At 57.7% G+C, this 57,671-nt stretch carries 55 protein-coding genes and 1 pseudogene (2 of these 56 only partly in view); 25 read left to right on the forward strand and 31 right to left on the reverse strand.

Going from position 1 to position 57,671, the window contains the following annotated elements; translation table 11 throughout:
* From AC0L39_RS02615 to AC0L39_RS02640, 6 genes are all read left to right on the forward strand, one after another.
* Positions 1–193 carry the end of a VOC family protein gene (locus AC0L39_RS02615; RefSeq protein WP_473260511.1) on the forward strand. Its footprint begins 365 nt before the window's first position, so 193 of the gene's 558 nt are visible here — the last part of the coding sequence; its start codon lies beyond the left edge, outside the window; it ends in the stop codon at positions 191–193.
* Positions 194–306: 113 nt separating this feature from the next.
* A complete protein-coding gene (locus tag AC0L39_RS02620) occupies positions 307–1,206 on the forward strand; it encodes an ABC transporter ATP-binding protein (protein ID WP_473260512.1) in 900 nt (299 codons plus the stop codon).
* Positions 1,207–1,220: 14 nt separating this feature from the next.
* Positions 1,221–3,014 carry an ABC transporter permease gene (locus AC0L39_RS02625; RefSeq protein WP_473260514.1) on the forward strand — a complete coding sequence of 598 codons (1,794 nt, stop codon included), beginning with the start codon at positions 1,221–1,223 and terminating at the stop codon, positions 3,012–3,014.
* Positions 2,986–4,806 (forward strand): M1 family aminopeptidase, encoded by a 1,821-nt coding sequence (locus AC0L39_RS02630; RefSeq protein WP_473260516.1) that lies wholly within the window; start codon positions 2,986–2,988, stop codon positions 4,804–4,806. Before AC0L39_RS02625 ends, AC0L39_RS02630 begins: the two co-directional genes overlap by 29 nt.
* 248 nt (positions 4,807–5,054) lie before the next feature.
* A complete protein-coding gene (locus AC0L39_RS02635; protein ID WP_473260518.1) occupies positions 5,055–5,273 on the forward strand; it encodes a hypothetical protein in 219 nt (72 codons plus the stop codon).
* Between the two features lie 46 nt (positions 5,274–5,319).
* Positions 5,320–6,633 carry a hypothetical protein gene (locus tag AC0L39_RS02640; RefSeq protein WP_473260520.1) on the forward strand — a complete coding sequence of 438 codons (1,314 nt, stop codon included), beginning with the start codon at positions 5,320–5,322 and terminating at the stop codon, positions 6,631–6,633.
* On the opposite strand, the gene pseI is transcribed toward AC0L39_RS02640, so the two are convergent.
* The 9 genes and pseudogenes from pseI to AC0L39_RS02685 form a co-directional block, all read right to left on the reverse strand.
* A complete protein-coding gene (pseI, locus tag AC0L39_RS02645) occupies positions 6,587–7,648 on the reverse strand; it encodes a pseudaminic acid synthase (protein ID WP_473260521.1) in 1,062 nt (353 codons plus the stop codon). The genes AC0L39_RS02640 and pseI overlap by 47 nt on opposite strands.
* Positions 7,649–7,708: 60 nt before the next feature.
* Entirely contained in the window at positions 7,709–7,933 is a 225-nt protein-coding gene (locus AC0L39_RS02650; RefSeq protein ID WP_473262499.1) for a hypothetical protein, read from the reverse strand.
* Positions 7,934–8,113: 180 nt separating this feature from the next.
* Positions 8,114–8,191 (reverse strand): annotated as a pseudogene (locus tag AC0L39_RS02655) (hypothetical protein); the annotation flags it as partial.
* A complete protein-coding gene (locus tag AC0L39_RS02660; protein WP_473262501.1) occupies positions 8,181–8,489 on the reverse strand; it encodes a GNAT family N-acetyltransferase in 309 nt (102 codons plus the stop codon). The pseudogene AC0L39_RS02655 and the gene AC0L39_RS02660, both read right to left, overlap by 11 nt.
* Positions 8,467–9,003 carry a glycosyltransferase family protein gene (locus tag AC0L39_RS02665; protein ID WP_473260522.1) on the reverse strand — a complete coding sequence of 179 codons (537 nt, stop codon included), beginning with the start codon at positions 9,001–9,003 and terminating at the stop codon, positions 8,467–8,469. Before AC0L39_RS02665 ends, AC0L39_RS02660 begins: the two co-directional genes overlap by 23 nt.
* Positions 8,954–9,187: an acylneuraminate cytidylyltransferase family protein gene (locus AC0L39_RS02670; protein WP_473260524.1), complete on the reverse strand. Its 234-nt coding sequence runs from the start codon at positions 9,185–9,187 to the stop codon at positions 8,954–8,956. Before AC0L39_RS02670 ends, AC0L39_RS02665 begins: the two co-directional genes overlap by 50 nt.
* A complete protein-coding gene (gene pseC / locus AC0L39_RS02675) occupies positions 9,184–10,314 on the reverse strand; it encodes a UDP-4-amino-4,6-dideoxy-N-acetyl-beta-L-altrosamine transaminase (protein ID WP_473260526.1) in 1,131 nt (376 codons plus the stop codon). The genes AC0L39_RS02670 and pseC overlap by 4 nt, the downstream gene beginning before the upstream one ends.
* A 39-nt stretch (positions 10,315–10,353) precedes the next feature.
* Positions 10,354–11,361: a UDP-N-acetylglucosamine 4,6-dehydratase (inverting) gene (gene pseB / locus AC0L39_RS02680; RefSeq protein WP_473260527.1), complete on the reverse strand. Its 1,008-nt coding sequence runs from the start codon at positions 11,359–11,361 to the stop codon at positions 10,354–10,356.
* Positions 11,351–12,643, reverse strand: a complete 1,293-nt coding sequence (locus tag AC0L39_RS02685) for a lipopolysaccharide biosynthesis protein (protein WP_473260529.1) — start codon at positions 12,641–12,643, stop codon at positions 11,351–11,353. The genes pseB and AC0L39_RS02685 overlap by 11 nt, the downstream gene beginning before the upstream one ends.
* 158 nt (positions 12,644–12,801) lie before the next feature.
* On the opposite strand from AC0L39_RS02685, the gene AC0L39_RS02690 reads away from it, so the two are divergent.
* The 7 genes from AC0L39_RS02690 (at position 12,802) to AC0L39_RS02720 (ending at position 23,532) form a co-directional block, all read left to right on the forward strand.
* Positions 12,802–13,617: a hypothetical protein gene (locus tag AC0L39_RS02690; protein ID WP_473260530.1), complete on the forward strand. Its 816-nt coding sequence runs from the start codon at positions 12,802–12,804 to the stop codon at positions 13,615–13,617.
* A 144-nt stretch (positions 13,618–13,761) separates the two neighbouring features.
* Positions 13,762–14,229, forward strand: coding sequence for a hypothetical protein (locus AC0L39_RS02695; protein ID WP_473260532.1), 468 nt, complete (start codon positions 13,762–13,764; stop codon positions 14,227–14,229).
* A gap of 116 nt (positions 14,230–14,345) precedes the next feature.
* Positions 14,346–15,431: a TIGR03032 family protein gene (locus AC0L39_RS02700; RefSeq protein ID WP_473260534.1), complete on the forward strand. Its 1,086-nt coding sequence runs from the start codon at positions 14,346–14,348 to the stop codon at positions 15,429–15,431.
* A 244-nt stretch (positions 15,432–15,675) separates the two neighbouring features.
* A complete protein-coding gene (locus AC0L39_RS02705; RefSeq protein ID WP_473260536.1) occupies positions 15,676–19,773 on the forward strand; it encodes a beta strand repeat-containing protein in 4,098 nt (1,365 codons plus the stop codon).
* Positions 19,774–19,801: 28 nt separating this feature from the next.
* Entirely contained in the window at positions 19,802–20,230 is a 429-nt protein-coding gene (locus AC0L39_RS02710; RefSeq protein WP_473260537.1) for a hypothetical protein, read from the forward strand.
* A complete protein-coding gene (locus tag AC0L39_RS02715) occupies positions 20,181–22,712 on the forward strand; it encodes a beta strand repeat-containing protein (protein WP_473260539.1) in 2,532 nt (843 codons plus the stop codon). Before AC0L39_RS02710 ends, AC0L39_RS02715 begins: the two co-directional genes overlap by 50 nt.
* Positions 22,639–23,532 carry an autotransporter outer membrane beta-barrel domain-containing protein gene (locus tag AC0L39_RS02720; RefSeq protein ID WP_473260540.1) on the forward strand — a complete coding sequence of 298 codons (894 nt, stop codon included), beginning with the start codon at positions 22,639–22,641 and terminating at the stop codon, positions 23,530–23,532. The genes AC0L39_RS02715 and AC0L39_RS02720 overlap by 74 nt, the downstream gene beginning before the upstream one ends.
* Before the next feature lie 488 nt (positions 23,533–24,020).
* Here AC0L39_RS02720 and AC0L39_RS02725 read toward each other — a convergent pair whose 3' ends face one another.
* From AC0L39_RS02725 to AC0L39_RS02740, 4 genes are all read right to left on the reverse strand, one after another.
* Positions 24,021–25,442 carry a DUF3526 domain-containing protein gene (locus AC0L39_RS02725; protein ID WP_473260542.1) on the reverse strand — a complete coding sequence of 474 codons (1,422 nt, stop codon included), beginning with the start codon at positions 25,440–25,442 and terminating at the stop codon, positions 24,021–24,023.
* A complete protein-coding gene (locus AC0L39_RS02730; RefSeq protein WP_473260544.1) occupies positions 25,439–26,602 on the reverse strand; it encodes a DUF3526 domain-containing protein in 1,164 nt (387 codons plus the stop codon). Before AC0L39_RS02730 ends, AC0L39_RS02725 begins: the two co-directional genes overlap by 4 nt.
* 249 nt (positions 26,603–26,851) lie before the next feature.
* Entirely contained in the window at positions 26,852–27,568 is a 717-nt protein-coding gene (locus tag AC0L39_RS02735) for an ABC transporter ATP-binding protein (RefSeq protein ID WP_473260546.1), read from the reverse strand.
* Positions 27,569–27,612: 44 nt separating this feature from the next.
* The gene (locus AC0L39_RS02740) at positions 27,613–29,829 is read right to left on the reverse strand and encodes a TonB-dependent receptor (RefSeq protein ID WP_473260548.1); all 2,217 of its coding nucleotides are present in this window, start codon (positions 29,827–29,829) and stop codon (positions 27,613–27,615) included.
* 215 nt (positions 29,830–30,044) lie between these two features.
* Between AC0L39_RS02740 and AC0L39_RS02745 the strand changes: the two genes are divergently transcribed.
* A complete protein-coding gene (locus AC0L39_RS02745; RefSeq protein WP_473260550.1) occupies positions 30,045–31,208 on the forward strand; it encodes a GTP-binding protein in 1,164 nt (387 codons plus the stop codon).
* A 65-nt stretch (positions 31,209–31,273) separates the two neighbouring features.
* Positions 31,274–32,533 (forward strand): aminotransferase class V-fold PLP-dependent enzyme, encoded by a 1,260-nt coding sequence (locus AC0L39_RS02750; protein ID WP_473260552.1) that lies wholly within the window; start codon positions 31,274–31,276, stop codon positions 32,531–32,533.
* Here AC0L39_RS02750 and AC0L39_RS02755 read toward each other — a convergent pair.
* The 6 genes from AC0L39_RS02755 to AC0L39_RS02780 form a co-directional block, all read right to left on the reverse strand.
* Positions 32,530–33,864, reverse strand: a complete 1,335-nt coding sequence (locus tag AC0L39_RS02755) for an alkaline phosphatase PhoX (RefSeq protein ID WP_473260553.1) — start codon at positions 33,862–33,864, stop codon at positions 32,530–32,532. The two genes, AC0L39_RS02750 and AC0L39_RS02755, sit on opposite strands and share 4 nt — an antisense overlap.
* A 73-nt stretch (positions 33,865–33,937) precedes the next feature.
* Entirely contained in the window at positions 33,938–34,519 is a 582-nt protein-coding gene (locus tag AC0L39_RS02760; protein ID WP_473260555.1) for a DUF3299 domain-containing protein, read from the reverse strand.
* 2 nt (positions 34,520–34,521) lie between these two features.
* Positions 34,522–35,817 carry an ABC transporter permease gene (locus tag AC0L39_RS02765; RefSeq protein WP_473260556.1) on the reverse strand — a complete coding sequence of 432 codons (1,296 nt, stop codon included), beginning with the start codon at positions 35,815–35,817 and terminating at the stop codon, positions 34,522–34,524.
* Positions 35,814–36,467: an ATP-binding cassette domain-containing protein gene (locus tag AC0L39_RS02770; protein WP_473260557.1), complete on the reverse strand. Its 654-nt coding sequence runs from the start codon at positions 36,465–36,467 to the stop codon at positions 35,814–35,816. Before AC0L39_RS02770 ends, AC0L39_RS02765 begins: the two co-directional genes overlap by 4 nt.
* A 2-nt stretch (positions 36,468–36,469) precedes the next feature.
* Positions 36,470–36,802: a hypothetical protein gene (locus AC0L39_RS02775; protein WP_473260558.1), complete on the reverse strand. Its 333-nt coding sequence runs from the start codon at positions 36,800–36,802 to the stop codon at positions 36,470–36,472.
* Between the two features lie 28 nt (positions 36,803–36,830).
* A complete protein-coding gene (locus AC0L39_RS02780; protein WP_473260559.1) occupies positions 36,831–37,238 on the reverse strand; it encodes a transcriptional repressor in 408 nt (135 codons plus the stop codon).
* A gap of 63 nt (positions 37,239–37,301) precedes the next feature.
* Between AC0L39_RS02780 and AC0L39_RS02785 the strand changes: the two genes are divergently transcribed.
* The 4 genes from AC0L39_RS02785 to AC0L39_RS02800 are packed head-to-tail and all read left to right on the forward strand — an operon-like array spanning position 37,302 to position 41,454.
* A complete protein-coding gene (locus AC0L39_RS02785; RefSeq protein ID WP_473260561.1) occupies positions 37,302–38,045 on the forward strand; it encodes a DUF1826 domain-containing protein in 744 nt (247 codons plus the stop codon).
* Between the two features lie 4 nt (positions 38,046–38,049).
* The gene (locus tag AC0L39_RS02790) at positions 38,050–40,014 is read left to right on the forward strand and encodes a TonB-dependent receptor domain-containing protein (RefSeq protein WP_473260563.1); all 1,965 of its coding nucleotides are present in this window, start codon (positions 38,050–38,052) and stop codon (positions 40,012–40,014) included.
* A gap of 28 nt (positions 40,015–40,042) precedes the next feature.
* Complete coding sequence (locus tag AC0L39_RS02795) at positions 40,043–41,041, forward strand: Kelch repeat-containing protein (RefSeq protein WP_473260565.1); 999 nt, start codon at positions 40,043–40,045, stop codon at positions 41,039–41,041.
* A gap of 38 nt (positions 41,042–41,079) precedes the next feature.
* The gene (locus AC0L39_RS02800; RefSeq protein WP_473260567.1) at positions 41,080–41,454 is read left to right on the forward strand and encodes a MerC domain-containing protein; all 375 of its coding nucleotides are present in this window, start codon (positions 41,080–41,082) and stop codon (positions 41,452–41,454) included.
* Positions 41,455–41,684: 230 nt separating this feature from the next.
* Here AC0L39_RS02800 and AC0L39_RS02805 read toward each other — a convergent pair whose 3' ends face one another.
* From AC0L39_RS02805 to AC0L39_RS02840, 8 genes are all read right to left on the reverse strand, one after another.
* Complete coding sequence (locus AC0L39_RS02805) at positions 41,685–43,001, reverse strand: sodium-dependent transporter (RefSeq protein WP_473260569.1); 1,317 nt, start codon at positions 42,999–43,001, stop codon at positions 41,685–41,687.
* 61 nt (positions 43,002–43,062) lie between these two features.
* Positions 43,063–43,218: a hypothetical protein gene (locus tag AC0L39_RS02810; protein ID WP_473260571.1), complete on the reverse strand. Its 156-nt coding sequence runs from the start codon at positions 43,216–43,218 to the stop codon at positions 43,063–43,065.
* Positions 43,219–43,234: 16 nt separating this feature from the next.
* Positions 43,235–44,404 carry an MFS transporter gene (locus AC0L39_RS02815; RefSeq protein WP_473260573.1) on the reverse strand — a complete coding sequence of 390 codons (1,170 nt, stop codon included), beginning with the start codon at positions 44,402–44,404 and terminating at the stop codon, positions 43,235–43,237.
* 150 nt (positions 44,405–44,554) lie between these two features.
* Positions 44,555–45,004 (reverse strand): hypothetical protein, encoded by a 450-nt coding sequence (locus AC0L39_RS02820; protein WP_473260575.1) that lies wholly within the window; start codon positions 45,002–45,004, stop codon positions 44,555–44,557.
* Between the two features lie 212 nt (positions 45,005–45,216).
* Positions 45,217–47,295, reverse strand: coding sequence for a hypothetical protein (locus AC0L39_RS02825; RefSeq protein ID WP_473260576.1), 2,079 nt, complete (start codon positions 47,293–47,295; stop codon positions 45,217–45,219).
* Positions 47,296–47,591: 296 nt separating this feature from the next.
* Entirely contained in the window at positions 47,592–48,251 is a 660-nt protein-coding gene (locus tag AC0L39_RS02830) for a DUF2490 domain-containing protein (RefSeq protein ID WP_473260578.1), read from the reverse strand.
* A gap of 77 nt (positions 48,252–48,328) precedes the next feature.
* Positions 48,329–48,598, reverse strand: a complete 270-nt coding sequence (locus AC0L39_RS02835) for a PhoU domain-containing protein (protein ID WP_473260579.1) — start codon at positions 48,596–48,598, stop codon at positions 48,329–48,331.
* Entirely contained in the window at positions 48,552–49,013 is a 462-nt protein-coding gene (locus AC0L39_RS02840) for a phosphate signaling complex PhoU family protein (protein ID WP_473260581.1), read from the reverse strand. Before AC0L39_RS02840 ends, AC0L39_RS02835 begins: the two co-directional genes overlap by 47 nt.
* A 253-nt stretch (positions 49,014–49,266) precedes the next feature.
* Here AC0L39_RS02840 and AC0L39_RS02845 point away from each other — a divergent pair, with 253 nt between their 5' ends.
* The 3 genes from AC0L39_RS02845 to AC0L39_RS02855 all read left to right on the forward strand — a co-directional run bounded on the left by AC0L39_RS02845 (position 49,267) and on the right by AC0L39_RS02855 (position 51,900).
* A complete protein-coding gene (locus AC0L39_RS02845; protein WP_473260583.1) occupies positions 49,267–49,662 on the forward strand; it encodes a response regulator in 396 nt (131 codons plus the stop codon).
* Between the two features lie 280 nt (positions 49,663–49,942).
* On the forward strand, positions 49,943–50,872 hold the full coding sequence (locus AC0L39_RS02850) for a MopE-related protein (RefSeq protein ID WP_473260585.1): 930 nt from the start codon (positions 49,943–49,945) through the stop codon (positions 50,870–50,872).
* 512 nt (positions 50,873–51,384) lie between these two features.
* Complete coding sequence (locus AC0L39_RS02855) at positions 51,385–51,900, forward strand: CBS domain-containing protein (RefSeq protein ID WP_473260587.1); 516 nt, start codon at positions 51,385–51,387, stop codon at positions 51,898–51,900.
* A gap of 546 nt (positions 51,901–52,446) precedes the next feature.
* Here the strand turns inward: AC0L39_RS02855 and AC0L39_RS02860 are convergent.
* Both AC0L39_RS02860 and AC0L39_RS02865 read right to left on the reverse strand, forming a co-directional pair.
* Complete coding sequence (locus AC0L39_RS02860; RefSeq protein WP_473260588.1) at positions 52,447–52,584, reverse strand: hypothetical protein; 138 nt, start codon at positions 52,582–52,584, stop codon at positions 52,447–52,449.
* A 295-nt stretch (positions 52,585–52,879) separates the two neighbouring features.
* Positions 52,880–53,308 (reverse strand): PRC-barrel domain-containing protein, encoded by a 429-nt coding sequence (locus AC0L39_RS02865; protein ID WP_473260590.1) that lies wholly within the window; start codon positions 53,306–53,308, stop codon positions 52,880–52,882.
* Positions 53,309–53,862: 554 nt separating this feature from the next.
* Here AC0L39_RS02865 and AC0L39_RS02870 point away from each other — a divergent pair.
* Both AC0L39_RS02870 and AC0L39_RS02875 read left to right on the forward strand, forming a co-directional pair.
* On the forward strand, positions 53,863–54,552 hold the full coding sequence (locus tag AC0L39_RS02870) for a PAS domain-containing protein (RefSeq protein WP_473260592.1): 690 nt from the start codon (positions 53,863–53,865) through the stop codon (positions 54,550–54,552).
* 19 nt (positions 54,553–54,571) lie between these two features.
* Positions 54,572–54,979 (forward strand): ATP-binding protein, encoded by a 408-nt coding sequence (locus AC0L39_RS02875; RefSeq protein ID WP_473260594.1) that lies wholly within the window; start codon positions 54,572–54,574, stop codon positions 54,977–54,979.
* A 239-nt stretch (positions 54,980–55,218) separates the two neighbouring features.
* On the opposite strand, the gene AC0L39_RS02880 is transcribed toward AC0L39_RS02875, so the two are convergent.
* Both AC0L39_RS02880 and AC0L39_RS02885 read right to left on the reverse strand, forming a co-directional pair.
* Positions 55,219–55,689 carry a DUF6463 family protein gene (locus AC0L39_RS02880; protein ID WP_473260596.1) on the reverse strand — a complete coding sequence of 157 codons (471 nt, stop codon included), beginning with the start codon at positions 55,687–55,689 and terminating at the stop codon, positions 55,219–55,221.
* 199 nt (positions 55,690–55,888) lie between these two features.
* Positions 55,889–56,509 carry a TetR/AcrR family transcriptional regulator gene (locus AC0L39_RS02885; protein WP_473260598.1) on the reverse strand — a complete coding sequence of 207 codons (621 nt, stop codon included), beginning with the start codon at positions 56,507–56,509 and terminating at the stop codon, positions 55,889–55,891.
* A gap of 63 nt (positions 56,510–56,572) precedes the next feature.
* Here AC0L39_RS02885 and AC0L39_RS02890 point away from each other — a divergent pair, with 63 nt between their 5' ends.
* A protein-coding gene (locus AC0L39_RS02890) for an aromatic ring-hydroxylating oxygenase subunit alpha (protein ID WP_473260600.1) crosses the window boundary here: on the forward strand, positions 56,573–57,671 show its 5' portion. 59 nt of this gene lie beyond the right edge of the window; only the first 1,099 of its 1,158 coding nucleotides appear in the window; the start codon lies at positions 56,573–56,575; its stop codon lies off the right edge, out of view.

The raw sequence follows: 57,671 nt of genomic DNA on the forward strand, positions 1-57,671 counted from the left end.
CAAGTCGATCTATTTCTTCGATCCCAACGGCCACCGCGTCGAACTGGCTGCCGATATCGGCACCGATGACCAATATGCCGAGCTGGCCCGCGTGGCCCCGCTGATGCTCGATGAATGGAGCGAAACCAAGAAAGCTCCGCGCCATGCAGACTGGCTGCACGAAATAGCGCGCAAGGAACACGCAGAAAGCTGATCCGCCAATACGTTGGTCGATGCAGTTGCCGCGTTGGTGGATAGCCAACAGGTAGGTGCTTTACAATGTTAACACACCTCCATAGCTTTCAGCGCGCCAGGAGGGATGTTTCAATGCTCGAGTTAAGCGGTGTCAGCCACGTCTATTCCAACGGCGTTCGCGCTCTCGACGACGTGACCCTTTCTGTCCCGAAGGGCATGTTCGGATTGCTCGGACCCAATGGCGCGGGCAAATCGACACTGATGCGCACGGTCGCGACATTGCAGACGCCAACCTCGGGCGCGATCACTTTCGACGGGATCGATATCCTTCAGGAGCCTGAGGCCTTGCGCAAGCGGCTGGGATATCTCCCGCAGGATTTCGGTGTCTATCCGCGAGTATCGGCATATGACATGCTCGACCACATGGCCGTCCTGAAAGGGATCGCGTCAAAGAGCGCGCGCAGGGATACAGTCGAAACCCTGCTTGGCCAGGTGAACCTGTGGGACATGCGCAAGAAAGCGATCGCTGGCTTTTCCGGCGGGATGCGTCAGCGGTTCGGCATTGCGCAGGCCCTGATCGGCAATCCCGACCTCATCATCGTCGATGAGCCAACCGCAGGCCTCGACCCGGAAGAGCGCAACCGTTTCCTCAACCTGCTGGCAGAAATCGGAGAGAACGTCGTCGTCATCCTTTCGACGCACATCGTCGAGGATGTCGCCGACCTGTGCCCGCGTATGGCTGTGATCGTCGAAGGCTCGATCGAGCTGGAGGGCGCTCCGATGGACCTGATCGAGAAATCGCAGGGCACCATCTGGGCCAAGACGATCGATCGCGGGGAAATCGAAACCTATCGCAAGATGTATGAGGTGATTTCCACCCGGTTGTTTGCGGGCAAGACCATCGTCCACATCATGTCGCATACCGATCCCGGAGACGGTTTCCACTCTGTCGATGGCGGGCTCGAGGATGTGTACTTCTCGACTCTCACCGCCAGCCGCCGTGTCGATCCCGCTGTCATCGCAGCCGCCTGAACGGGAGAGCCACGATGTTTGCCAAGATCGCGCTGTTCGAACTGCGTTACCAGATCCGAAACCCGGTCTTTTGGGTCGCGCTCGTCATATTCTTTCTGCTGACCTTCGGCGCCACCGCCAGTGAGAACATCCAGATCGGCAGCGGCGGCAATATCAATGTGAACAGTCCCGTCGCGATCCTGCAAACGCAGATGATCCTGACGCTGTTCTACATGTTCGTAACGACAGCCTTTGTCGCGAACGTGGTGGTGCGCGACGACGAAAGCGGCTTTGGGCCGATGGTCCGCTCTACCCAGGTCTCAAAATTCGCCTATCTGATGGGACGATTTGCGGGCGCGACAATCGCGGCCTTGCTTGCCTTCATGATCATACCGCTGGCGATCTTCGTCGGGTCGCTGATGCCGTGGCTCGATCCCGAAACCGTGGGCGCGAACCGGTTTGCGGATTACGCCTTGAGCTACACCCTGTTTGCTGCGCCGACCGTTATCCTGCTGAGCGCCATGTTCTTCGCGGTCGCCACGATGACCCGGTCGATGATGTATTCCTACGTCGCGGTGGTCGGCTTCCTGGTGATCTATGTCGTGTTCAATGTAGTGGTGGGCAGCGAGCCGGAATACCGCGATACAGCGGCGTTCGTCGATCCGCTTGGCTTCAGCGCGGTCGCCAATGAACTCAGGTACTGGACCGCCGCCGAATCAAACGCGCGGATGCCTGCATTCGCGGGGACGATCCTCGTCAATCGCCTCATGGCGCTGGCCCTCGCAGCACTGGCGCTGGCGCTCGCCTATTGGCGGTTCAGTTTTTCCGACAAGGGTGTGTCGGCGCGCAAGGCCAAGAGGCTAGCAAAGAAAGCCGACAAGCTCGCCAAGGATCAGCCACGCCAGGTTGCGAAGCTGCCGCCAACACAGCCCGAGAAGGCGGGATGGGCCCGGCTTATCAAGACGACACGGTTCGAAATCGGTCAGGTGGTCCGCAGCCCGGCTTTCATCGTGCTCTTGGTCATCGGCCTGTTCAACAGCACAACATCGCTCGTTTTCGGAACCGAACTCTATGGGACGCCCCCTGTCCCGGCGACTTTTGCCCTCATCCCGCTGCTGGAGGGGACCTTCACTCTGATCCCGATCATCATCGCGATCTATTATGGCGGCGAGCTTGTCTGGCGTGACCGTGACCGCAAGTTCCACGAGGTCATCGACAGCACTTCGCTGCCGGGATGGGCTTACATGGTGCCCAAGACCATCGCGGTTACGCTTGTCTTGTTGTCGACCCTGCTCGTTTCCGTGATTGCCGCGCTCGCCGTGCAGGCCGCTCGCGGATACTTCGATTTCGAGCTCGAGAAATATTTCGAGTGGTACGTCCTGCCCTACACGATCGACATGGTGCTGATCGCGGTCCTGGCCGTGTTCGTCCAAGCGCTCAGCCCGAACAAGTTTATCGGCTGGGGCATCATGGTCCTTTACCTCGTGGCCGCGATCACGCTCGACAATCTGGGCTATGATCACCCGCTGCTGCTCTACGGCACAACCGGCTTCAATCCGGTTTCCGACATGAACGGTGATGCCGTTGCAGGAGCGCTTGGCTGGTGGCTGCGGTTGTATTGGGGCGGGTTTGCAATCCTGCTCGCGGTGCTGGCGCACCTGCTGTGGCGGCGCGGTACGGAGACAAAGCTGATGCCGCGCGTCAAGCAATTGCCGCGCAGGTTCGCCTCGACCGCAGGCGGGCTCGCCTTGGCGGGCGTGCTGGTCGCGAGCCGGAACCGGTGCGTTTCTGTTCAACCAGATGAATGTCGAAAACACATACCGGAATGAAGACGCGAACGAGAAGCTGCTGGCCAATTACGAGAAGAAATATCTGAAATATGAGAGCGTGCGGCAGCCTTCGCTCACCGATGTTACGCTCTCAATCGACATCTTCCCTGAAGAACGGCGGATGGAGGCCAGTGGCACTTACCGGATGGTCAACGATACCGGAGCACCGGTCGAGCTGCTGCACGTCCGTCTGAGCGATCCCGATACCGAATTGCTGAGCGTCGATCTTCCCGGCGCCACCCTCGAGGCGAACGACGAAACCTATCAGCACCGGATTTACCGCTTCGACACGCCGCTCGGCGTGGACGAGCAGGCGACGCTCTCATTCACCAGTCGCCGCTGGCACAAGGCGCTGACGACGACTGGCTACGGCACGCGTCTGGTCGAGAACGGGACTTTCCTCAACAATAGCGAATTTGCACCTCAGCTCGGGATGGATCGCAGCGGACTGCTACAAGACCGTGCGACCCGGCGGCGTTACGGGCTTGAGCCTGAGTTGCGCCCTGCCAAGCTCGAGGATGAGAGCGCGCGCGAGCGCAATTATGTTGGCAATGTCGACTGGGTCAATTCGGACATCACGATCTCGACCTCCGCCGATCAGGTTCCCATCGCCCCTGGCTCGAAGGTGTCGGACGAAACGCGCGGCGACCGCCGGATTGCGCGGTTCCGGTCCACCGCTCCGATCCTCGGGTTTTTCTCGGTGCAATCCGCCGATTATGAGATCGCGACCAAGACTGCGGACGGCGTGGAGCTTCAGGTCTATTACGACGAGCAGCACCCCTACAATGTCGAACGAATGCTCGATGCGATGGAGGTATCGCTGGGCTATTACCGCGCAGAATTCGGACCGTATCAATTCGACCATGCGCGGGTGATAGAGTTCCCCGGATATGCCAGCTTCGCGCAGGCCTTTGCCGGGACAATGCCCTATTCGGAGAGTATCGGTTTCCTCGCCAATCTCGCCGACCCCGGAGAGATCGACTACGTCACCTACATCACCGCTCATGAAGTCGGGCATCAATACTGGGCACACCAATTGATCAGCGCTGACATGCAGGGCGGGACCATGCTGGTCGAAACGCTTGCGCAATATTCGGCGCTGATGGTGATGAAGGACCTCTATGGCGAAGACCAGATGCGGCGCTTCCTCAAATTCGAGCTCGACAGCTACCTGAGCGCGCGCGGCGGAGAAGCGATCGAGGAACTTCCGCTCGAGCGGGTCGAGAACCAGGGCTACATTCATTACCGCAAGGGTTCGGTCGTGATGTATCTGCTGCAGGACAGGTTGGGCGAAGACCGGGTCAACGCAATGCTCGCGGGCCTGCTGGATCGCTACCGCTTCAAGAGCCAGCCTTATGCAAGCTCCAAGGATTTGGTCGAAGGGTTCTATTCGCTCGCGCGGACCGGCGAGGAACGCGATCTGGTGCGAGACCTGTTGCAGCGCATTACCGTCTACGATTTCAAGGCAGAAGACGCCGTGATCCGCGAGCTGCCGGACGGATCGTTCGAGACGACGATGACCATCTCCGCAGCCAAGTTCTATGCCGACGGGCAGGGCGCCGAGACCGAGGCCGATTTGTCCGACCAGATCGAGATCGGCCTGTTCACCGAACGCCCCGGCGGCGAGGCGTTCGCGGTCGAAAACGTCATCCTGATGGAGCGCCGTCCGATCCGCTCGGGCGAGCAGAAAATCACGATCGTCACCGATCGGCGACCCGAGTGGGTAGGGATCGATCCCTACAACAAATACGTCGATCGCAATTCGGACGACAATCTGGCTTCGACCAGCTGACCGGCTGCACTGCAGGACCGCCAGTCCATTAACCCTATTCTCAAGACTTTGCGCTATGCAGCGGCAAACGGCTTCGAGTGGAGTTGGACCGATGCGGCTCATGACCTGAATTACCGCCCGGGACTGCTCGACAAAGGCGCTGCCTGAATGACACGCAATTCCGCGTTATCGATAGGATCCGGTTGAGAATGACCACGAACATGCAAACGACCATTACGGGGTCTCCTGTCGCTGGATCTCGGCCTGTCTTGGGCACAGACAGCCCGTGGTCGCTCCCTTCCGTCGGCGCTTATATCGCTTTTGCGATCTGCCTTATCGGCGGTCTTCAGCTGTTCTACGCGTCGTTCTATTCGGTTCACACCGACCTTGCCGCGGCTGCCCTGTCTGGCCGTCTCGCCAATGCCCTCGGCGCTTCGTTTCAGGATTACAGTCTCTATTTTCCGCCGGTACGAACGCACGTGGTTTAGTCTCGCAGCGTGGCTCAGTGATCTGAGCGGTCTCAGGCTCGATCTCATGGTCACCTTGATGACAAGTGTTGCGGTGCTGTTCTCTACCGGCTTCGCATACTGGATACGCCGCCGGACCGTGGGAGCCACACCGCTCTTTCTGGTCGGGTCGGTGGCGCTGCTCGTGATCGTGCCGGTACTGTACAAAAACCTTTTCGGGTTGCGCGAGCATTTGGTCGTGCTCGGGCTTTGGCCGTACCTGGTGCTCCGCATTTCGGATCCCGACAATACAAAAATTGGCTGGAAAGTCCGGCTTGTTCTGGGTCTGTGGATGGGCGCAACCTTGCTGCTCAAATACCTCTACAGCATCGTCGTTTTCCTCGTGGAGATTGCCGATGCCGCGATCCGGCGGAAGCCGGCGCAGCTGTTCCGGATCGAGAACCTTGTCGCAGGCGCGATTGTCGCGCTCTATCTCCTGTTCTGGCTTGTCTTGGACCCGGCTCAGCGTGAGGCCATTGCAGCGATTGTCAGTGCGATCGACGCCAATCTGACCAATCGGCAGACGAACTTGCAGCAAGCAGCACTTCATGGTGCACTGGCGCTATTCTTCGTTCTCATGGCAGCGATCTACAAACTGCCTGCAAGAGTGACCGCAATCGGTTTTGCAATGGTGCTTGGTGCCATCATCGTGGCCGCGATCCAGTCGCGTTGGTACAGCCACCACCTCTTTCCGATCACGCTAGCTTATATGGCGTGGCTGTGGATGACATATCGCGAAACGAAACTCTTGATGGTTGTGGCCGTGGCGCTTCTTTTGGCCAGGCCTGTGCTCGGAGAATTCAATAACTCGGCCATCTATCAGGTGACCGTCAACGAGCTAGACGCCGCGATGGATGATGCCGGATTGTCGGTCGAAGGAAAGCGCGTAGGCGTCCTTACGATGCATCCGTCTCCATTCAGCCAGCACCTCGCATCGCATGGAGGAGTGCGCTGGAACACAAGCATGAACAACTCCTATGTCGCGACGGAGCTGAAGCCGCTCGATCGGCCTGAAAATGCTGATATCGAGGCGCCGCCGATCACTCTCGAAGATCCCGGACGTCTCATGCTGCATGACGAAATGCTGCGGCTGTGGGAGGATAAGCCGCCAGAAGTGCTCATCCTTGATAACAGCACCAGTTGGCCGCTGAACCACATCAAGGTCACATGGACTCAGGTGTTTGCCGAGGATGAACGGTTTCAGGCGATACTCTCGCAATACCGGTACGGTGCACGAGCACAAGGGCGAATGGCTCGAATATACATATTACGTGCGGGCCGATTAGGCCGCGCGTCTATTTTTGGCGAACAGCAGTCCAATCAAGAGGTTCGCCTCGCTTGAGATCACGGCTTGCCTGACCGCCGAGCACCTTGGGCAGGTGCTTGGGCGCTAACCCGTGACCAGGGCGGATTGAACGGACGTTTTCGCGCGTCAGTTCCTCACCAGCTGCAACATCGCGAACGACGTAGAGTGACCGGCGAAACTGGATCGAGCCGCTTTCGCTTCCTTGCAAATCATAAGTCGCATTGCCCAGCGCACGCCATGCCCGCTTGCAGTCCCGAACGAGACTCGTGAATTCTTCCGGTTCAAGGCTGAATGCCGAATCCGGACCGCCATCGGCGCGCCGCAGCGTGAAATGTTTTTCGACGACGCTGCCGCCCAGAGCGATCGAAGCCACTGCGACCGGTGATCCGGAAGTGTGGTCGGAAAGTCCGGACACAACGTCAAAACGCTCTGCAAGATCGGGCACGGTGCGCACGTTCGATTGCTCATCAGGGGCAGGGTAGGAGCTAACGCAGTGCAGCAGTACTATCTCCTTGCACCCGTTGTCGCGCGCAGTTTGAACGACCTCTCCGATCTCTTCGAGATTGGCCATGCCGGTTGAAATGATCAGCGGTTTCCCCTTCGACGCGCAATACGCCACCAGCGGAAGGTCAACTGCTTCGAATGACGCGATCTTGTAGGCTGGCGCATCCAGCTGTTCGAGCATGTCGACTGCAGTCACGTCGAACGGGGAGGAAAACAGCGTCACTCCAAGTTCACGGGCTCGGCGAAAAAGCGGTTCATGCCATTCAAAAGGGGTCTGCGCCTCCGAGTAAAGATCATAAAGGGTGCGGCCATCCCACAAGCCGCCTTCGAGGCGGAATTCTGGCGCGGGGTGATCAAGGGTGATCGTGTCCGGCGTGTAGCTCTGGATCTTGATAGCATCAGCGCCGGTCGCTGCCGCTGCCTCAAGCAGCTTGATTGCGCGATCGAGGCTGCCGTTGTGATTACCGGACAGCTCGCAAATCACATAGGGTTCGAAATGGGGGCCGATGCGCCGACCGTCGATACTGATTTCGGGAGCGTTCATCATTCTCGATATTCCTTCGGCTCGCCATGCTTGGGCGTCGGCAGCAACTGGGATGCAGGGTCTTTAGCCGAGACCCGAGGGTGGAGGCCGAGTAAGCTTGTCGGACAGCTTCGAGATTTCGCTATCCTCGCGGTAAATCTCCGCGACGATCTGCGCGGCGTCCTCTGGCGCGTGCCGGAATGCGAGCCGGAGCAAATCCATCCAATTCTTGTTGTTTTTGGTCCGGACATTCTCGATCGCGTCGATAATGTCCATGTAGTAAGCTTGTTCGTCGCCGCGTTCGGTCATCAATTGATTCCTTACTAAATCCGCCCTCTTTCTCTGCCAATTTTCGGCAGAAAGCTCCAGCAATACCGCGTTGTGGAATTGGCCGTCACGCAGGATTTGGCGGCGGCGGAAACCTTTGCGCCTAAATCCGAATTTCTCGTGAAACGCAATTGAGCGCTCGTTAAAGCTGAGCACCTCGCCATTTAAGCGGGAAACAGTTTCGAACGCATAATCTAGAGCTATGACGCCCAGTGCCGTGCCAAGCCTGTTACCCTGCAGTGATGGGTCGAGATAGAAACCCCAGTCGGCTCGTACCGTCTTCGAGCGAAATCGCGCTGAAATTGACCGCCCCGACGAGAGTATCGTCAAGATAGACCGCAAAAGATCGCTTCTGCTGATCGTTAGCCAACCGCCCAATCCAGTCGCGATGTTCTTCTTCGCCGATTTCATGCGATGAATACATGTTGCGCCGCACCTCGGGATGATTGCGGATGGCGAGAAGGTCCATCTGCTGTGCTTGAGTGAGGTCGCAGATAGGCCGAAGCTCTAGCGCGTCAATCTTGTCCATCAAGTTCATGACGGCCCCTTCCGTTGTCCCGAGTCGCCGCGAACAGACGTTCCGCCATTTCCCAATCCTGCGGGCGGTCGATATCCTGCGCACGCCATTCCGGCAGTTCGATGAACCGTGTTCGCGGTCCGAAGAATGGCTGTTTCTCCAGCCAGGCCTCGCGCGTGCCCCAATAGAATTGACCGGAATCGTGGAAGACCGGCGGAAGGTCCTGCGTCCGGGTTTTCCGATGTTCGGGCTGCAGAAACTCAGGACTGCCATCTGTGCCGCTCAGGAAGCCGCGCTGCGGCGGATGACCGTAACGCACGGCGGGAAACGCGAAGTCGCACTCGGGCGAGAGCAGTTTACGCGCGTCCGCCAGGTCGTCTGCTGCAAGGAAAGCGGCGGTGGCATAGATGCAGCAAGCCGCCTCGACCTCCCAGCCAGCCTCGAGCGCCCAGGACAGCGCATGGACAACTACATCGGTGGTTCCGCTATGATCGTCTGCCAGTTCGGCTCGACCGCATAAAGGGCGTCTCCGCACCGGCCTGCCGCGCAACCTCCGCGATTTCTGCATCGTCGGTCGACACGATTATCCGGTCGAACAGGCCCGAAGCGGACGCCGCTGCAATCGGCCAGGCGATCATGGGCCTGCCGCAGAACGGGCGCACATTCTTTCGCGGTATGCGCTTGCTGCCGCCACGTGCGGGAATGATGGCGATGTTCATGGGGAAACAGCCTTCGTCACCTCGTCGATGACCTTTTGCTGCTGCTCACTGGTCAATGCCGGAAACATCGGCAGGCTGATGGCCTCGGAATAATAGGCCTCCGCATTGGGGCAGTGCCCGGGCTTGAAGCCTAGCTGCCGGTAATAGGGGTGAAGATAGACCGGGATGTAGTGCAGGTTTACCCCGATCCCCGCCAACCTCAATTGCTCGAAAACCTCGCGGTGATTTCGCGCTGATCTCTGCTGGTCGATGCGGATCACGTAGAGGTGCCACGACGATGCGGCATCGGGGTGCTGCCAGGGCGTCATTAACGGCATGTCGGCAAAGGCGCTGTCATAGACGTTCGCGATCTTCCGGCGACGTTCGATGAATTCGCCCAATCGGTCCATCTGGCTCAGGCCCAGTGCCGCATTGATATCGGTCATGCGGTAATTGAAGCCGAGCTGCTGCTGCTCGTAATACCACGGCCCGGCATCGTCCTGTTGCAGCATATCCGGATCGCGGGTCACGCCGTGGCTTCGATTGAGGCGCATGGATTCGGCCAGCGCATCATCGTTGGTCATCGCCATGCCGCCCTCTCCGGTCGTCACGATCTTGACCGGGTGGAAGCTGAAGACCGCTATGTCGCTAAACCGGCAATTGCCAACCAGCTGAGAGCGATAGCTGCCGCCGATGGCGTGGGATGCGTCTTCGATGATCCGCACACCATGTTTGCTTGCTGCTGCATGGATTGCCGCCATGTCGCACGATTGGCCTGTGAGATGGACCGGGATGATGACCTTGGGCAGGGCGCCGTTCGCTGCGGCCTGCGCCAGTTTCTCGGCGAGCCGGATAGGGCATATATTGTAGGTGCGTTCGTCCACGTCGACGAAATCGACATCGGCGCCGCAATAAAGCGCCGCGTTCGAGCTTGCCACGAATGTCAGCGGACTGGTCCAGACGATATCGCCCGGTCCCACTCCCAAAGCCATGCAGGCCAAGTGAAGCGCGCTCGTTGCGCTATTTGCAGCGACGCCGTGTTTCGCGCCGCATTGCGCGGCGATTGCCTGTTCAAAGGCCGGGACGACCGGGCCCTGGGTCAGGAAGTCGGACTTGAGGACCTCGACAACGGTACGCAATATCAGCATCGGTAATCGACTGACGACCATAGGGAATGCCTTGCGCCATCACACTTCATGCGTCGGATCGACATGCTGGCGAATGAGCCCGCGCAGCTCTTCAACCGTCAGGAAGTCCGGATTTGACCCGCTATTGTAGGAGAAGCCGGGCTCCACGTTCTTGCCGCCGTGTTTTTCGTGTGCGGTTTCCGCCATATGATCCGCAGTGCTTGGAAGGATCGCATAATACGGGCCAAGATCGATCGTATTGAGGCTGTCGCTGGTGGTGATCATTTCCTCGTGGATTTTTTCACCCGGGCGTATCCCGACCACCTTCAATTCGCATTCCGGTGCGATTGCCTCGGCGACATCGGTGATACGGTAGCTTGGAATTTTCGGCACGAAGATCTCGCCGCCATGCGCGTTCTCGATCGCCCACAGGACCATCTGCACGCCTTCTTCGAGCGAGATGTTGAACCTCGTCATGGTCGGATCGGTTATCGGGATCACGCCCGTTTCGCGCTGGGCAAGGAAAAACGGTACGACCGAACCTCTGCTTCCCATCACATTGCCATAGCGGACGACCGACAGGCGAAGATCGCGGGAGCCCCTGACATTGTTGGCGGCGGTGAAGAGCTTGTCGGAACACAGCTTTGTAGCGCCGTAGAGATTGATCGGAGCCGCAGCCTTGTCGGTGGAGAGCGCGACAACATTGGAAACCTTGCTATCGAGGCGCGCCTCGATCACGTTCTGCGCGCCGAGCACGTTCGTCTTGATGCATTCGAAGGGGTTGTATTCGGCAGCTGGCACCTGTTTCAGCGCCGCAGCATGGACCACGATGTCGATGCCTTCGAGCGCGCGCCGCAGCCTGTCCTGATCGCGAATATCACCAATGAAATAGCGCAGCGACGGGTGGTCCTGTGGCAGAAACTCCTGGCTCATTTCGAACTGTTTGAGCTCATCGCGCGAATAGATCACGAGACGCCGCACGCCGGGATATTTGGCAAGGACTGTCCTTACAAAGGCGCGCCCAAACGATCCGGTCCCTCCGGTGACAAGAATGCTCTTATTGTCCAACAAAGGATTTCGCTCCTTTTCGAAGGTTTACGTAGCTAGCCATCACGAGCAATCCGCTCATAATGAATGCCGCGGCGAATGAAACCGCGGTGGCGAGCATAATACCCCGAATTCCCAATTCCGGCGCCCACCGGATGCTGAGCCAGATATTGAGCCCGATAGTCAGCGCGCTGCAGATGGACATGACCTCGACGCGCTTGTCGAAATGCAGGAATTTCAGGTTGTGCGTGAAGTAGCTCTGCAGGACGATTGCCAGCATGACATATTGCAGCAGGGGGATCGCGCTGTGGAATGCTTCCCCGAGCAGGACCGGTGCGACCAGCAAGGCGAGGAAATAGAACACGACCGCTGCGATTGCTGCCAGGACGAAATACAGGATCGACACCGAGGCGACTTCTTGCAGACCATCCTCGGCAGCCGATTTGAGCTTGCGGAACAACCACGGTGTCCACGCCATCACGAAGCTGTAATTGGCCATCCAGAACGCGGATGCGAACAGGGCCGCGACCCCGTACATCGCGCTGGCCTCGACACCGAGATAGTGCGCAGCGATAACCTTGTCTGCCGTCGCCATCGCCATGACGACAGCGCCTGCAGGCCAGTACATCACTCCAAACGAAGCGATGTTGCGGTAGAACGAACGCTGCGGAATACGCATCAGCGACGAGACGGTGAAACCGAGCGAGCGCAGCGAGAACAGGGTTGCGATACCCATGCTCAGCATCCGCCCGAGGACAACGCCGCGCCAGTCCCAGCCTGCTTGCAGGAATGCGACGATGAAAATCATGCTCAGCACAGCCTGGATCACCTGGGTTCCGAGGAACGCTGCGCGGCGATTGTGAAATTGCTGGAGAGCGAGGACCGTGTAGAAAACCTCGTACAGGAAAGCGGCGACCACGATACAGATTAGCCAGGCCTCGGGGAATTTCGTTGCTGTCGCCAGAACTTCTCCGAACACCAGCGTGATCACGGAAACGAACACGGCCAGCGCCAGCATTACGAACAATGCGGTGTGGGTAAACTGATCAAGCTGCTTCTGATCGAAATCGTAAAAGCGCATCCGGATCGCGTCCTGGGTCGTCAGCCCGACGATCGGTCGCAGGAACGTCGCGTAGGTGATGAACAGCACCCAGATTCCGTAGCCCGTGGGATCCAGCATGCGGGTCAGGATGGGGGCGAGCAGGAATGGGACGAGCGCTTCGACCCCGTTCGCAAACACATAGAACAGCGATTGAAGCGCCAGAAACTTCTTGGCGCCGATCGTAAATGTCTTGCGTATCATCATGCGCTCTTGTGCAATTGCCCCTTACACTCGCCAGGGCCAGTGCTTGATAAGCTGTAAACCTAAATTCTTAACGATTGCCTGAGATAAAGCCCCTCAATCCTGTCAGGTCATTTCCGGCTGACTCGGAATGATTGGTTGTATCGAGGTAGACCAGCGTGGCTTACAAAGCTGTTAATGTAGTCGATGTCTTCTCACAGGCGCCCGATGCGATTGCGCCGGAAAACGGTACCGGTGCAAAGCGCGACCGCTATAGCCTTGCCACCGCCCTCGCGATCGTACGCCAGATGGAAACCTCTGACGGACGCGCAGCGGTCTTTAAGGAAATAAAGGACAAGAACGCTCTCTACCGGCTTGTCGATATGCTCTATGCAAAGGCTGGCTCGCAGTTTTATCAGCCGCTTCTACTCTTCATCTACATGCTCAAATGCATGGTCTCGGTCGGGCCGGACAAAGGCAATGACGCAGAAGCCGTGTCGATTGCCAGCTTCGACAACGAGCACAAGACGATCGCGCGCGTTGCAGCACTGGCACCCGACGTCGATATTCTCCATCTCTCGGTAGAGCGCAAACACATCGCAGCCACCGCCCCGTTAAAAGCGGGAATTCGGATGCTTGGTGCGGCTCCGCGGATTTGGTCATTCCTCAGGGCACTGACACAAACGCACAGTTTCATGCCATCGGCCCGAATAGCGAGTGCGCTCGCGTTTTACATGCGGTTCTCGAAGCTCTTCATCGACAATCCGGCGATAGGCGCAGCCATCATCGCCAGCAATTATAGTCCCGAGGCAGTTGGAATGGCGGCAGCGGCGCATCGCTGTGGGAAGCGGGTTGTTTACTCGAACCATGCACCGGTGCCTGCCAATGGGGCCGTTGTGCCCCCGGTACTCGCCGATTGCGCCTTATTCTACGGTGAGAAAATAACCGAGACCTACGTGCATCGCAGCCGATGCACGGTACCGAAGTCACGTTAATCGGTGAGCCGGGCACGGCCCGCGAAATGGAATGGTGCGAAGAAGTGAAGACGGTCGGAATCTTCCTGACCGCATGCACCAAGGTCGAGGTCCTCAAGAGCCTTATAGCCACAATACGCCTTAGCCTGCCGGTACGCGCGCATCATGATTCGCCAGCATCCCGTTACACTGCTCAGGACCGATTTCTCCGGACTTGGGGCGCAGGACGAGCATGTCGAGCTCACGATCGGCAATCCGCTCGGCGATGAAATCGCGGCATGCGACATGGTCATTTGCGGAAATAGCGGGGTCGCATTGAACGTTCTGAGCGCGGGACGGCCTGTCGCCTACCTATCCAGTCTCGACGGACTCATCTTCGACTCCAATGGATTTGTTGCGAGCCGGCTGGTCTATTCGATGCCGTGGTGGAGCGATGATATCTATGACCGCTTGAAAGGCTTCTATCAGATGCCCGGATGGCGCGATGTCATGCAGAGCTATGACGCATCGTACGGTGCGGACAGCGATGAGCTTCACCGCGAGGCTGCCGCGATCCTGAGACGGCATTTGCGTCCTGCCCAGTTCGAGCAGTCACGCGAAACGCCGTTGGCGACGCAAACTCTCGTGGCCTGAAAGCCCTGCCAGCCAAGCATCTCTTTCGAATAGCTTTACCTTTCCGCCCCGATCCAGCAGTAGATGCGGCCAGACCGGCTTCGTCCGGTGCGCAATCACACAGGGGAAGAGTGGCCGTGGAAGAGCAGCAGATTTCCGCAAGCCAGGCAGGAGCAGCGCCGCCGAAAGTCGAATATTCGCTTTCCGCCGGCATCATTCCGCGCCTCGCCCAAATGAACGCGGCGCTGGCCTTCACTTCCTATCAGTCAGGCTTTCTATACATGCTCGGTTCGACCGAGCGGGGCGAACCGCACCTGCACCAATCAGGAATGCCCAAGCCCATGGGTCTTTGCTCCGATGGCGAGAATAGCCTGATCATGTCGGGGGCGGCGCAGATCATCCGATTCGAGAATTTGCTGGAGGCGGACCAGCGTATCAACCAGACCTATGACGCATGTTTCATGCCGCGCACCATCCATGTGACGGGGCAGCTCGACGCGCATGATGTCGGGATCGATGCGGCGGGCGAGGTGGTCTTCGTCAACACGCGTTTCAATTGTCTCGCAAAGCTATCGCAGCGCCATTCCTTCGCGCCATTCTGGAAGCCCGCTTTCGTGAGCGATATTGTCGATGAGGACCGGTGTCACCTCAACGGTCTCGCATTCCGCGATGGCCGCGCAGCGTTTGTCACTGCGGTTTCCAAGTCGGACACGATCGATGGCTGGCGCGATCGGCGGGCCGATGGCGGTGTGGTCATAGATGTCGAAAAGAACGAGATCGTTTGCGAAGGGCTTTCCATGCCGCATTCGCCGCGCTGGCATGACGGAAAGTTGTGGGTCCTCAACGCGGGCACTGGCGAATTCGGATATGTTGAAATGCCAGATGGTTCCGGTGAGATGGGCCACTTCCAGCCAGTCGCATTCTGCCCCGGTTTCCTGCGCGGGCTGGCCTTCCACGGGCAGTTTGCTTTCGTAGGTCTGTCCAAACCGCGGTACAAAAGGTTCGAAGGCCTGGCGCTTGATCAGAAATTGATCGATGCGGATAGCGAGCCGTGGTGCGGAGTGCAGGTGATCGACACGCATACCGGCAATTGCGTCGACTGGTTTCGCATCGATGGCGACATCGGCGAGCTATACGACATTCACGTTGTTGCTGGATATCGTTGTCCGATGGCAGTGTCACCCAACTCGGCTGATTCCGCGACCCTCATCACTATTGAGTAGCTACCCCTCTGAGCAGGTTACCTCGCTCTAAGGCTTTAGTAATGTTGCCCAATAGAGGGCCATAAATCGCCCCGCGGTCGCGCATACTGGAAACGCTGGGCAAGCCAGCGACCAATTCCGTTTGGGGGAATTATGCCGGAAAAGAGCATCGGTGTCGTCGCTAAAAAGAGCATTTGGACTATCTTGAGCGGTCAGTCGCCGCGACGCGTCTGGTTCGGCCCGGGCATGGTGCGCGGCGTGCCGCATGACGAAGTTCAAAGGCGTCGCAGCCAGCTATTCTCCGGAGCTGGGTCTTGTTCCTGAAAGCGGATTTGCAGCTTGCGAGGGCGCGTCGTCGCCTGTTTCAATCGCCCGCAATCTGCTGCGCTGGTCGGTAGCGCCGATTGCGCTGATTGCTGCCAGCAGCCCCGCCGCCGCGCAGGATGCTTGCGTCGAAACTTCGCCCGACGTTTGGGTGTGCGAGGACAATGGCGCTCCGGCCACCACAACGCAAAACGTGACCGGCACTGTCGATATCGAAGACGGGTTTGACGTCGATACCACCGCGGGTTCTGGCAATGCACTGTCGGTAACGGGCAGCGACGTAACTGTCACCCAGCTCAGCGGGTCCAGCAACCTGCTGGGTGCGGGAAGCGGCCTCGCCGCAGTCAATTCCAGCGGCGCGCTCTCCATCTCCATCTCCGGCACTGCGAGCGGAGCGAATTACGAGGGCATCTTCGCCTCCAATTTGCCCTCCGGAACCAGCCTGACCATCGATTCTGGCAACAGCTACGGCGCAACCTTTGGTATCCGCGCGCGAAACTACGGAACAGGCGTTCTCGAGATTAATTCCAATGGCACGGCCAGCGGCGACACCCGCGAGGGTATTCTCGCGCTGAATTCGTCCGCAGGAACGGATCTGACTGTCACGGCGGCTGACACGAGCGGTCAGACGACTGGCATCTTTACGCGCAATGACGGCACCGGTGCGCTGACCATTACCTCCACTGGAGCTGCAACCGGGACGACTCTGCAAGGGATCTATGCGAGCAATTCGGCCTCCGGAACTAACCTGACCATTACCGCTGCCGATAGCAGCGGCGGCAATGTCGGGATTGAAGCGCGCAATAGCGGGACCGGTGCGCTCAGCATCACCTCGACCGGCACGGCGACTGGTACAAACTACGACGGGATTTTTGCCTCCAATTCTGCGGTCGGGACCGACCTGACCATCTCTGCTGCCGACAGCACGGGCGGCACGTTTGGTATTCGCGCGCGGAATTACGGGACAGGCGCGCTCGATATCACTTCAACCGGAACGGCGAGTGGTGGCAGTAGGGAAGGCATATTCGCGGTCAATTCGGGCGCAGGAACCGATCTGACTATCACCGCAGCCGACACGAGCGGGCAAACGACCGGAATTTTCGCGCGCAACTACGGTAGCGGCGCGCTGACCATCACCTCCAATGGCACGGCAAGCGGCACTACCCTGCAAGGGATCTATGCGTTCAATTCGGGCGCCGGCACGGACCTTACGGTCACCGCCGCTGACAGCACGGGCGCGAATGTCGGGATCGAGGCGCGCAATTCCGGAACCGGAGCGCTCAGCATCACCTCCACTGGAACGGCGACTGGCACAAACTACGATGGGATATTCGCCTCCAATTCTGCGGTCGGGACCGACCTGACCATCTCTGCTGCCGACAGCACTGGCGGCACCTTTGGTATTCGCGCGCGGAATTACGGGACAGGCGTGCTCGATATCACTTCCACCGGAACGGCCAGCGGCGGCAGCCGGGAAGGCATATTCGCGATCAATTCGGGCGCAGGGACCGATCTTGCCATCACGGCATCCGACACAAACGGTCAAACAGCAGGGATATTCACGCGCAATTACGGCAGCGGCGCGCTGACCATCACCTCCAACGGCACGGCAAGCGGCACGACGCAGCAGGGGATTTATGCGTTCAATTCGGGCGCTGGCACGGACCTTACGATCACCGCCGCTGACAGCACGGGGGCGAATGTCGGGATCGAGGCGCGCAATTCAGGAACCGGTGCGCTCAATGTGACCTCGACCGGCTCGGCGACCGGCACCAATTACGACGGCGTCTACGCGTTCAATTCGGCAAACGGGACCGATCTCATTCTGAACTCGGTCGACAGCTACGGCGGTACGTTTGGTATTCGCGCGCGGAACTATGGCACGGGCGTCACCGATATCACGTCCACCGGGACGGCGAGCGGCGGCAACCGGGAAGGCATCTTTGCGCGCAATTCGGCAGCGGGCACCGACTTGAATATCACTGCTGCCGATACCAGCGGTCAGACGAGCGGCATTCTTGCGCGCAATCTCGGCACTGGCTCGCTCAACATCGCATCGACCGGAACGGCGAGCGGGATCGATTCCTTTGGCATCGACGCGATTAACCAGGCCAATGGAGTGGACCTGAATATTTCCGCTGCCGATACGATCGGTGTGTCGGGCATTTCTGCCCGAAACGAAGGGAGCGGCGCGCTTTCTGTCATATCCACCGGAACAGCGACCGGTCTGGTCGAATACGGGATCAGCGCCCGCAATTTTGGCACTGATCTCAATGTTACGTCTGCGGACAGCGACGGCGAAATCGCTGGCATCTCTGCACGCAATGAAGGCACTGGCGCGATCAACATCAACTCGACCGGAACGGCTACGGGCCGCACCAGGGAGGGCATTTACGCGCGCAATGAGCTGACCGGCACAGACCTGACCATCACGTCGGCAGACGCCAGCGGCCAGTCCTTCGGTATCTTCGCGCGAAATTTTGGTACCGGGGCGCTTACAATTACATCGACCGGGACAAGCAGCGGAGTGGACCGGGCGGGTATCGACGCGAGAAACGAAGTCAGCGGGACCGATCTCAGCGTCACTGCCGCCGACACGAGCGGCAACATCGCCATTTCCGCGACGAACAATGGCAGCGGCGCGCTGACGATCGTGTCCAGTGGCACCGCGACAGGCAGCAGCTCCGACGCAATCATTGCGCGCAATTACGGCACCGATTTGAGCGTGACTGCCGCTGATAGCGACGGTGCATTTTCCGGGATCTATACGCGCAATTTCGGTGCCGGCGCGCTCACCATCACCTCGACCGGCACCGCGAGCGGAGCTAGCGGATATGGCATATTCGCATTCAACCTGCTGCCTGGCACGGATCTGAATATCACCGCCAATGAGGCTATTGGCGGCCAGTCCGGCATATCGGCAAGAAATTTCGGGTCGGGCGCGCTTTCGATTGTCTCGACCGGCTATGCAACAGGTGTCGCGCGGGACGGTATCGTGGCCATCAATACGGGCACCGACATGAGCGTGGCTGCGGCGGATACCACTGGAGATCGCAACGGCATCAACGCTGACAACGATGGAACCGGCGCCCTGACCATCATCTCCTCCGGCACGGCGACTGGCACGACGAATTACGGCATCAGCGCGCGCAATGCAGGCACCGATCTCACGGTGGCTGCGACGGACAGCACAGGCGGTATATCGGGTATCGATGTCAGAAATACCGGAAGCGGCGCGATCAGCGTCACTTCCTCCGGCACGGCTAATGGCGACACTGGTGAAGGCATTTATGCCTACAACTCGGCGGGCGGCACCGATCTGAGCGTGACGTCTGCCGACGCGACCGGCGCACGCTCGGGCATTCTGGCCAACAATCTGGGCACTGGCGAGCTTATCGTTTCCTCAACCGGCACCGCGACCGGCACCGACTACTTTGGCATCCTGGCGATGAATAGCGGCACGGACCTGACGGTGACCGCAGCTGATACCAGCGGCGGTGTGTCTGGAATCCGTGCAGAGAATGACGGAACCGGGGCGCTTAGCATCGCTTCGACTGGCACAGCGAGCGGGGACGCTGGCGATGGAATCTATGCTCGCAATGCGGGCACCGATCTCGATGTGACCGCGACTGACACCTCGGGCGGGGTCAATGGCATCAATGCCCAAAACACCGGAAGCGGCGCGCTCAGCGTCACTTCCTCCGGCACCGCGAATGGCGACACTGGCGAAGGCATCTATGCCTACAACTCGGCGGGCGGCACCGATCTGAGCGTGACGTCTGCCGACGCGACCGGGGCTCGCTCGGGCATTCTGGCCAACAATCTGGGCACTGGCGAGCTTATCGTTTCCTCAACCGGCACCGCGACCGGCACTGACTATTTTGGCATCCTGGCGATGAATAGCGGCACGGACCTGACAGTGACTGTGGCGGAATCCACAGGTGGGATCGCTGGCATCAGCGCCGTCAACGATGGTATCGGCGCACTCAGCATCACCTCGTACCGGCACCGCAAGCGGGGCGACCGGCGACGGAATTAGCGCGCGCAACTCTGGAACCAACCTGGAAGTGACCGCGACCGACAGCACAGGCGGCGTGTCAGGTATCGATGCGAGAAATTACGGCACCGGTGCGCTCAATATCACTTCGACTGGCACTGCAAACGGGACCTCTGGCGATGGTATCTACGCCTATAATTCGGCGACCGGCACAGCGCTGATCATTGATGCGGTCGATACCATTGGCGCGCTCTCCGGCATTCGCGCGCTCAATTATGGCTCCGATCTCAGCGTGACTGCTGCGAACAGCGATGGCGGCGTCAACGGTATCGATGCGAGCAATTACGGCAGCGGAGCTGTTGACGTCACTTCCACCGGTACTGCAAGTGGAGGGACTGGCGATGGTGTCACGGTCTACAATTCGGCGACCGGCACCGATCTGACTGTGAATGCGGTACGACACGACTGGCGGTACCAGCGGTATCGATGCGATCAATGACGGCTCCGGCGCGCTCGCCATCACCTCGTCCGGCACGGCGACGGGCACTGACGCTTACGGGATCAGCGCTGTTAATTCCGGTACCGACCTAGACATTATCGCCGAAGACAGCGCAGGCGGCGTCTCCGGTATCGATGCGAGAAACGATGGCTCCGGCGCGCTAACCATTACTTCATCCGGCACGGCAGTCGGAACGTCGGACACTGGAATCGATGCGCTGAATTATGGCACAGACCTTGGCGTGATCGCCGCCGATAGCAGTGGCGGCCAGAGCGGTATTCTTGCCCGCAATTACGGCTCCGGCGCGCTTGTTATTTCTTCGACCGGCGTGGCTACCGGTACGGCCTATTACGGAATTTTCGCGTTCAATTCGGTAAGCGGTAGTGAGCTGACCGTCACTTCGGCGGACAGCGCGGGCGGGCAATTCGGCATAGCCGCGCAAAATTATGGCAGCGGCGCGCTGACCATAACGTCATCCGGTTCCGCGACCGGCGATGCGAGCGACGGCATCTACGCCTTCAATGCGGCCAATGGCACCGCCCTGATCGTGAACGCCGCTGACACCGCGGGCGGCGTCAATGGCATCAATGCCAGCAATTACGGAAGCGGCGCGCTCAATATCACGTCCTCCGGCACCGCAAGTGGAGATACAGGCGAGGGCATCTATGCCTACAATTCGGCAGGCGGTACGGACCTGAACGTAGCCTCCGCCGATGCTGTGGGCGCTCGTTCCGGCATCCTGGCATCCAATATGGGCGTAGGCGCGCTCACTATCGCTTCTACCGGCACTGCGACCGGCGCTGACTATTTTGGCATTCTCGCGATGAATAGCGGGACAGACCTGACGGTGACTGCGGCGGAAACGACAGGCGCAATGGCCGGCATTTACGCTGAGAATAGCGGCAGCGGCGAGCTCGTCATCGAATCTACAGGCACTGCGACCGGTGCCGATTACTTTGGCATCCTGGCGATGAACAGCGGTACGGACCTGACAATCACCGCTGCTGAAACCATCGGCGGTATCTCTGGCATCCGCGCTATCAATGACGGCAGCGGCGCGCTTAGCATTAACGCGACCGGCACGGCCACCGGAGCGGATGGCGATGCAGTTTATGCGCGCAATTCAGGGACTGACCTTGATGTGAGCACGGTGGACACATCAGGCGGCATCTCCGGCATTGACGCGAGCAATTACGGCACCGGCGCACTCGATATCACTTCGAGCGGGACTGCTGTCGGGGCGGCGGGCGATGGCATCAACGCCTACAATTCGTCACTCGGGACCACCCTCACCGTTAACGCAGCCGAGACCACCGGTGCGCTGGCGGCTATCCGCGCGCGCAATTACGGCTCCGACCTCACTGTAAACGCCGCCGATAGCACTGGCGGCGTCGATGGCATCGAAGCAAGCAATTACGGTAGCGGCGCTCTCACCGTCACCTCTACGGGAACCGCGAGCGGAGCGACGGGCGATGGGATCGCTGCCTACAACTCGGCATCCGGTACCGACCTGACGGTGGATGCAGCCGAGAGCATGGGCGGTCAATCCGGCATTAGCGCGGCCAATTACGGCTCAGGTGCGCTGACTGTCACAGCCACCGATACCGTCAGCGGCGCGTCCGAATATGGTATCTCTGCGCTTAATTCCGGCACCGATCTCAACGTTACCGTGGAGGATGTATCGGGCGCGGGCGCCGGCATTTTCGCAAGCAATGACGGCAGCGGCCTCACCAATATAGACATCGCAGGAACGGTGAGCGCGGCCAGCGGCCAGGCATTGCGTATCGAAGGCAATTCAGCGACCGTGAACAATGCGGGGACGGTGCTCGGCTTCGTGACGCTGACTGACAGCGCCGATGCTTTCAATAACGCCGGGACGTTTGTAGCGGATGGCGGCAGCGATTTCGGTGAAGGCAGTGACACGTTCACAAACACCGGCGTCATACTCGCCAGCGGCACTGCGACCTTCGATGGTCTCGATCTGCTTGCCAACAGCGGCACGATCGATTTGAGCAATGGCGTGACAGGCAGTTCATTCGTTTCCTCAGGCGATTTCTCCGGCTCTGGCGAGTCTGCTCTGGTGCTCGACCTGGCAGCCGAAAACGGATTGGCCGACGTATTGACCATCGGCGGATCGGCCACCGGAAGCACGTCGATTATCTTCAATCAGATCGGTGCCATTCCGGTGACGCTCGATATCGATATCCTGCTCGTCGATGCAGGAGCCGGGTCGGCAGAAACGGCTTTCGAGCTTGCACAGAGTGTGCAGACGGCAGGCTTTATCAATATCGGCCTTCGTTTCGATACCGCCAATAATGACTTCCTCCTGTCAGCAGCGCCGAACGTGCGCGCGATACAATTGGGCAGTCTGGGAGAAACGACACGCAGTATCTGGCAGGCGTCCAGCGATGCCTGGGCAGGCGAGATGGCAGCGCGTCGCTCGTACCGAGAGCATCGAGAGCAGCCTCAGCGGTTCTGGTGAGAGCAGCGCGCGTTTCTGGGTCGCCGGGTTCGGTTCTCAGATTGACCGCGAACAGGTTGGCGGCACAACGGTCAACGGTGTGACCAATCTGTTCGATATCGACTACGAGCAGGATTTCTTTGGTGCACAGATTGGCGTCGATCTTGGTGATGATGTCCTGCGCTACGGTGTCACGGGCGGCTATCTGAGCAGTGTTCTCAAGTTCGACGGCACCTTTGACGGCGTCAATTTCGACGTCCTGAATATCGGTGGCTATGTCGCCATTGATACAGCACCGTTTTTTGCCAATGTCCTGGTAAAATACGATTCCGTGTCCGGCGATGTCACGGGCTCGGCCAATCCCATCACACAGGAAATCGAGGGGTCGGTCTTTGGTGTGACCGCTGAAGCCGGCGCGCTGATCGGTGATCGCCGCTCGCTGTTCTTCGAGCCTACTGTCTCGGTGTCCTACCTGTCGACCGATCTCGACCGGATCGAAACGCCGCAGGGCTTTTTCGACTTCGATGACGGGGAGGGCTTGCTCGGCAAGATCGGTGGACGGATCGGACACGGGCTCGAGATCGGAAACTCGAGCGGCAATATCTACATTGGTGGGCGATATGTGCACGAATTCGAAGGCGAGGACACCGTCACCTTCTCGAGCGGCGGCCAGGACGCTGTTTTCGGTAACAATCCAGTTGGCGATTACGGCGAGATCTTCGGCGGCGTTTCGATCGGCGACCGCGATGATGCGGTAAGCGGCGGCTTCCAGGCGCAATATGCCACCGGCGGCGATATCGAAGGCTTTGGCGCTTCTGCGAGTATAAGGTTCAGGTTCTGAGCAGACGGAGCAAGTGTTCCAGCAGCGCGCTGACCCCCGGGTCATGTCACCTTTCGCGCAACGTCCTATTGGCAAGAGCATTGGCTGAAGGTGGGTGGCGGAGACGGAGGGATTCGAAGAATACAAGCAAAGTATTGAAATGTTTAGCTTAATATTCAAATGAGCAACGAAACACCATGAAACGTCCCATGGATGCCCTCCTGAGATGGCAATCCAATCTTCCACGCAAAATCTAACGGCAGCTTCGCGCCCCAATATCGGTCGTTCGTCCGGACGACCGTGAATCCCGAAAGCCGCCGTTCAATCTATCCATCAAAATTGGCGTCGGGCATGTCTGACTCCGCCCCCATGTTGAGACGTTGAACGCAAATCAGTTCGAACGAAAAAAGTTGGGTCCGATAGCAGAGGTCCGGCTCCAGATTGAGCGGCAAGAAAAGCGCACACTCAGCAAACAGCCCCCTTTTCGACAACAATCAATCGTTCTCTCGTTAGAATAGTTTTTGTAGCGGGGCGCTCAGAAGCCGTCGGGCGAGAAAGGCGACCATTGCGGAAAGCAACAAGAGGTAGCCCAACGGAAAGAGGAGCCGCATAGCAACCTCCGTTGAAGGGGGCGCTTCAAAACTGAACGCCGGAATTGCCTCGAACTCTGCCAGAGAAATGCGTTGTCTTGCTACGACTGCCGGTCCAATCCGATCGGAGAGGTCCTTGAGAGCAGCGCGAGCTTGTCGCTGGAATTCGAGGTTTCTAGCTTGATCGCCCCCGGCGGCCTTGCTCATCGCAATGTCAGCAATCATCGCTGGTGACAGGAATTGTAGCAGGTTTACAAACGCATCCCGCTTGGCTCGGCTTTCTTCGAATTCGTAGAGAGCCGGTTCCGTTCGCGTCTGGGCTTGTTGGTTGGCCAGGAAATTGCTGCTGAAGTAGCCGGGAACACCTTCGTCGCTGACGGTCAGATCCGGGTGATCGGCCAGGAACCCGGCGGTAAGCTCTGCGGTTTCACGAACCGCGGTGACTTCTCCTTCCCGCATGTCCGAGAGGTAAGCAAGGCGAGAGGGAGGCGGGTACGCTGCTTCTGCAACTGCGCCGCCAACGGCGGGAATGGCGAAAACGAACACAATCCATGCGGCGAACAGAGTTGATGCGACCGTTTCAGCCCGTTTGAGCAGAGCGTTTGCAAGCGCGATCGCCGCAAACCAGAACAGGCCGTAGGCGAGCGCCGCACAAAGCCAGAGCCCGAAGCGCGGCGCACGGTCAATCATCGAGACGCCATCGGGAGCTAACAACGCTGCAATCGAGGCCAAGACGACGAACCCACCCCAGAGCGCTCCATTCCGGATCGCCAGGCGGGACCAGGTACTCGGTCCAATCCGACCTGCCTGCAGGGCTATCGTGCGCAGGCGTCCGCTTTCACGGTCGCCAGCGACAATGTCGAAGGAAATGGCGATCATCAGGAGCGACATTAGCATGACGACCACCAGCGTAAGGTCGAGATATCCAACACTCAGGCTTGTCGGGTTGTCGAATTCATATTCGTTGAATAGATCGGCAGGGTTGGACCAGCCAGTGATTACGGTCGAATTTGGCTGAAGCTGAGATGCTCCCGTCGCAAAATCACCCAAGGAAGCAGGCTCAAGCACGGCGGGAACTCGTAGGTTCATTGGTCGCGCATCGAATGGAGACGCCGCTTCGCCGGTTGCTTCGATGCGCTCCATGGCCGAACGCCATTTTTCCAGCGTCTCTGTGTAGCCGTCCGTGAACTCCGCCTGTGCCGTGATCGTCCGTTCAACCTCGCGATGTCCTGAGAATGCCGCGACCGCGACGACCGCGGCGAGAGCAAGGAAAATCACCAAGCCTTGTTTAGAGAGAATGAAGAGGCGGCTCTCCAGGAAAACCGAAGTTGCAAGGCTCATGCCGCCACCCTCCGCGCCGCTTTTGAAACGGCGAAGGCTGCAAAAGCGATCGCCGCGAGCGCATAGGCGAGCAGGACAACGATGCTGAAAGCGTAGTGCCGCGCGTTCTCTGCGAATGTCGGCGGGCTATGCTCAAAATCGGCGATTTCACTCCAAAGCTGCTCGTCATTCGTATAGTCGAATTGATCCGGGGCGGCGCCGAGCATGAGGTCATCGTTCAACTGTTCTATGATCGTCCGACGATGGTACTCGGCGTCCCACGCAAAGGCCCGGTGATGGGTCCGGTCGGTTCCCGCCAGCCCGGATGACAGTATCTCCATCGCAAGCACCGGAGAAATCAGCGAAGCGCCTTTTAGAACAGCTTCCTGTTGCTCGTAGATATCATCGAGGCGAGCATACACCGCTTCGAAAAGCGGTTCTGCGCGCTTCTCACTCATTTGCAGGGAGTATCCGCCATAATTGATCGGCAGCTCCTCGATCGTGTCGACTCCATATTGTTCGAGTACCTCGCGGTCGATCCGCTCGCGATACTCGGTGTCACCATAGAAGGCGTCTGAGGCGTCACGCAGCTCTGCCGTGATGATGCTTGCTTCGGGTACGGGATAAGCAGCGTCGGCAGCGCTTGCGGCGAGGCGGGGGACGAGAACGAAACTGACCGCCCACACCGCGACCAGGGCGATAAGCGCTGTACGCTTTTGTCGGCACATCGCTGAAACGCCGATGGCGATGGCTGCAGCGGCGATCAGATACAGTGTGTATCCGACTACCAGACCGACCGTACGGGCGCTGGTGTCTGAAAGCACTGATCCTGAAGCTGAGGCGTTAGCCCATAGGGTGAATACACAGGACACGACCAGAAGCGCAGCCACCACGACGCCGCCTGCAAGCAGCTTTCCTGAGAGGATTGCGTGTGCGGTCAATCCAGCCGCTACCATCTGTCTGAATGTGCCTTGTTCTCGTTCACCGGCTATGCTGGCGAAAAGTATGAGGAAGAGAAAAAGTGGCGCGATGTATTGCAACAGCCAGGCCGGGGACAAATCGCCAAAGCGACTTGCCGACCCAAGGTCCTCCGCCCGCCTGAACACCGCCGGGTTCTGGTTGTGCGCCTCCATCCACAAGGCGAGGCCCGCGTAATCGGTTACTCCGGGATCAAACGCCATGAGCTCGGAAATCGGCTTGAACGCGTAGCGCGAGAAGTGGGCGTACCGAATGCGGGTTACGCGGACCCTGAGAATCCCAGACTTGTCTATCGACCAGCTCTGCAGAGGTTCTCTCGTATTCAAGGGTAGTATGGCGGCTCGATGCAAGCGCGGCAGCCGCTAAGAGCAGGGCGAGAAGCGCAACCGCCAATGCGATCACGACACCGCTGCGAGCTAAGGTGCGAAGATCATTGCGTGCGATCTCGAGGCTCACGATGCCACCTCGCTTTCGTGCATGTGGGCGAGATATATTTTCTCGATTTCCGATGCGCCCAAGGCCGACGCATCGAGTAGATCGACGAGCTTTCCAGACTTCATGATGCCAATCCGCGTACCGATCTCCTTTGCGCGGAAAACATCATGTGTTGCCATGAGGATTGCCTGCCCATCCTGCTTCAGACTTCGTAACCGTTCGCTCAGGCTGTTGGCGGCAGAAGGATCAAGGCCGGACAAGGGCTCGTCCAGCAGCAAAGCCTTGGCGTTCTTCGCGACAGCGATAGCGACACCGACTTTCTGGCGCATGCCTTTGGAGTAGGTCGACGACCGACGGCGCGCCTGGTCGCTATCCAGACCAGCATCAGCCAGAATGCGAACAAGTTCAGCCACGCCGAGCTTGGATCCCGCAAGGCGCATGAAGTAATCGAGATTCTCAAGGCCGGTGAGTTGCGGATAAAGCGCGACCTGTTCAGGAATATAGGCGAGCTTCCCTTTCGTACCCAACGGGTCGCTAACAACGCTCACCCCATCAATCAAAGCCTTACCCGACGTCGGTTCGAGAAAGCCGAGAAACAGATTGATCGTTGTCGTTTTGCCAGCACCGTTGGCACCCAGAAGGCACACGATCTCGCCTGAACCCACCGTAAGATTCAGATTGTCCAGTGCCTTGGTTGGACCGAAGGACTTTGTCAGAGCTCTCGCTTCAAGCACGCTGAATCTTTCATTGTTTTACTCAATACCGCCCGATAGCCGTGTCAAAACCGGGTGCGCAGGGTCGCTCGGACCTGTCGCGGCGGTCCGGGCGTTACATTGGTGGCAGCTTCACGCAGACCACCCAGGAAAAAGAAGTATTCGTTGTCGAACAGGTTGAGCACCGACACGGTCAGCGCTGTGTCGTTCAAGCCGGGAATTCGAGCGGTCGCGCTCAAATTGACGAGGTCATAGGCGCCGCGCTGCGGGATGTTGTTCGCCTGCGTGATCTCGTAATCACTGTAATACTCGTACGTCGCTGTCGCGCTGAGCCATTCGGTGATGTCCTGACCCAGCTCCACATAAACGATGTGATCGGCCACGCCGGTTGGGTCGGTCCCTGTCAGATCGATCTCGGTTCCAAAGGATTGGAACACCAATTCGTCCCAATTGGGGTCGAGATAGGTGTAGTTCAGGGTAAGACGCGTCGTTTCGGTTGGGAAAACTCGAAAAGATGCTTCCAGTCCCTGACTTGAGAATTTCTGTCCGGTCGTGATGAGCGTCGGCGGGCCCATGGGATCAGGATTGGCAACGCTCAACCGGCGGTTGCGCTGCTCAAGATAGAATAAGGCTGTTTCCCATTCAAAGGCTCCGCGAAAGGCCGTACCCTTCCAGCCGATCTCGAAACTGTCGATCGTCGTGGGCCGTTCAATCCTCTCGAACCGGGTGGGATCCCATGTGAAGATCGAGCCAAAGTTCGAATTGAACCCGCGTCCGTAGCTCACATAGAGCAGGCCGTCTCCATAGTCGTAGGCCAGCGATGCCTTCGGAGAGAAAGCTCCCTCATCCCCTTCGGCGATTTCATCGGTGGGGAAGGTGTTCAAGACCTCGAAGTCGATCTCGCGGTCGAAAGCGTCGTATCTCAAGCCAAGTGTCAGGGTAAGTTGGTCGGTCAGGGCGATCTCGTCCTGAATGAATGCTCCCCAAAAGGTATTGGCCGTGTCGGCAGCTGTTCGCAATTGATCCTGCACGAAACAAGGATTGTCGAGGTTGAGCAATTCACCGGTCGTGAAGTCGATCTCGACGAGGTAAAACGCAAAGCCGCATTCAAAGGTGAAGCCAAACTGGCCAGTCCAGCGATCCTCTTCGCGCAGGTCAGACCGTTCAGCAGACACCCCGGCGACGATGTTGTGGCTACCCGTTTCCCAATTCAGCACCGCCTCGCCGACATAGACCGTATTCTGGTTCAACGAATCGAAGATATTCACGCCGTAGACATTGCGCGAGGGATCGAAGGCGAAGGCATCGTAAAAATTGAGCCTCGAGTTCGAATCGAGATCGCGAATATGCCCCGTAAGCTGAAGGTCAAGACCGTCACCCAATTCCTGGTTCAGCCTGAGCGCCCCGATGAAGCCCTCCACGTCCGAGCGAGTTGGCAAAGGGCCGAGGAACCCTTCGCGCCCGCCAAACACGTCGACAATGGTTCCATCTGGGAATGCAGGGATGGTACTCGGCACTTCCGCGTCCCTGTCGGTGTAGCTGAAGTAGCCTGTTACCTCGGTCTGATCGCTGGGCGTCCAGACAGCCTTTGCGAACAGGTTCAGAGTTTGACGAGCGCTGTTTTCTCGCCAGCCGCCATAATCCTCGTAAGCGCCGTCGACGAGCAGCGCGAGATTTCCGGACGCAATCTCCAACCCTCCTGCCACGCGGTAGTAATCATCGCTTCCGCCGGTAAACTCCAGCCGTCCCCCATCGCGTGTCGGCGTGCGGGTCTGGTAGTTGACGGCACCAGCGATCGCCCCGCGCCCGTACAACGCCGAGACCGGACCACGGACAATCTCGATACTCTCGACCGATCCGTAGGGAATCTCGCGCAGCAAAACCTGTTCGTCAGGGCCGACGAATGGAATGCCGTCGATAAGGGCGAGGAACGTGTCGTTGCCCTGATTGCCGGTCACCCCCCTGATAGTGATGAAAGGCAATTCGTCGCCATCGCCTTCCCCTCGGCGAAAGAAGATACCCGGTACACCGCGAAACTCATCCGTGCCGTAGGTGAACCCGAGGTCGCGCAGTTCTTCGAGGTCCTGGACTGTCACCGAGGCCGGCGTATCCAGCAACAGTTTTTCGGTGCGCGTCGCAGTAACCACGATCCGGTTACTCGTGTCTTGGTCGGGATCAGGTTCATCCAGTTCGAGCCGAGGCTCTTCGCGATCTTGTGCCGAAGCGGGGAAAGCTGCCAGCGCGAGCGTTGCGGCACCCAGGATAAGCAGCAGCTTTGTCACCCCAAGGCGTTCGGGATGAAGCGGATCAGAGACAGCGCTACCTGCCGGTTTGGATATGTAACTGGGCAAGAGGTCCTCCAAACAAGCTATTCCGCGCATGATTGTGGGGTCCGCTACAAAAACCGCCGTCCATCAGCCCCACCAACCGCTCGCCTGCATTGCAAACCGATGAACCATCTGTCAATGACACGATATATCATTTGACAGGATCACCAATGGTTCAATTACCTTCGAAGCTCCCCGTCACTGTCCTCTCGGGTTTTCTTGGCGCGGGTAAGACCACGCTTCTCAATCACATCCTCTCTAACCGCGAAGGCAAGCGGGTAGCGGTGATCGTCAACGACATGTCTGAGGTGAATATCGATGCCGACCTCGTTCGTGGCGGCGAGGCGGCGTTGTCGCGGTCCGAGGAGCAGCTGGTCGAAATGACCAATGGCTGCATCTGCTGCACTCTGCGCGATGATCTTCTTAAGGAGGTGCGTGCGCTCGCCGAGAATGGCCGGTTCGATTATCTCGTCATCGAAAGCACAGGCATTTCAGAACCGCTTCCGGTTGCTGCCACATTTTCTTTTCGCGACGAGGGTGGAGAGAGCCTTGGCGATGTTTCGCAGATCGATACGATGGTGACGGTCGTCGATGCGGTGAACCTTCTATCTGACTATTCCAGTGATGATCTCTTGTCGCACCGCGGCGAAACCGCAGGCGAGGAGGATGACCGTAGCCTAGTGGCATTGCTGGTCGAGCAGATTGAGTTCGCCGATGTTGTGATCGTCAACAAGGCCAGTGATGTCAGTGTTGAACAGCGAGCTATGGTCAAGAAGGTTGTCGCGTCTCTTAATGGCGATGCGCGGATCATCGAGGCGGATTACGGCAGGGTGGCACTCGATCAGGTCGTGGGCACCGGGCTGTATGATGAGGAGCAGTCCGAACAACACCCGCTCTGGTTGAAAGAGCTATACGATTTCGCCAGCCACCGGCCCGAAACCGAAGAATATGGAGTCGAGAGCTTCGTGTATCGCGCGCGTCGACCGTTTGACCCGGCAAAGTTCTACGAATTTCTGATCCGCGACAATCTCGACAAAGTCATCCGCTCCAAAGGTCATTTCTGGCTCGCAACGCGCCCCGGTTTCCTAGGTGAGCTTGCCATTGCTGGCACACAGAAGAGCGTCAGCCGTATGGGGCGCTGGTGGGCTGCGGTGCCCAAGAACCGTTGGCCAGATGATGGAACCTTTGAAGAATTCGTGATCAAACACTGGGATCAGACGTGGGGTGATCGCCGCCAAGAGATTGTCTTTATCGGTATCGGCATGGACGAAGGCCTGATCCGGTCCGCTCTCGACGCCTGCCTCATCGATGCATCCGGCTTCATACCAGAATAATGGGCGGACATGCACGATCCCTTCCCGGCCTGGGGCGAAGCTACACCGGCAATGGAGACGGGGTGATGTTTACGCGGCGCCAGGGACTGACCGGTGCCGCAGGTGTTGCGCTATCGACCAATGCCTTGGCGCTGGCGTCGACGCAGGCGCAAGCTGCAATCGGTCGCAGCCCGCGGGAGCTTGCTACCGACGAACTGTTCTGGCGTTCAATTGCCAGCAGCTATCGGCTTGATGAGCGCTGGATCATCCTCAATGGCGGCGGCAACAATCCGCATCCCATGTCGGTCACGGGCGCGCTTCAACGCTATGACGAGCTCACTTCCACCGCTCCGCGTCCGCACAATTATGTGCTTTGGAACCAGATAGACCAGCACAGGGCGCGGCTGGCGGGTTTGATGAATTGCGCGCCCGAGGAATTGGCGATCACCCGCAATACGACCGAGGGCCTCAATATTGTTGGGTGGGGATTGGACCTGAAAGCGGGCGACGAGGTTGTCGTTGCCGACGTGGACGATCACTATGCAGGCAAGGTGTTCGAACAGCGCGCCAAGCGGCACGGTGTGGTCGTGAAGAACATCGAACTTCCGGTGGAGCCGAGCGCCGAGCAGACGTTTGTCGCCTTCCAGAATGCCATGACCGATCGCACCAAGCTATTGGTCGCGAGCCATGTGGTTGATGGTTTGGGTTACGTTTTGCCGATCCGTGAGCTGTCCCATCTCGCTCATTCACATGGTGCACAATTGCTTTGCGATGGGGCACTTGGCTTCGGGCAAATTCCGGTAGATGTTCGCGAGCTTGGTTGTGATTATTACGCGACTTCGCTCCACAAGTGGTTGAACGCGCCGCTTGGAACCGGCGCGCTTTATGTGCACAGTGATCGCATCGAGCCACTATGGCCGCTATATGGTACGCGTCGCCAGCCCGATGACATCCGCAAGTATGAAGATATTGGTACGCGTTCAGGTCCTACGCTGGCCGCCATTGGCCAAGCCATCGAATTCTACGAACAGGTTGGGCCGGAGCGGAAAGCGGCGCGGGTCAGGCACTTGCTGGCGCTGGTCATGGAGGACCTGAAAGAGGTGGACCGTGTCAGGGTGATCACAGAACCGGACGAGGCGAAGCGCACGGGCCTTGCTCGCATAGCTATCGAGGGGGTGACGGGCCGCGACCTCACCCGCACTTTGCGGGAAGATCATGGCATTTTCACATACGGCAATTGGCCCGGCCCGATCGACGGCGTTTATATCTCGCCCAACATCTTCAACAGCGCGGATGATATGGCCGCATTTACAAGGGCCATCGCGGCAATCGCCTCTCGAACCTAGGTCGCCCAGGGTCCGGTGATCGCCAGAGTGCGGGTGGGAGAATAGGCGTTGACGAAGAACCATTTCCCGTCGGGCGAGAAACACCCGCCGGCAAGCTCGGTCTGCATCCGCAAGCGTCCAAACGCGTAAGGCTGCCCATCAGGAGTTATCCCGCGCAGGTGATTATCGACTACGTCGGTATACTTGTCCTCGCACACGATCAGGTGCCCGTTCGGGCCGACCGTCAGGTTGTCGCCATAATTGAACTGGTCTTCACTTTCACTTTCGAAGAAAAGCTCAATGCGGTCGGGGCCGCTTCCCCGTCCCGGCACTAAGCGGAAGATCTGGCCCAACCTTTTTGCTCCGCCGCTAGTTGAGCAGACGTAGAAATCGTCCGTCCCCATGTGGATGCCTTCACCACGCGCGATCAGGGCAGCACCCTTAGCTGCAGCCCTTACCCGCAAGTCATCCTCCGGCGCCTCCACATTGTCGACATCGACCCAACGAATGGCGAATTGCTGTCCGACCGGCATGACCGAGCCATTCCAGTTGCGTGTGTCCGCAGGCCCTTCGATCACCATGGCCTGCAGCTTTCCGCCTTCGATCAACCGGCCCGGCGTGTTGGGAAGGAAGCGGTAAAGCACACCGTCGTCGCGATCCTCTGTCTGGTAAACATAGCCGGTTGCCGGATCGACGCAGGCGGCTTCGTGGTTAAACCTCCCCATGGCGCGCAGCGGAACTGGATCGACGAGCCCAGTGGCATTTCCCGGCACCTCTAACGTCCAACCGTGATTGACAGCGAGTCCGTCGCCATAGCGTTGCCCAGGTCCCGTAGGCGCTTCTTCGCAAGTAAGCCAGCTGCCCCACGGAGTAACACCGCCGGAGCAGTTGCGGATCGTGCCGCCGAGGGTTCTGAATTGGCGCTTCACATCAAGCGTTTCGGTGTCGAGCACGATATTGGTTGTACCACCTGGCACGATCTCACCATTGCGAGTGCCGAAGCCCTTCGCGATCGAGCCACCGGCATCGTCCGTCGGGATCAATTCATGGTTGCGGACAAGGACGATCTCGCCATCGCCCAAATCTAGGCATCCCATACCGTCTGCTTTGTCGGGGACTGTACCGCCATCGTTCATGGGATCGCCGAGCTTCGAAAGGAGGCGATAGGAAAAGCCTTCCGGCAGATCGAGCATCCCAGCCGGGTCGGACAGCAATGGACCATAGCCGGAAAATGCCGATCCGCTCGACGGAAGCGCCGCGCCGCGCGTCATACAGCCGCTTGCCATCAGCGCGGCAAATGCCGATCCGGTAGATGCAAGAAATTGACGACGATCATAATGATCAAACAGCATCGGGATATGTCCTATGAGGCGTTGCAAGCGTTTATGGGAGCGTTGCTAAGAGCAAGAGCCATAGAAAAACTTATCAACCAGGACGCGAGTCCTTTAGCCGGTAAAAGATGCCGCTCTCATCATATCCTGTGAGTTCAAGTACGCCGCTAACGACCATGGAGTTGACCTCGTCGGTTCGAAATGGGGTCGAGGCGATCACTTCGATGAATTGCATCGGAGCTGCATGAAAGTGAAACGGACAGCCCGGAGGATAGGCGAGCAAGACGAAACGGCGCTGCGTTCTGCCCGAGTCCAGTGGCATCATCCAGCCCGCCACCTTGATCCGCTTGCCGTTGAGATTGCGCACTCGCTGAGGAAAAATTGGTTTTGAAACGATATAGCCCGCAGAATCGGTGCGCGTGGTTTCCCTGGTTGATTCCAGCAACGCCCACGACACCCCGCCGCGGGGGGTCGCTGCTGGTTTCCAGATGTCTTCGACTGCCGGACCAGATTTTGGGTCCGGTGCTTGGGCTTTTGCCTGGGTCGCCAGGCTAATCGGTATTGCAGTTGCCCTTTCTGGCTGAAACTGGGCGTAGATACCAAGCCCAATCAGCGCGACAAAGGCCATCACGGCCAACCTCCACGAAATCATTTCAATCACCTCTCTGGTATCCATGGTCAGTTCCTCGCGAGCACCGCTGCCGGATCAATCCTGTAGACGCGTAAGGCCGGTATCAGTGCTGCCAGAGCGCCTATGGCAAGTACCGCCAAAACCAGCACTGCTTCATCTCGGACTGGCGACCATGCCTCTAGGCCGAGGTCTGAGAGGGTTGCGAAGTTCGATCTTGCGGCCGTGATTAGGGCGTGCGCGCCCAACCACCCTGCCAGCGCACCGAGTGCTGCTGTGACTACCCCTTCCAAAATCACCGTCGCGAAGACCTGAACGCGGCTCGCGCCCATAACGCGAAGCAAGGCAAGGTCGCCTTCGCGATTGCGCGCCATGTTGAGGAGAGCAACGAATATCGCGAGCCCGCCGGTAAGCGCGAGCAACCATGCAAACACGCGAATGCCATCGATGCTCGCGCCAAGCAGTTCCAGCAGGCGGGCGGTTTCGGTCGCGGGAACAGCAGCCTGCATCTCCGTCTGGCGATTCACCATCGCTGGGATTCGGATCGCGCCTGATGCGTTGCGATAGGTGACAAGTAGCGCCGTCAGTTCGGGTTCGAGGCCCGAACCGCTAGCTTGGAGTGCTGGACGCCGCCCTTCCACTGGGGCGTGTTGAACGGTTGCAGTGGAGTGATCGTGATCCACGCTCCCGTGGCTGTGAGCATCGTGCTCCTCGACATGGTCGTGATCGTGTTCGATCCCGTGCACGTCCCAAACGCTTTCATAGGAGGTGAGGATCAGGCGATCGACCACAGTGCCCGTGGGGGCGAGAATGCCGACCGCCTCGAAAGGCGCGTGGTCATGGCCCTGGTCTTCTTGCTCGCTGAAGCCATGGCTGCCGATAAACTTCTGGCCTACCTTCGCACCGGTGCTTTCGGCCACAGCCGAGCCCATTACCGCTTGCATGGGCGCATAAAAGCTTACTCCCTCGGCGACTTCCAGCCCATAGAGATCGCTGAAGCTCGCATCGGTCCCGACGATGCGATAGCCATTGAAATTATCCCCCAGTGCAAGCGGCACAGCGCGCGCCACTGCCGGATCGCGGCGCAGCATGTCGAGGCTCGAGAGGGGGATATTGCCGGTCGGCTGGTCGATGTGGAAGATGCTCGAGAGGATCAGCTGCAAGGGCGATCCCTTGGAGCCGACCACGAGATCCACCCCTGCCGCATCGCGCTCGAACCGCTCGCTCGCCTGATTGCCGAATTGCAGGAGCAACACCAGCATGGCGACCGAGATTGCCAGCAGCAACACATTGAGCGCCGTGGTCAGCGGGCGGTCACGCAAATAGGCTACTGCCAGCGAAATCATGCGATGAGCCGCCCTTCAGCGAGCGATATCGTGCGATCGAAATAGGGCCGCAGGCGGTCGTCATGCGTAGCAATAAAAAGGCTGGCACCGGCATTCTCGGCGGCCTCGATCAGCAACTTGGCAACCGTCTCGGTGTTGTCGTTATCGAGCGCCGACGTCGGTTCGTCCGCGATCAGGATTGCGGGCGATACTACCAATGCGCGCGCGATTGCTGCCCGCTGAGCTTCACCCTGACTGAGTTCGAATGGGCGCGCATTGGCGCGGTGGCCGATACCCAAGCGCTTTAGGGTCGCATGGACTGTCGAAGGATTGGTCGTTCCGGTTTGAAGACGTTGCGCGAGCAGCAGGTTTTTGCGAACGCTCAGCGCCGAGACCAACCGCAATGTCTGGAAGATGATCCCCATGTGCTGTTTGCGCAGTGGATCGGCATTCATTGAATTTCCCGCCGCAGCGATGCAATGCTCGCCCACCCTCACTTCGCCCGCGTCTGGTGTTTGTAAGCCGCAGATAATATTGAGCAGGCTCGATTTTCCCGATCCGGATGGGCCGAGCAGAAGCGCATGCTCACGCGATCCCAGCGTAAACGAAACCTGATTGAGAACGGATTGCCCGCAATAAGACAATCCAATACCGCGAACCGAGAGCTGCATGATTAGGTAAAGGTTGCCTTGTCCGCTGCACTAATCGGACCATTGCCCTGGTCGCTTTCCCATTCGCGCTGAGGTCGCGGTTCGTTGCGCAGACGATCCCGGTTGCGTGCGTCGCGAGAGCGATCCGCGTCGCGCGAGCGGTCAGCCTGATCGCGACTGCTCGACTGTAATGGATTGGAGCGCTGATCCGGTGCAGGAGGCATGGCTTTTGCAAAGGGATTGAAGCGGTGCATCCCGCCGAAACCGGGCATTCCGTCGAGGTCGCACGCGACTGCGGCGCTTGGCAAAGAAGCGGCGGTAGACATCGCGACGATCCATATCAGGGGCTTGTTCATGGTCTTGCCTTTCATTGGTTTCGGCATGTCAATTTTCACAGTGGCCGCATTGGCCGAAGAGTTCGAGATGCGGTTCGCCAAGCGTGAAACCGTTGGCCTCGCAAATCTCGCCGAGCAGGGAATGAACGTCCGGCGAGGAGACCACGCTTACGACACGGCAAACAGTGCAGATCATATATAGGGACTTTTGATCTTGGACTGGAACGAACGCGCTGAGCGCGGCAACACGCTTAATCCGCTCTTTATCCCGCAAACGGTTCAGGCTGCGATAGACCTGCACAGGTAGCAATGGATCGCCCGCACGCGCAGTTGCCTTAACCACCTCATACGCCGTGACAGCCCGTTTCGACGCAGAAATGTGCTTCAGTACGAGCGCGTCGGTATCCGCCGCCGGACGGCGTTTTCTACGAGTGTTTGTCTCACGCGCTTGCAACATCGTAAGTCCGTCGCTAGTGGGAGATGAGATATTGTATCATCTTTCGGAGTTTCACTTACTCTCATGAGCGAACTATTGCAATGCTCCGCGCGGATTTCTCAGTCGCCCGCAATCCTAGAGGCCATTGGAGAAGAGGGGTGCAATCTCGCACTCTGGCGGCGGCCCGCGCTTGTCGGCGCAGACGCCTTGTTAAGAGAGGACTTGAAAGACATCCGCTTTGAGATCGGAGCTTCGTCGCTTGAGCCAGAGCTCAAAGTTAGGCTCGAAGCGGCAGGCTACTCGGCCTCGACATCGCTGGATGAATTGGCGAGCGATATCGCTGATCTGGCTAATCGATACTGCAGTGTCCTCGCGCTCGACCGCCTGGAGATCAGGTTGGAAGTCGTCACCACCGATTCCTGTCGCAAGTTTCATGCGGATTACGTGAAGGCACGGTTGACGACGACTTATGTCGGCAGCGGCACACGATGGCTCGAAGATCGCGATGCAGACCGGGTGAGGGAGGGCCTGGAGCCGCAACTTATTCGCGAGCTTGCAACGGGCGATGTCGGCATATTCAAAGGCAAACTGGCAACCGAAACTCCTGCTATTCATCGCTCTCCTCCCATTGGCGAGAGCGGTACGGCGACGCCTGTTGCTAGTATTCAATCCGGCACTGGACGCCTGATCGGATGGCCTCATGCGGCTGATCTTGAGCAACACCCGTGCAACTCTGGCAAGCGTTGTTCTATTTTCAGCCACCTCCGCAGCAGCGCAGGACACCAACACATCGGACCCTCAAGCAGAAGAAGTAAATCATTCTTCTGACAGCGTGGAGACCTATCCACGCGCATTCTTTGATCGCTTCTTCCCGCAGACCGCTTTCGACATGCTGGAGCGCGTGCCCGGTTTCGCGATCGAAGGTGGAGAACAATTGCGCGGTTTTGCGGGCGGTGCAGGCAATGTCTTGATCGATGGCGAGCGCCCTTCGGTCAAGTCAAGCGGCCTTGAAGAAATCCTGTCGCGGATTCCGGCTGACGCGGTCGATAGGATTGAAGTAACCCGTGGCGCACAGCGTGCAGGCGAAACCTCGGGCCAAGGACTGGTTGCGAACGTCATTCGCAAACCGCAAACCGTCGCAGGTACTTGGTCTGCTGAGCTTGAACGCAATGCCGAGGGGCTAGTCTATCCGCGGGCGGAACTCTCGATCGCTGCTCGCATAGGTGAATGGTCAACGACAACGCGCGTCAACGCATTCTGGGAAGAATTCCCTTGGGTTGAGTTCAATCGCCTTAGTTTTAACGAAGCTGGCGACCTCGAACAGTTCGATGTCGAGGAAGCACCCTCGAGCCTTGGCGATGCGTTTATCTCGACCGAGGCCAAGCGTTTGCTCGGCGGCGGGACGCTGACGCTCAACGGGCGCTTCGGCTACAGCAAGTTCGAACGCGATACCGATCGCGCCGGGTTCTTCGGGCGTTGGCCGGATGGCGGCGACCCCGATCGCAAAACCACGATACGTTTCGACAGCGAGCTTTGGATCGGCGAGCTAACCGCAGACTGGGTCCGCAACTTCGGTAGTGACTGGTCGCTCAAATTGCTTGCACTCGGAAATCTCACCGATGGATCGCGCGATTCAGTGCAGGTGAATGATGACATGATCGATAACGCAACCACCGGATCGCGCTTCCGCGTGGATAGAACTCCGTTAGAAGTGTTGGCCCGCGCAACCGTCGGAAAGACTGGTGGAACTTTGCGTCCGGAATTCGGCGTCGAGGGAGCGGTCAATCAACTCGACTCCTCGCTCTCATTGGAAGTGCAGGACGCGAGCGGCGCAATCAGCCCTATCGATCTTCCCGCATCCGATGTCACTGTAAACGAGCTGCGGGGCGAAGCTTTCGCTAATCTGGTTTGGATCGCAACAGCACAATGGACTTTCGAAGGCGGGCTGGCCATCGAGACCTCGCGAATCACCGTGAATGGCGATGCGACAGGCGAGAACAGCTTCACGTTTTTGAAGCCCTCATTCGCCGCCACATACCAGCTCTCCGACGCGGTGCAGCTGCGCGCGGCGGTACGGCGCACTGTCGGTCAACTCGACTTCAACGACTTTGCCGCATCGGCGAACGCCGAGGATGATCGTTTCCTGGCAGGCAACCCCAATCTCGGGCCTGACCAGACCACGCGAGTGAGCTTCACCATCGATGCTCGTGCTCAGTCCGGAGCGGCGCTCAATCTGGAAGGCTTTCACGAATGGCGGGATGATGTTCTGGAGCAAGTGCTTCTTCCCAGCGGTGCTTTCGGTATTGGCAATGCCGGTTCGGCGCGCGTCTGGGGCCTCGACCTTGAGGGTTCCGTGCCCCTGTCGAGTGTGCTTCGAGGCGGACTGTTGGAAGTCACCGCAGAATTCCGCGACTCAAGATTTCTCGACCCCATCACTGACCAGACCCGCGACATATTCGGTCTTGAGAATCCCAATATCGATGTGGATTTCAGGCAGGACCTCGTCAAGGAACGCTTCGCCTGGGGATTTCGATACGAACCGCGCATCGACTTCGCGCTCTTCTTCGCGGACGAAGCGATCGACGAGGCACGCGGCGACAGGTGGACAGTCTTCGTCGAGACCACCCGGTTCCTGGGCGTGAAGATGAACCTCGAAATGCGCAATATCGGCGGTCAAATATTTCCTCGGGAACGCCTGCTTTTTGCGCCCGACCGAAGCGGGGCGCTGATCGGCAGCGAAATTCTTGAACGCACCCGAGGAAATTTCATCAAGTTCACGGTGAGCGATCAGTTCTGAGCTCGGTGAAGAAAGGGAAGAGCGGTCCATGGATCTAACACGGCTAGCATTTGGTGGAGCGTTGTCCGCTGGCGCGGTGCTGGCAAGTAGCCGCATAGAGTCTTCGACTGGCCATCGTCACGGTCGGCTCTATGTCCCTCGCTACGGGCCGGCGCTGTGCAGCGATGGTGCGCGTGTGTTCATTTCTGGTGGCGCGCCGATTGGCGTTGAAAGAAACGAGGAGCACCATCACTCATCGCTTCTGGGTCTGGTCGAGGCCATCGACCCACACTCGCTCGATCAAACCTTCCTGGCAAACGCCACTTATCACCGTGCGAACCATGCCTCTGTATGGGTGGAAGGACAGGTCTGGCTTTTGGGCGGTCGGACGCGAGAAGGCGTAGATGGCAGGCTAGTCTCGGAAACCGAACGCATCGATCCACAAGCACAGGCTATCTGGTCGGGGCCCGATTTGCCGATCCCGCTTATCCATTTAGCCGCTCTGGTTCATAAGTCGACGATCTACGTTTTCGGCGGCATCACACGCGCCCCCAGATCTCGAGCGAGTGCTGCCAGTGCGCGGGTCTTTGCCTGCGCGCCGCCTTACGAGCGCTGGATCGAAAAGGCTCCGATGCACTTAGCGCTAGGCAATGCCGCGGCAGCTATCGTGGGCGGGTCCATTTTTTTGATCGGCGGCTACGACCGTTCTAAGGCGCATGCGATCACACAAGTCTATGATCCGTTGAATGACCATTGGTCGCTTGGAACGCCCCCACCGATACCACTGAGCGCGCATGCCGCAGCGTCCAATGGCGTGAAGGTCTTCGTCTTCGGCGATTATACGAATCAGGATACAGTGCTCGGTTACGACGTACGGTACACAAAATGGCAGAGGCTTTCAGCCCCGTTCACACCGCGTCGCCATGTCCGTGCTATGACGATCGCTGACAGGATTGTAGTCGCGGGCGGCAATCAATCATCACAAGCACCGGCGCTCCATGCGCTTGAGAGCTTTGCGGTAGAGCCGCTAGCTGCGCAGATGGTGTGAACAATGGTTGCTGACCTTACGTATCGACCGTCTTGCTCATGACTAATGCAGGATCACCCGTGAATACGACGACGAACCTGGATCGAGCAGCGACAGGGCTCAGCCTTGTGTGCATCATTCACTGCATCTTGCTACCCGTTTTCGCCAGCGCCTTGCCGTTTCTGGCAGCGGCGGCAGAAGCGGAATGGATACATTGGGCATTTGCTATCAGCGCGATTGCCGCATCCGCCAGCGTTCCGATCGTCGCTCGGTCAGCTCGCACAATGATGTTTCTGGCGCCCGCTGGATTGGGCATGCTTCTGGTTGCTGGCGCGCTATTTGCCGAAGAGTTCGGCGTGGACGAAACCGTTCCAACAGTCTTTGGTGGTGTACTGATAGCAATCGCGCATTTCCGCCGTCTCAAGAACTACTGATGCATCGCTGCGTCAACTGACAGAATTGCTCCCATTTCACGAAGTGGGAAAGCTCCCTCGGGAAGATACGCTCGCAACTGTAGCTTTCTAAAAGTCGGCTAGTCGGCTTCAAAGGCCCAATACCGGACGGTCCGCTTCCGGCCCAACGTCCGAAACCGTGATCAACGACTGAGATTGGGGGAAGCGGAGACTAGGTCAGTTGCCAATTGCGCCATCGCTGGCGTGGCAAGTCAGCCTGACAGGCCAGCTAAGAGAATGGCAAGGATTGCCAATGGCACGGCATAACGAATCGAGCCTCGCCAAAAGGCAAAGAACCCGTCGCTCGTCTGCGCCAGCTCCGCTCTCATAACCGAACGCGGAGCCACCCAACCTGCGATCAGTGCAAGGGTCAGAGCGCCTAGCGGCATCACCACGCTGCCCAGAAGCCAATCGAGCCAGCTTCCGAAGCCATCAATAAATACGATCCCAACGCCACCGGCCCAGGTCAACAGCGCGAAGAGCAGTGTTGCTTTTCGCTCGCTAAGGCCGAACTGCTGGATGCCGATGGTGCGAGCCACCAACAGGATGGCAATCGACGACGTCAGAGCCGCGATAAACGCCAGAAAGAAGAACAGGCCGCCGACGAGGTTGCCAAATGGCATTTCCGCAAAGAAGCCTGGTAGCGTACTGAAAATGAGTCCCATCCCCGTCGCCGGGTTCATCCCGAAAGCGAACACGATGGGAAAGATCATCAACCCCGCGATAAGCGCCACTAACGTGTCTGCGCCCGCAATGACCACGGCATTCGAACCAATGCTCTCGTTCTTAGCGAGGAAGGAGCCAAAGGTGATCATCAGGCCCGCGCCTACCCCAAGTGAGAACAGCGCCTGACCAAGAGCGGCCAGAACAATCGCGGGGGTTAGTTGGTCAAAGCGCGGTGAGAACAAGTAGGTGAGCGCATCGCTCGCCGCCCCGCTGTACAAGGCGAAAGCGGCGAGGCCTGCGAGAATGAAGAAGAACGCAGGCATCAAGAACAACGAGGCCGCTTCGATACCTCGCTTTAATCCGCGCAAGACAATTGCCGTTGTGATCGCCAGGAACGCGGTGAACCATAGCAAGGAGGAGATGGGGCCACCGTAGAGCGGCGTTTCGCTTGGATCGCTCAGGCCTCCCGTGAAACCCATGACGGAATAAGCCATGATCTGGCCGGAAAGCATGGCGTAGTTGGGCAACACAATCACGCCCGCGGCAAGTCCGATCCATCCCGCGATTTGCCAGTTCGGGGAGCGGCCTGCATCGACCGCGATCTCTCGGGTGGATCCGACCGGTGAGAGACCCTTGTGACGACCAATGGCAAGCTCGGCTATTAGCACCGGAAACCCGATTACAACGACGCATACGATGGAAATCAGGACGAACGCGCCCCCGCCATTCTCGCCCGCTTGAAAGGGAAATCGCCAGAGATTGCCCAGCCCGACGGCAGAGCCAATGGCTGCCATTAAGAAGCCAAGCCGCGAGCCCCATTGCTGTTTGCCTGTGCTACCTGCCACCTCTTGAGCTTCGCCCAAGGCCACGCGCTGTCCAACGGGCTCGTCATGTGTGTGAGAACTCATTCTGAAACCTTGCGGATCAAGGATGAGTCGCCGCTGCGCCCGGCAGCTGGCTGTCATCTCCGACGCGGGCGACTAACATGAGGATGATGCTAATTAATGTCATGGCCGCGACCGCGAGATAGGTCGCACCGTAGCCAGCCCCTTCAACCAGCCAGCCCGAATTGCCTCCCATAAGTCCCCTGGAAAGATTAGGGATCGCCATGAACAACGCGAACTGGCTCGCCGCGATCACCGGATTGCAGATCCGCATCGCCCAAACGATCACGCTGATCACTAGCGTGATAGAAAAGATATACATGGCGGTACGACAGAACCATAAATGGTAGATCATTTTGCCAAGCGGGAAGGCTTAGCCCGGCAACCACGGCCAGGAGCGCAATCAGCGCAAGCTGGGTCAGTATCGACCAACGCAAACCCAGTATGCGCTCAAGCACGAACGGAACAAAAAGACCAAAACCCGCAGCAGCGATGTTAACCATCGCACCAAAGTTGGCATAGCGCTCGCTCGACCAGCCAAGCTGCTGAACGGCGAGCGTAGGATTGACCGCATCGGCAAACGCCAACGAGGCGCCTCCGCATCCGGTGGCGAGGAGGAACATCAAGGTGCGAGGCACAAGGATCGATTTGAAAACTCCCGACAGGATCGGCCACCAGGCATCATGCTGGCGCTCCTCACATTCGCGCGACGCCTGACCTAGTGACCACGGCAGCAACCGCTCACCCGGACGCTCCCGGAACACACTTACGAACAACGACGCACTGGCGACAACGACCGTTAGGATCAAAGCGGTCGTAGCCGTTCCACCGGAAGCGAGCGTCTGCCCGGCTAGGACGCTGCACGCCGCGACACCAGCGGTCTGGCTGGCGAACATCACGCTGTTGATGGCAGTGCGCTCGTTTTCGGGCACGATGTCCACCGCCATTCCGTCCACCGCCACGTCGTTGAAGGTCGCACACAGATTGAGAGCGAAGCAAAGCGCGGTAAGAAGCGCGATGTCGCTGGCGCCGGGCGCGGTGATTATCATCACGATCAGCGCGGCTATCATCATCACTTGCGCCAGCAGGATCCACCCTCGCCTGCGTCCCATCGGCTTGAAGGTGAAGCGATCCATTAGGAAACCGTTGAATAGCTTGGTCGACCAAGGCAGCAAGGCAACACCAACAAACGCGCCCACTGCCAGCGGCGATGCGCCTGCTTCGGCTAGCCATGCGGGCAGTGCAACCAGCGACAGACCAATCGGCACACCTTGCAAAAAATAGAGGACGATTATCGCAGCAAAGCGCGCGATGCGGTGTTCGGAAAGCGCAGGAAGCGTGGCTGGTTGCGATTGTACGCCGTGCGCTAGTGCCTTCTGCATATATCTTGTCCTCTTCGATTGCATGACACAAGCGCCATCGGCGTCTTGCGGGACGACGAATGCAGACCTTAATTTTGCGATCGCTTTGGAACCGAGTGTCCCGGCAGGTAACCGGGTCGCAAACTCACCTGCCGGGGGGGCGCTGCACCCCTAACGCTTGGTGTATTCCTGCAGCATCATCGAGCTGATCACTGTGCGGTATTCAGCGCGGTTACCGCTGGCTGCGAACTGTTCCTGCACATTGGTGCGGGACCATTCATCAAACGCTTTGTCGCGGCGTTCCTGCTCGGCCGCGTCAGGCAGACTGGCGAAGGTTGTTACGAGAAAGAGATCGGCTTCGCCCGGGCGCGCATGGACATTCGCGTAGATGCCGTAATCGTTGATCCAGCCCTGCGACTTTGCGTAATCCTGGAACCGCGTCCATTCGCCCGCCAGCCATTCTGCGTATTTGAGCGTGCCTTCGCCATCTTCGACGTCGATGCCCGTCATCTGCACATACTCACCCGATTTCAGCGGGAAGTCCTGGGCGAGCGCAGGCGTTGAAATGGTGGCGACCAGCGCAAGCGTGGCGGCGGCTAGTGTTGTTTTGATCGATTTCATTATTGAATTCCCCCAAATACTCTGTGCGTCGGAAACCGAATGACAATGCATTCGCAAGGCAAAGCTTCGCCGCGGCCCGCGGGAAACACACCTCCTGCGAACCGGGCTTTCACCCGTTGAAATGTCATGCGAATTTCTGTGTGGAGTGATGCCTCCAATCACCAGGGGCGGCAATGGGGGCAATCGTCAAAAAAGCGTCAAAAGCGGCCCAATCAGGCGGTTCGCGGGTCGATGGGGATCAGGTCGGGCCACCCGAAGCGTTCCCATGCCTCGACCATACCAATGCGCTCTGCAAAGTTCATAAAGTCGGGGTGGCGGATCGTGCGGTTGATCGGGTCGATGTCGATCCAAAGACTCGCCAGACCATACATGTTGGCCGGATGGATGCGTTCGGAGTAAATTTTCATGGCAAGTTCGCTATGCCCCATCCAGATGGCAGGGATGGAAATCGAGGGATCGTAAGGGTCCGGCATAGAGCTGTGCAATCCGTCGAGCATCTGACAATATGCGGCACGGTTCGCTTCTTTGCCGCTGCACACTCCGCGCGATGTGATATCGAAATACGCGTCCCTCGCCGCTTCATCCAGCGGCGCTACGCCCGGAGGCGGCATGACGGTTTTTCCAAGATGAATGCGTGAGGCGTAATAGGTCTCGACCGCCTCTTCGTACTTGCCTTGCGCCATAAGTGACAGGCCGAGCCACATTCCAGGAAAACCCAGATCGACCATTCGCTGACCGCACATGTATGCCTTTTCGAAGTCTCCCAAACACAGGTGGACTGACGTCAGCATTCCATGATTGCGCGCATAGACTGGGTCGCGATCTACGGCTTCCTCGATAAGGGGAAGCGCGTCACCTGCCTTGCCCAGATAAAGCAGGCAAGAGCCAAGCCGCGAACACACATCGGGATCGTTTGGATCGCGGTCATAGGCCTCGAACGAGAGCTCCAAGGCGCGCAATGGATTGAAACTTGTCCATTCGTGAATTCCGAGAATCGAAAATGCGTGGCCCTTGTCAGGATCAAGCGTAAGCGCTCGCTCCGCGCAGCGCGCTCCCTCGGCGGATTGCTCCAGACGCTTGAGGCTTGGCGTTAGGGCTGCAGTCATTATGTGTGCGTCAGCCAGCGCGGTCCAGCATTCGGCAAATTTGGGGTCGATCTCCAGCGCCTGCTCATAAAATTCCACCCCTTTTGCGTAGACCTCCGCCCCGCCGATCCGCTGGACCATAGCTCGACCTTGGAGATAAAGCGCATAGGCCTCGCGGTCACGGGTCATCTTGCGCGAGGGTGTCGGAGTGGCTGCAAGACCTAAGGCGCTACAAATCGCAGCAATAATATTAGCGCCGATCACTTGGCGCCCGTCAAAGAAGTGCTCGATCGAACCGCTTACACGATCAGACCACAGTTCCGTACCCGTCTGGCCATTTATTAGCGCAATACGGACCTCAGTCTTCCGTTGACTCCGCCGCACCTCGCCTTCGATCAGATGAGATACCCCTAGCGAGGACGCCATATCAGTCAGCGTACCACCCTTTCCAGCAACCGCCGTCACCGAGGTCCGGCCCGCCAGCGCAACACCGTTCACACTGGCAAGCCGCATCGAGAGCTCATCGACGACGGCATCAGCGAGAAAGAAATTGCCGCCAACGGCGTCGATCTGTGTGAACGGTAAGAGCGCAAGAGTGGCCTCAGGCCTTACGTGTTTGAAGGTCCGATAGGAGGGAAACCGGGCTCGCGCCGCTTCTACAAGGCGCTCTGCGTCTTCCTTGGCGGCTGAATGGATAGCTTCGGTTAGGCCGGAGCGCAGATGTGCATCGACATGATCCCGGCGCTTTACGAGCCATTCGTCAAAGGAAGGATTTAGTGACACCCCTTGCAGCAAGAGACGATTGCCGATGGCCAATAACTGGTCGACAATATATTCAGCATCTCCGGTAGAAATGGCGGCCCCGAGCGCGTCTAAGTCAGAGCGCAGGCTATCTGGCTTCAGTGCGACTTCTGAGCGTGAAACAACGAGCGCATCAATGCCGTGAGCGTTGAGTTTGCTCTTGAGTTCATGCAAGCACTGCCGAAGACTGGCCTTGGCTTGCGGAATGAACCGATCTGCCCATAGCAGCTTCGCCAGCGCCTCGCGGTCCATCGAATGCCCGGGCTCAACACAGAGCACCGCCAGCAGCAGGCTGGCCCGGCGATTTGTAAGCGCAACGATGTCGCCGTTGGGCGCTTCAAGCCTAAACTCGCCAAACAGAATGGCCTTGACCCGTTCAAGTCCCTCAAGCTGCGTCCGATCCAAGAAGAACTCTCCCCCGCGACGCAGACTACCTTCAAAACAGGACTATGCAATCGTTCGGGATGCACGTCTTGGCCGTCTCCAGTGGGATTGGGTTGATAAATGGCGGCATGCTTCTCTCTTCGTCACTAACAGTTGCTTGTCGTACCGCCTTCACCTTTGCTGCGGGCTATCAAAGAATAGCCTAGTTTAGGTAGAGGGCTGAAGGTCAGCTTTTAGCGTTCCCTAACCCAAAGCCGACTGACCGCTTTCGGCCCAAAAGAAGTCGTCGTTGCGATAATCACGCTCGAATCGCGGCGCTAGAACTTCCAAGCGATGCTGGCTTGCGGGATATGGTTGATACGGTCGCGCAGAGTTCCACGCTGTGACACGATGGCAAGATAGTTTGCCCTGAGAGCGAGGTCGTCGCGTATACGGTAAGAAACCCCAATTTGCGGTCGGAATTCATCGCGATGTCTTATTGTTTCGGACCTCGGCTGAAGCAAATGAAGCCATTCGATCGAGACCGCTGCGCTTAAGTCCTTAGCAAGAGGCTGGGTGTAGCGGGCGCGCTGGCGAAGTCGGAGTTCGACCTGACCGGCTCCGTCGAAGAACCGCTCCTCCAGACGCGTACGACTATCAAATTGGTCGGCTTTCAGCGCGACCTGCTGAGTTACACGGATTTGGGTCTGACCGCCCGCTGCTTCGAAAACGCCGATCCCGCCACCAATTTTTGCAAAGCCGCTGACTTTCTGTTCGACTAGAAACCGCAGTGTTCGTTCATTACCGCCGCGCGCATCCTCACGCACGCGATAGGTGGCATCGACCGTGACGAAAGTATCCTCGTCGAGCTGCCCGTCGGCACTCGTCAGTAACCAAAACTGAAAGTCTTCGTCCTGCGCAATCGCTTGGCTCGGCTGACACATGATGAAAGCGAGTGAGCCAACGACGGCAACGAATTTGATTGATCCAAGTCCCATGACGCACCCCTTGTCGGAACCGCGAACAAACAGCGCCCAAACTTAAAAACTTTTCTGGTCGGCTATGGAAGGGGTAATCATTTTTCTGAATCTTCGCGCGAACCAGTCACCATGTAAAGAACATCGCGCGCGATACTGGCAGCATAGTCCCCGACTCTTTCGAGCTGCTTGCCGATCGAAATAATCTCGATTCCGTGACCGATACGCAGGTTACCTGCGGCCATCTCGTCCGCGCGCGCGCGAGCTAGCTTGTCGTGCATTCCATTGAGTTGGGCGTCGGCGCGGACGACCTCCTGAGCCTCAGCCGGGCTGGACTCGTTGAAGCTCTGGATGGCTGTCTCGACCATCTCGTTCGCATATTTTGCCATAGTGCGAGATCAGCGTGAGGCTATGGCCGATCTCATCGGGGCCCAGCTTCTTGACCCGCCAGGCAATGCGTTTGGCTTGGTCGCCAGTGCGTTCGAGCATCTTGCCAATGCGGATCGCGACGATGAGGAAGCGGAGGTCTTCCGCCATTGGCGCGTGCGACGTAATTGTCAGGAGAACCAGCCGCTCGATCGACAGTTCGAGTTCATCGATCACCTTATCTTTGGCGACGATTTGCTGAGCGGCTGCACGGTCGGCTGTTTCCAGCGCGGCAATCGCTTCGCCAAGCGAACACTGAGCGAGGGAAGCCATTCTGTTAATGAGGGATTCTACCTCAGCAAGCTCGTCGTCGAAGGAGGAAATCGTATGGGGTCGATCGATTACTGCATGTTTCATTACAGAATCATGACATTTTTGTTACAGTTTGGCAATCGCATTTGCGACGTAGGACAGGCGCTGCTGGAAACCAAGGTTCCTCTGAATGCAGAAAATTCATCAATTTCGGCATTGCAGCCCCATTTGCGGACTTCGATGTTCAGCCGGAAGGTGTCCGTGTGTGGGCGTCCTCTTTGTTGCCCAATTGTTGACACTGATCTCGTGATTTAAACTGGGCCGGAACATTTCAGGCGGCCTATCATTTGTTAATCAGATGGCTTGCAGCTGCTCTGCCTCCGAGCCCGATAGCGGCCAATGTGTCCTCATCGTTGAGGATGATGCGCTTATCGCACTGGCCATCGCAGATGATTTGCTGGATCACGGTTTATCCTCGAAGCATGTCGCCTGCTGCGAAGACGCCTTTGACCAGCTACGTCCGGATGCAAGCCAGTTTGCCGCGGCAATTCTCGACATTGACCTTGGCAATGATCAAACAAGCGAGCCGATTGCCAAGACACTTTCAGATCACGGGGTACCGTTCGTATTCCATAGCAGTGATGGGCCGGAGATGAAGAGGCTTGCGAAGCGCTACCAAGTCACCTCGATCAGCAAGCCTGCCCCCCAATGCTTCGTTAGTCGATCGGTTCAGGCCCTGCTCGAGCGCCAATAGCAAGAGGGCTTATCGTCCGCCGCAAGGGCCCTCCTGGGGTCGGAAGCGGTCGGTCCGGTTCTGGCATATAGAACGCGAAAAACTGCCGTTCGGTTTCCGCTCCCAATTGAGCTTGTCGCCAAACGTTCGTGACACAGCCTTTCAGATCGCAGAACTGATTAACGCCCCCAATCGAGATTTGTGGAGAAAGTGATATAGTGATCGCAAGAGGAGGGAGAAAATGTTTCAAGCTCGACACGTAATAGGTGCGGCCTTAATTGCGGTCGTAGGGCATGCCAGCTTGGCGCAGACCAGCCCTGTTCGTCCACAAATACCGCCGATCAAGACGCCAATAAAGCCGACACAGAAGGTTGAGGTGCAAAAACCGGTCACACCCTCTCGCACACCGGCAGTTCGAAGCCCTAGTGTTTCGACCAGAAGGCAAGCAGCGCCGGCAAACACGGCGATCATTCGCCCCGGCATCCGCGTCTTTGCTAAAACAAGTCCCACCAGTCGATACAACTTTGTGCATTATATCGTTCCCAATATCGCTGCTACACCTGCCTCGGAATTGATCGTGGAGCGCAAGGGAGTTTGTGGGTGGACGACCTCCTCATTCGACGGCAGCGCGGCGCCCGAAGCTGATAATCGCGAAAATTGTGCAGAGCTATTTGAAGTATACAGGGCAGCAGTCGCCCGCTTAGCCAACGATCCACCTGCAAATCGGAACTACTACGAGCTTAGGATACCAAAACGAAGTTCACTCTGGGGCAGATTGTACAATTCCGGATTTTTCAACCAGCCAGTTATGGTGATTGCCCAAGGACAGGGTGCGCGAGTCACGCGTTATCGACTACGGCCTTTGATGCCGATGGCTAGGCCGGAGGAGACTGTGGCAAAAATTGACCGCGATCGCGACGGGTTTTCCCCGATAAGTGCAGGGGGATTGGATTGCGACGACAATGATTCCAGCAGATTCCCCGGAAACATCGAAATCGCTAACGACAAAGATGAGGACTGTGACCCCAATACGATCGGAACACTTGATCGTGATGGAGATGGATTCACTGACTGGGAAGTCTCAAATCCTGCATTTGCCAGTCGCCGGCGGCCTTTAACTGGGCGAGACTGTAATGACAGAAACTCCTCGGTGCACCCTAATGCAACCGAAGACCTGACCGATGGGATAGATAACAATTGCGATGGAGATATCGATCGCATCGTCAATTAGAAAATGAGCAGGCGTTGAAGCTCAGTCGCAATGGTCATCCAGTCGTGAATGACCCCTGGTTTTTGACGACCGAAGTCAAGCCTTCGCTCTCTACCCAATCTCGGCTCAAATCTGGACTCTCCAAAGGAGCTGGAAGGCGGCGGTCCGCGTCTAGCTACAAAACGTAGATGGTAGTCATTCGGTAAATGCCCCCAAATACAGGCCCTGGTCCGAGTGAAGTTTTGGAGCAAGGTCGAAAACTACTGCGAGATGTACGTGTGACGATGGATCAGCATTTCGGAAACAATCTCAAGCTGAGCCGTTATTGGTGTTCTGAGTCAACACGATCAATTAGCAAGCGACACCTTTGATATTGAAAGCGAAACCTCGCACGGATGTGCGGTTATCGCCGCGCCAGAAAGGCAGCCGGATTGCTGCTCCAGCAACATTTTTTCGCAAACGAGGCATTCGGATCATAGGAGAGACACATCTCGCCTTAGCCGCTTCGCTTGATTCAATGAGGACACATTAGAATGAAGATTAGCGACCAAAAAGAATTCGCACAGAAACCTAAGCCACTGACCTGCGCGCCAGCGACAAGCGTGCTTGAAGCCGTTAAGCAGATGTCGGCCATGAACTATGGGTCAATTATCGTTGTCGACGGCGACGAGCAAGTGATCGGTATGATGACGGAACGCGACATTTTCCGTCGTCTCACCGCTGAGGAACTCGACCCAAAGTCCACCAAAGTCGAAGAAATCATGACGACCTCTGTCAGAACGGCAATGGCCGATGATGAGATGATCGATTGGCTTAGACTGATGTCGAACGAGCGCTTCCGCCGGCTGCCAGTTGTTGATGATGATGGCAAGTTGATTGCTGTGATGTCGCAAGGCGATTTTGTTTCATACACGTGGCCCGAGCTTCTTGAGAGATTCAAGGAGCTTACACAGGCGACCTTACCCGACCGGATCAATCCTACTTTTATTCTCGTCAGTATCTTGATCTATACGGCAGCCATCATCTTAGCCGTGGTCAGCCTCACCTGATTGCAATCCTGAGAGCAAGTATGCTTTTCCGAATGAGAGTTTCATATCGCTGCCAACCGCACCGCAGCCTCGGTATGTCCGGGCTCATTATCGTCGATGGCCCAAGGGACGACAACAATCTGCCAATTACGCAATCTGTGCCCCAAGCCAGTCCACCAGCAGTCGTTTGGCGGAGATTAGGACAAGAGCGCTCAATCAAGACCGCTGATACCGCTTGTGTCTGCTTTCCACCAGATTCTTGTCGTTGAGTTAGCGGTACGAATTACCGACATTGAAGTATCTCAGTGCTCACTCTTAGGAACTTCAAACGAACACTGCGCGCAGATCACAATCAGATGGCTCATCGCTCTCTTCGAACGCGCACGCCCGTTCAATTGCTGCACATTGCAAATCAGTGAAGCGAGTAGCCCCAGTCGCCTGGCGATCTTGTCTTGCCATGTCGATCGCGCGCCAGACCAATTGATCATTGCCCCTTGTGTCCAAAATCCGGTCAATCACGACCATTGGCTGTGTCCCGGCTGACGATAAGAAGCGCAGAAAACGAGATTAAGGAATGAGAGCCTTGCTGCCTGCTCGCATCAAACCGCGATCGTCTTCGGAGATTGCGCAGATGCCAACGTCTCGCCCGTTTTCATGACGAGTGTGGATCACTTCGCCTTCGGTTTCATCAGGTGTCTCAGCCACGTCGATCTATCCGAGTGATCGGCCCTTTCCAGAAGAGTGTCATTTGTTCTCCGCCGGAGCCTCGGTCGTCGAGATCCACGCTTGGTATCTCAGGAATCTGTTCCTCCGAGCTGTCTTCAAGTGGATCGCTAAGCACGATCGCGGCAAGCCCGCCAAAAAGCAGGATTAGGGAAACCACAACCATCCAGTCTTTCTTGGTTTTGAGACTGTGTTCGACATTTGGACCTCACCTGTCGTTCGAAAACCGCCCGCAAATTCGCGGGCGCCATGGTTTTCGGCTTGCTCGGGCCTGGGTTCAGTACTGCAACCCCCAGTGCGAATAGACAGCTCGCTGATATGCTGGATTCCAGATCGATTCATCGCTCTGATCCACTATCGGACTGCCCTTCAGCGTGTCGTCATCTACAGCTACGACGTATCCATCAACCGTTGTGTTGTAGTTGAGCGCATCCCAAGGAACAGGACGGTGTTCCTTGCCGAGACCAAGAAACCCACCAAAGCTCATGACGACCACTTTGACTTGACCGGTCGTTTTCTCGATCACGAGATACTCGACGCGACCAATCTTGTCGCCGTTCGGTCTAAAGACCTCGGTTCCCTCAACACGGTCTGATGCGATGAGATCAGATTGCTCAAGCGTCGTGTTGTCGCTCTCACGGCCTGCCCGCTCGTCGAGCGATTGGGCGACCATGGTTTCGCGGTGTGCGTTTACGGCGGCTACCATTTTTCCCTCCATTAAAGAGATCGATGGCGGATGCCCCAGTAGGCTCAAGTCGGCTTGAAAAGCTGCGACGGCATCTCGCGCGCCATCGATTTACTTAACCTACGAAAACAACCAGTCCCTTGTTCCAAGAAATTTGACGCGAACCAGAATATGCACGATGTTTAGCAAGTCCCGAAAACCGCTAAGGTTTCAGTGCAATTTTCTTAGAGGCGCGCGCACTAATAATTCGCCGGCGGATCGCTCGCCGGAAAGGTCATGTCTAGTTCCTCGTCGGTCTTGGTCCACTCATCATTTTCCGAATCGCGTATCGTCCCGGGTACCGTGTTTCGGACGTCGGACTTGCTCAAATGTGCGTCATTCTCGGCACAAGCTGCGTGTTTGCGCGCTTGGCGCTTGCTCAAGTATCGAAACCCGAGAAAGCCAAGCCCACCGATTGCGAAAACTCTCCAATACATGTTCAATTTCCCTTCCATTTCTTATACCTAGTGATACCGAGAGGTCATTGCCGTTCGCGCGATCCGCACTTTTCGCGTGTGCCAAGAAGGGAGCAACTGATGGCGGATGGAGCCGAGCAGACCACCGACTTGGGAATCGATGAATACAAGGCCAAAGATCTTTTGGCGCAGCTCCCTTTCTCGATGGTCATCACTGACCCCAATCGAGAGGACCATCCCATTATATACGTCAACCGAGCCTTCGAAAAGGTCACCGGTTACAGTGCCAGCTATGCCTTAGGACGCAATTGCCGTTTTCTACAGGAAGACGATCGCGACCAAGAGGCGCGCGACAAATTGCGTAACGCAATCAAGAACGAGGAGGCGGTCACAGTCGACCTTCGTAACTATCGAGCCAGCGGCGAGCTCTTCATCAATCGCCTGATGATTGCACCGATCCACGATGATCGTGGCGATCTTTTTGCATTTATCGGTATTCAGTCAGAGCTTAGTCCAGCGGAGAGCGAGGCGGCGATCTCTTCGAAGGAAGCATTGCAGTTGCTTCAGGAGACGCAGCACAGAGTAAAAAACCATCTCGCAATGGTGGCTTCGTTGGTACGGCTCGAAGCCCAAAGCCAGGATCAGACAGTCCCGATCCGGTCATTCGATGTTCTCGCGCGCCGGATGAGACTCTTTGAGTGTGCTCTACGACGAGTTCACGCAAACCAGTATGCCGAGGGGCGGGAGGTACGATGTTGTATCCGCTGGCGCCTATATCAGCCGCGTCGCCTCAACTGTCGGCGCGCTTGATGGTCGCAGCTCGATCAGATTGAATATCGATACCGATACGATACCTATGCGGACAAACGACGCTGCTAATCTGGGCTTGGTGGCCTCAGAAGTCTTGTCGAATACTTTCCAGCGCGCATTCATGGATCGAGCGGAAGGTCTCGTCGAAGTTCGTTTGAAAGCACTGGGATCTGACCGCGTTCGCCTAAGTATCAGCGACGATGGTGTAGGCCTCGGAGACAGTAAATGGCCCGAAGAAGGCAATCTTGGTGCGAGACTGGTTAGAGCGATAAGCCGCAGCCTGAAGGGCGAGATGAGCATGACGTCATCTGGGACCGGCGCGATTTTTACACTTGATCTGCCCAACTCGCTTCCAACAGAGATCGAGGAAGACGGGGGCCGCGCTGTCTTGAACTCCGGCCAAGGGAATCCTGATTTGCTCGCTTGAGCTGCAGCTCACTCAGTTTAACAAGGTGCATGCGGAATGACCTACAGAGGTCTGCTCTTCCGGCAAATCCGACCAAGACCGGGCGGTCCGCAATCGGCCCCGTTTCAGCCGCAACGTGAATGCATTGCGATCGGCAGCTCTTAGCTTCCTAGTTTGAAGGGTGGAATGTCGGAGATTGGGGTGGAAAGCAGAATTTCTGCTTCTGGGGATCACGCAAAACATAAGCTGTGATCAGCCCCTCAGTTATGCATGAAATCACGCTCGCTTGCCGTTTGGCTGTCCTGCTGTCGCGGAGAAGAAGCTATCAGCATCAGCGCCGGAATGAGGAACGCCCAAAGGCCCGATATCGGTAGCATGACACCACAGAAGACTACCGAGCCAGCCAAAACTAAACCGGCAGATCGAGCTCCGTCAAACGCGGCTGAACGGCGGAGCGCTGCGAGAATACTGACCCCCAACGCCAATGCCGGCCAACTGTATGCGCTGAACCAAAACGCGGCCAAAGCTTCAATATCGTCAAATGCCCATTTGCTACCGCCGAAGAGACCCGCACTGACTATGCGACCCACGGCCTCGGGAAAGAGAATATAGGTCATCGCCAAATGAAAAATTGCGAATGCGATGAGAAGGATTGCAGCCCATCTTTGCATCTTGCGATCTCCCGTCGCCAAACTGGCATACTTGATTTCATTGTCTGCTTTCGGGTGCAAGCGGCATCGTCGCTTCGTCCGCCATTAAGGTCGGTAGCTGAAGGTCTTCTTTCAACGTTTGGAGCCGAAAAGCAGACTGACTGCTGTCGGCCCAGTTTGAGCCGCAATGTGAATGAATGGGGATCGGCAGCTTTCAGCTTCGCAGTTTGAAGCGTGGAATGTCGGACATTGGGGTGGAAAGCGGACCTACGTTTTCGGCTCAGTTCGCAGGTCCCGCTTTCAAAACCGCGCCAACAGTTGTTCGCAGTTGATTTGCGAACGCAGCATCAACTTTGTCCATGGGTTGCGCGCCGAAGATTCCGCGAAAGGTGGGTCCGGACACGGCCTGATAATTCAGTGCCCCCAATAGCTGTATGATTGCGGCTAGAACTTTCGCGTCGCTAGCCTTTGCCCAATTGGGAACCGCACGGAGCATAGCAGTCAGTTCTTCCAAGAAGGACTTCAGGTGCCAGCTGCCAGCCGTTTCCGCCCGTGCTCGATTGTCGACAATTTCCCTCATCAGCAGCCTCGATCGGTTTACCTTTTCTGGTGTGTCTGAAATCATCGCCACGAAGTATTCGGCAAATTGCTTTGCGGGATCATCGCTCAGATCTGATCCCGGGCGTAGCTCTGCAAGTTCGTTCGCGATTTGCTCAAGAACGAGCCCGTAGAGTTTTGCCTTGGTTCCGAAATGATGGAGCAGGGCTTGCTTGGTGAAACCAAGCTCAGCGGCGATTTGCGCGATGCTGACCCCATAGAAGCCCCTGTCTGCGAACAACTCACGTGCTTCGGCAATCATCCGGTCACGGGTGGAGGTGGGTTCGAGGACGGCGTCTGACATTTGCGAGACTTGACACTTACCGAGCGGTAAGTCAAATACCTACCGAACGGTAAGGAGACTCGTATGGAACGCGCAACAGAACTTGAGTTGATCGACGAATTGCTCGACCTCAAAGCCGCCAAATCTCCTTTTCTGGATGAGCAAGTCGCTCTCAGCCCTGTCGAAAATTACGTCAGCGACGAGCGCTTCAAACGCGAGCAGGCGGCGATTTTCCGCAATTTGCCGCATTCGCCGGCACATTCGAGCGAGCTTGATGGTGCAGGAGCATACCTGCGGTGCGAGGTCGCAGGTCTGCCGGTACTGTTGACAAGAGACAAGCAGGGTGTCGTGCGCGCATTCCTCAATGTGTGCCGCCATCGCGGCGCGCGCCTTGTGGAAGAGGATGCTGGCTGCAAGCATCGCTTCACCTGCCCTTATCACGCATGGACCTACGCCAGTTCTGGCGAGCTAATCGGCGCACCACATTTCGAGAGCGGTTTTGAAGGCGTCGACAAATCCAAGATCGGTCTGAATGAACTGCCCACCAAGGAAGCATACGGGTTGATCTGGGTTGTTCCTGATCCCGGCGGCACGTTCGATTTCAATGACCACTTCGCTCCTATGGCTGGCGAGATAGAGAGCCTGGGCATGGCGAATATGGTGATCGCGGCGGAAGATCGGATTGAGAGCGCGGCAAACTGGAAAATCATCGTCGAAGGGGGAATCGAGGCATATCATTTCCGCGTGGCTCATCGCGCCACAATCGGTCCTTACTTTGAGGACAATTTGTCCAGTTACCGTGCCTATGGCCCGCACATGCGGTCAGTTCTTCCGCGTACCAGCATGGCTTCGCTCGGCGATGAAGATCGAGAACAATGGCGCGTGCGCGATCACGCCAATGTTCTTTATACCTTGTTTCCTACGACCCAGCTGTTGGTGCAGCAGGACCACGTCGTGTGGATCACCAGCCAACCTTCCCATCCCGGGCAGACAGGGTTGAGGCTTGTCACTCTGGCCCCCAAGAGCGGGCATTTGGCAGAGGGCAAGGATGACGCCTATTGGCGACACAATCACAAGATCACGATCATGACTCTCGAAGAGGACTTTGAGATCGGTGAAGGTATCCAGGCAGGTCTGGAATCCGGCGCCAACGATGTGCTGACATTTGGCAGGTTCGAGGGTG

This window comes from Erythrobacter sp. K21-9 (genome assembly GCF_055808355.1).

Coding starts and splice junctions, on each gene's coding strand:
- AC0L39_RS02835 (WP_473260579.1), bottom strand. CDS start 48,598: ATGGTCGAGACAGCCATCCAGAGCTTCAACGAGTCCAGCCCGGCTGAG.
- AC0L39_RS02650 (WP_473262499.1), bottom strand. CDS start 7,933: ATGACCGAACGCGGCGACGAACAAGCTTACTACATGGACATTATCGAC.
- AC0L39_RS02725 (WP_473260542.1), bottom strand. CDS start 25,442: ATGAGCCTTGCAACTTCGGTTTTCCTGGAGAGCCGCCTCTTCATTCTC.
- pseI (WP_473260521.1), bottom strand. CDS start 7,648: ATGATGAACGCTCCCGAAATCAGTATCGACGGTCGGCGCATCGGCCCC.
- AC0L39_RS02795 (WP_473260565.1), top strand. CDS start 40,043: ATGGATCTAACACGGCTAGCATTTGGTGGAGCGTTGTCCGCTGGCGCG.
- AC0L39_RS02670 (WP_473260524.1), bottom strand. CDS start 9,187: ATGAACATCGCCATCATTCCCGCACGTGGCGGCAGCAAGCGCATACCG.
- AC0L39_RS02745 (WP_473260550.1), top strand. CDS start 30,045: ATGGTTCAATTACCTTCGAAGCTCCCCGTCACTGTCCTCTCGGGTTTT.
- AC0L39_RS02705 (WP_473260536.1), top strand. CDS start 15,676: ATGACGAAGTTCAAAGGCGTCGCAGCCAGCTATTCTCCGGAGCTGGGT.
- AC0L39_RS02775 (WP_473260558.1), bottom strand. CDS start 36,802: ATGAACAAGCCCCTGATATGGATCGTCGCGATGTCTACCGCCGCTTCT.
- AC0L39_RS02715 (WP_473260539.1), top strand. CDS start 20,181: ATGCGGTACGACACGACTGGCGGTACCAGCGGTATCGATGCGATCAAT.
- AC0L39_RS02630 (WP_473260516.1), top strand. CDS start 2,986: ATGAATGTCGAAAACACATACCGGAATGAAGACGCGAACGAGAAGCTG.
- AC0L39_RS02785 (WP_473260561.1), top strand. CDS start 37,302: ATGAGCGAACTATTGCAATGCTCCGCGCGGATTTCTCAGTCGCCCGCA.
- AC0L39_RS02760 (WP_473260555.1), bottom strand. CDS start 34,519: ATGGATACCAGAGAGGTGATTGAAATGATTTCGTGGAGGTTGGCCGTG.
- AC0L39_RS02820 (WP_473260575.1), bottom strand. CDS start 45,004: ATGAAATCGATCAAAACAACACTAGCCGCCGCCACGCTTGCGCTGGTC.
- AC0L39_RS02695 (WP_473260532.1), top strand. CDS start 13,762: ATGATTCGCCAGCATCCCGTTACACTGCTCAGGACCGATTTCTCCGGA.
- AC0L39_RS02720 (WP_473260540.1), top strand. CDS start 22,639: ATGCCTGGGCAGGCGAGATGGCAGCGCGTCGCTCGTACCGAGAGCATC.
- AC0L39_RS02620 (WP_473260512.1), top strand. CDS start 307: ATGCTCGAGTTAAGCGGTGTCAGCCACGTCTATTCCAACGGCGTTCGC.
- AC0L39_RS02660 (WP_473262501.1), bottom strand. CDS start 8,489: ATGAACTTGATGGACAAGATTGACGCGCTAGAGCTTCGGCCTATCTGC.
- AC0L39_RS02780 (WP_473260559.1), bottom strand. CDS start 37,238: ATGTTGCAAGCGCGTGAGACAAACACTCGTAGAAAACGCCGTCCGGCG.
- AC0L39_RS02640 (WP_473260520.1), top strand. CDS start 5,320: ATGGTCACCTTGATGACAAGTGTTGCGGTGCTGTTCTCTACCGGCTTC.
- AC0L39_RS02765 (WP_473260556.1), bottom strand. CDS start 35,817: ATGATTTCGCTGGCAGTAGCCTATTTGCGTGACCGCCCGCTGACCACG.
- AC0L39_RS02810 (WP_473260571.1), bottom strand. CDS start 43,218: ATGGGAGGCAATTCGGGCTGGCTGGTTGAAGGGGCTGGCTACGGTGCG.
- AC0L39_RS02625 (WP_473260514.1), top strand. CDS start 1,221: ATGTTTGCCAAGATCGCGCTGTTCGAACTGCGTTACCAGATCCGAAAC.
- AC0L39_RS02845 (WP_473260583.1), top strand. CDS start 49,267: ATGGCTTGCAGCTGCTCTGCCTCCGAGCCCGATAGCGGCCAATGTGTC.
- pseC (WP_473260526.1), bottom strand. CDS start 10,314: ATGCTGATATTGCGTACCGTTGTCGAGGTCCTCAAGTCCGACTTCCTG.
- AC0L39_RS02870 (WP_473260592.1), top strand. CDS start 53,863: ATGGCGGATGGAGCCGAGCAGACCACCGACTTGGGAATCGATGAATAC.
- AC0L39_RS02840 (WP_473260581.1), bottom strand. CDS start 49,013: ATGAAACATGCAGTAATCGATCGACCCCATACGATTTCCTCCTTCGAC.
- AC0L39_RS02770 (WP_473260557.1), bottom strand. CDS start 36,467: ATGCAGCTCTCGGTTCGCGGTATTGGATTGTCTTATTGCGGGCAATCC.
- AC0L39_RS02750 (WP_473260552.1), top strand. CDS start 31,274: ATGTTTACGCGGCGCCAGGGACTGACCGGTGCCGCAGGTGTTGCGCTA.
- AC0L39_RS02755 (WP_473260553.1), bottom strand. CDS start 33,864: ATGCTGTTTGATCATTATGATCGTCGTCAATTTCTTGCATCTACCGGA.
- AC0L39_RS02885 (WP_473260598.1), bottom strand. CDS start 56,509: ATGTCAGACGCCGTCCTCGAACCCACCTCCACCCGTGACCGGATGATT.
- AC0L39_RS02730 (WP_473260544.1), bottom strand. CDS start 26,602: ATGGCGTTTGATCCCGGAGTAACCGATTACGCGGGCCTCGCCTTGTGG.
- AC0L39_RS02855 (WP_473260587.1), top strand. CDS start 51,385: ATGAAGATTAGCGACCAAAAAGAATTCGCACAGAAACCTAAGCCACTG.
- AC0L39_RS02800 (WP_473260567.1), top strand. CDS start 41,080: ATGACTAATGCAGGATCACCCGTGAATACGACGACGAACCTGGATCGA.
- AC0L39_RS02815 (WP_473260573.1), bottom strand. CDS start 44,404: ATGCAGAAGGCACTAGCGCACGGCGTACAATCGCAACCAGCCACGCTT.
- AC0L39_RS02830 (WP_473260578.1), bottom strand. CDS start 48,251: ATGGGACTTGGATCAATCAAATTCGTTGCCGTCGTTGGCTCACTCGCT.
- AC0L39_RS02865 (WP_473260590.1), bottom strand. CDS start 53,308: ATGGTAGCCGCCGTAAACGCACACCGCGAAACCATGGTCGCCCAATCG.
- AC0L39_RS02685 (WP_473260529.1), bottom strand. CDS start 12,643: ATGATACGCAAGACATTTACGATCGGCGCCAAGAAGTTTCTGGCGCTT.